Origin of the sequence: Corynebacterium tuberculostearicum SK141 (genome assembly GCF_000175635.1) — a bacterium.
Lineage (GTDB): Bacteria > Actinomycetota > Actinomycetes > Mycobacteriales > Mycobacteriaceae > Corynebacterium > Corynebacterium tuberculostearicum_C.
The window spans coordinates 113,886-155,950 of sequence record NZ_ACVP01000037.1 but is presented as its reverse complement, the minus strand read 5'-3'; the positions used below and the strand labels follow the sequence as shown (position 1 = coordinate 155,950).

The window sequence follows — 42,065 nt, the reverse complement described above, 5'->3', positions numbered from 1 at the left end:
CGACGGAAAACGGTGTGCTGGGGGCGTCGTTAAAAGAGCTCTTCTTCTTGAGTTCTTTCAATTGTGGCGCCGAGGCGCTGCAGGTTTTCTACAAAGTTGGGGTATCCGCGGTCGATGTGGAAGACATCGTGGACCGTAGTGGTCTCATCCGCGCACAGTGCAGAAAGTACAAGACCCGCACCCGCACGAATATCGGAACTCCACACGTGAGTAGAAGAGAGTCGTTCTTTACCGCGGACTACTACATGGTGACCGTCAACCTGGGCGTCGGCACCCAAGCGCAGCATTTCATCCACAAAGCGGAAGCGGGATTCAAAGACATTCTCCGTAATGACGGTCGTTCCGTCCGCAATGGCAGAGATACCAATAGCCATCGGCTGCAGGTCGGTGGGGAATCCCGGAAATGGCAGGGTCTGGTAGTCCACAGCCTGTGGTCGCTGATCCATGCGCACGCGGAAACCATTCTCATAGGTCTCTAGTTCCGCGCCGGCGGACTTCAGCTTTTCTAGCGGCAAGTGCAGGTGGCGCGGGGAAATTCCACCCACGGTGATATCGCCCTGGGTCATAGCGGCGGCATACGCCCAAGTGCCGGCCACAATTCGGTCACCAATAACCTCATGCTGGGTGGGCTGCAGCTTATCGACGCCGCGGATGGTCACCACCGAGCTTCCCTCGCCCTCGATATCGGCGCCCATGGACTTGAGCATGGTGCACAGATCGACGATTTCCGGCTCGCGAGCCGCGTTATGGAGAACGGTTTCCCCTTCGGCGAGGACCGCAGCGGTAAGAATATTTTCGGTTGCGCCTACGGACGGGAAGTCCAGGCGGATATTCGCACCTCGCAGGTGCGTAGCCTCTGCCACGACGGCACCGTGTTCAATACGGGTGGTGGCGCCGAGCTTTTCTAGGCCGGTTTGGTGCATATCGAGCGGGCGGGAACCAATCGCGTCACCACCAGGCAACGCTACCTTCGCGTGGCCACAGCGGGAGGTCAAAGGCCCGAGCACGCAGACGGATGCGCGGAATTGGCGGACCGCGTCAAAATCCGCGTTGGATTGCGGCTGTGCAGGGGTAGTAATCCGAACCTCAGAGCCTTCGATGACTACCTCGCAGCCGAGCCCCTCGAGAACCTTCTTCATGAGGGGGACGTCCAGAATTTCTGGGCAGTTCGTCAGCGTCGTAGTGCCCTCCGCCAGCAAGGATGCGGCCATGAGCTTCAAGACGCTATTTTTCGCGCCATCTACTTTAACGGTGCCCTCTAGGCGAGCACCGCCGGAAACAATAAACTGATCTTTCACAACTGCCTACGCTACCGGTTCTTAAGGCAACGCGCCGATGCGACGGGCGGCATTAACCGCCTCGTAGCGGGTATGCGCACCGAGTTTACGCATTACCGAGCGCAAATAAGACTTCACGGTTTCTGCGCCGATACCCATTTCCTCGGCCGCTTCTACGTTGGTGTGGCCTAGGGCCACACAAGAGAGAACGTCGAGTTCGCGGGCGGAGAGCTTGGTGGATTGCTTCACGCGCACCGGCGAGACCATCTGGTCACACAACGTCTCTAGCTCTTTGCGCAGTTCTTCGTCTTCTACGCGGTTGGCCAGCATACGCAGCTTGGAGTGAGTGGAACGGACCTGCTCCCACTCGGCACCGTTCATGACGTGGCCGCGGGCGGCTCCGCCCTTGGACCCATCGGCGCGTCGCATGGCGGAATTAACGGCCAAGTCTTGCTCGAGGGTGCGCGCGGTCATCGTCACTTCTTCAATGACCTTGTCGCCCAAACGAACTGGGGAGTGCACGCCGACGTAGAGGACACCGCGAATTTCGCGCTGCACAGTAACGGGCACGGCCACAATGGAGTGCAGGCCCTCGTCCTGGATCACGCGGTCGTTCTCGTGCGAGATGGTGGTGGCACGAGTGTAATCGGATACACCTACCGCGCGGCGAGTGCTGACCACTCGCCCACCTACACCGACGCCGGAGTCAATGATCAGATTCTGCAGCGCTGGGGTGCGTAGCCCCACCCACTGCGTGATCTGCAGGCGATTATCGGGCAGCAGCGTGGCGTACATCGTCACCGGAATACCTGTAGCGGTCTTCAGGGACGACAGGGCCGCGCGTACGGATTCTTCATCATCTTTGAGGCGATGCGACTCCATGAGACTCTTTCCTCGTCGGGGGTAACCAAGCAGGTGTACCCGTCCTCCCCCGGGAATTTGGGGACCAGCGGGCAACTGAGTGGAAGTATAGACAGCATGTGGGGGTAATTCGAAATCGCCCTCGGCTTATCTGGCGCTGCAATCCCACATGAAATGCCCGACTGCCCGGTCTAGAATTTATATACTAACTGGTCTACTTGTGTAGTGTACGCTTGCGTTGTACGCGATTTGAACCCAAATCTGATTCCCAAAGGAGTCCACAAAATGGCTGTCTACAACAACATTATGGAAACCATCGGCGGCACCCCGCTGGTCCGCCTGAACCGTATCACCGAGGGCAAGGGCGCTACCGTGCTTGCCAAGGTTGAATCCTTTAACCCGGCTAACTCCGTGAAGGATCGCATCGGCAAGGCCATCGTTGCAGCGGCCGAGAAGTCCGGTCAGCTCAAGCCGGGCGGCACCATCGTGGAGGCCACCTCCGGCAACACCGGCATCGCCCTGGCCCTGGCTGGCGCCACCTTGGGCTACAAGGTCATCCTGACCATGCCGGAGACCATGTCCAATGAGCGCAAGGTACTGCTGCGTGCCTACGGCGCAGAAATCGTGCTGACCCCGGGCGCTGCGGGCATGCAGGGCGCCGTCGACAAGGCGAATGAAATTGTCGCTGAGACCGATAACGCCATCCTTGCCGCACAGTTCGCTAACGAGGCGAACCCGAAGATTCACGAGGAAACCACCGGCCCAGAGATTTGGGAAGACGCCGAGGGCAAGGTTGACGCCTTCGTTGCTGGCGTAGGCACCGGCGGCACCGTTACCGGTGTGGGCCGCTTCCTGAAGTCCAAGAACCCAGACCTGCACCTGGCTGCGGTCGAGCCGTCCGACTCCCCTGTCCTGTCTGAAGGCCACGCTGGCCCGCACAAGATTCAGGGCATCGGCGCTAACTTCGTTCCTGAGGTGCTTGACCGCGAGCTTCTCGACGAAGTCTTTACCGCTACCACCGAGGAGTCCATCAAGGCATCCCGCGACCTGGCTACCCAGGAAGGCCTGCTGGTTGGTATCTCCGCCGGCGCTAACGTTTCCGCAGCCCTGAAGCTGGCGGAGCGCCCAGAGTTCGAGGGCAAGACCATCGTGGTTGTCCTGCCGGACTTCGGTGAGCGCTACGTCTCCACCATCCTCTTCGAGGACATCCGCGAAGCTTAAATTACTTCGCTTGAATAAAAGCACCCGCCAACCTTGGCGGGTGCCTTTTTTATGCCAGTACTATGTGGGCATGAACATTATGAGCTACATCCGTGAAGACTTAGCAAATGCAAGAGATCACGATCCGGCCGCGCGTGGCGACGTCGAAAATGCAGTAGTGTACTCCGGCCTCCACGCGGTGTGGTCTCACCGCATTTCGCACTGGATGTGGAAGCGCGGGCTGCGCGGGCCTGCGCGCATCTTGGCGCAGATTAACCGCTTCTTTACCGGCGTGGAGATCCACCCGGGCGCCACAATCGGCCGCCGCTTCTTTATTGACCATGGCATGGGCATCGTCATTGGTGAAACCGCAGAGATTGGCGATGGCGTCATGCTCTACCATGGCGTCACCCTCGGCGGCCAGGTGCTCACCCAGACCAAGCGCCACCCCACTATCGAAGACAATGTCACTATCGGTGCGGGCGCCAAGGTGCTCGGCCCCATTACGATCGGTGAAGGTTCGGCCATTGGCGCCAATGCCGTGGTGACGAAGGATGTTCCCGCCGAAAATATCGCGGTGGGCATTCCGGCCAAGAACCGTCCGCGCAACCCGAATGAGCGCATCAAACTGGTCGATCCCGACTACTACATCTAAATTCTTTCCCAGCGGCTCCCAGGCAACTGCGGGCCGCTTTTATATGCCTTCTGAGCGCAGCAGGTCGCGGTATTCGGGATTCTTTTCTATAAAGTGCGCCACTGCCGAGCAGGAAGCAATGACGTGCTTGCCGACGCCCCGGACGTCGTCAAGCGCTGCCTTAATCAGCGGCGCGGACAATCCTTGGCCACGGAAAGCATCCTTGATGACCGTGTGGTTGAACTCGCGGGTACTGCCGGCGTCTACGTAGTGGCACGCGCCCGCCTCAACACCGTCCACGGTAAGGACGTAACGGGACTTATCGGTCTGGTGTGCAATAGCGTGTTCCATGTGCCCATACTAAGCAAAAATGGCCCCTCTTACGAGGAGCCATTATTGTGGCCAGAGCCAGGATCGAACTGGCGACCCCACACTTTTCAGGCGTGTGCTCTACCGACTGAGCTATCTGGCCAGAAACCCGAAGGTTTCCGCGACCCTGACGGGACTTGAACCCGCGACCTCCGCCGTGACAGGGCGGCGCGCTAACCAACTGCGCCACAGGGCCATTTTTAATTGTGTGTGTGCTCTTGGGCACGGATAAATACTTTACAGAAGACTCCCAAGACTCACCAAATCAGCACGTCAGAACGCTATTTAGGCGGTGAAAGCGGATCTTTTCCACCCAAGTTCATCTCGAAGCGTTTGTAGTCTTCCAGCGAGGAAAAGTGCCGCGAATAGAGGTCACAATCTCGATCCACATGACCGTAGAGGGCGGGTGCGACGTCGACAATGTGGCGCAGCTTCAGGCCCTCATATTCCTGCTCGCGAGTCCATTCAACGGCCTTGCGGTGCGCCTCCTCATCCGAATCTGCATAGATGAGAAAGAAGTCCTCTCGGAAGAAGTTAGAATGCTCCGAGCTTTCGGAGGCGAGCTCAAAGACAGCGATTCCGACGTATGGTTCCATGGCGCCAGCCTAACAAAACAAAAAGCAGCAACCGCCGAAGCGATTGCTGCTCATTCTGCGACCTTGACGGGACTTGAACCCGCGACCTCCGCCGTGACAGGGCGGCGCGCTAACCAACTGCGCCACAAGGCCAATCGAATATTCAATTCGAACCAACACTTTCGTGTTGGTACCCCCAACGGGATTCGAACCCGTGCCGCTGCCGTGAAAGGGCAGTGTCCTAGGCCGCTAGACGATGGGGGCCCGTCGCGCTAAGGCGACTTCTAGAAATATACTGGAGACCTCACCTAGTTACAAAATCGATCCCCCAGAAAGATTAGGAACCATGTCTGACCAGCATCAAACGTGCTCCTGCCACGAGCCGCACGTGCACGGATATAACGCGGATTCTAAGAGCAAGGATCGCTACCTTGCCCGACTCAAGCGCATTGAGGGGCAGGCGCGCGGCATCCACCGCATGGTCGAGGAAGACCAATACTGCATCGACATCATTACCCAGATTTCGGCGGTGAAGTCGGCGCTGGAGAATGTCTCACTGGCGCTCCTAGAAGACCATATTGAGCACTGTGTGGCCGGTGCCGCCGCCGAGGACGGTGAAGTAGCCACCGAGAAGCTAGAGGAAGCCATGCGCGCCATCAAGAAGATGGTGAAAAACTAAAAGGAGCCACCCGAAAAGGTGGCTCCAGTTGTGGGCCCTGTGGGGATCGAACCCACGACCTGCGGATTAAAAGTCCGTAGCTCTACCAACTGAGCTAAAGGCCCAACGTCGCTACATTTTAGCGTGCGGTATTTGCAAAGTCCTAATTAGGGGGCGTCGGCAAGCGAAAGGCGCCCAGCTCGCCGCTGAGCGCCTGCCGAGGCGTGGCCACATTAGCCGCGCATATCGCCCTTCTCCATGAAGCGGACCTGGAAGTCAAAGGCGGTCTTCAGGTCGTGCGGAGTGTGCTGGAACTTGTTTTCCTTGGCACGGTTGAAGTACTCCTCGAGCAACGGACGGTAATCCGGGTGCGCCACGGAGATGACCTTTTCCACGCGCTCCTTCGGCGCCAGACCGCGCAGGTCGGCTACGCCGTACTCGGTAATGATGACCATGGTGTCGTGCTCGGTGTGGTCGGTGTGAGACACGAACGGAACCAGCGCAGAAATCGCGCCATCCTTGGCCACCGACGGGGAAACGAAGGTGGAGATATAAGCGTTGCGGGTGAAGTCACCCGAGCCGCCGGTGCCGTTCATAATGCGGGAGCCGGACACGTTGGTGGAGTTGATGTTGCCGTAGATATCGGCCTCAATCATGCCGTTGGAGGAAATCAGGCCGACGCGGCGGATGACCTCTGGGTGGTTGGAAACCTGCTGCGGGCGGAGGATGATGTGCTTGCGGTAGCGCTCCGCCTCCTCATTCATCTTCTCCGCGTAGTCCGGGGACAGCGCGAAGGAGGTGGCGGAAGCCATGGTCATCTTGCCCGCATCGATGAGATCGAGCATGCCATCCTGAATGACCTCGGTATAGGCCTGAATATTCTCAAACTTGGAGTCCAGCAGGCCGGCCATCACGGCGTTGGGGACATTGCCCACGCCGGACTGCATGATGAACTTGTCATACTCAAGGCGACCAGCGGCGACCTCCCCCTCGAGGAACTCGATGAAGTTGGCGGCGATCTTCTCGGAAACCTCGTCCGGTTCCTTGAATGGTGCGTTGCGGTCCGGGGCATCGGTCTTTACCACTGCAACAACCTTGTCCTCCGGCACCTCCATGTAGGTGGTACCGATGCGGTCACCCGGCTTAGTGATAGGGATTGGCTGGCGGTTAGGCAGCTTTTCAATGCGATAGATATCGTGCATGCCCTCGAGGTTGATGGACTGCCACTCATTGATCTCAATGATGATCTTATCCGCAGCCTCGATGAACTCGAGGTTATTGCCCACTGCGGAGGACGGCACCACGTGGCCTTCTTCGGTAATGCGCACGGCCTCAATAATGGCTACCTGGAAGTCACCGTAGAAGCCCTCTTCTACCTGCTGGCCCGAGTGAGACAGGTGGATATCCTGATAAAGCGCGGTGCCATCATTGAACTGCTTACGCAGGGTGGGATCGGAGTTATAAGGAGAGCGGAAGCGAATTGCCTCAGCTTCCGCCAGAACGCCATCGCAGTCCGGGGCGGTGGAAGCGCCGGAGAAGACGTCGATCTTAAATTCCTCGCCCTTTTCATGTAGAGCCTTGGCCTTCTCTGCAATGGCGGTGGGCAGACCCTTGGGGTAGCCAGCACCGGTGAAGCCGGAAATGCCCACGCGGTCACCGTGGTTGACGTGCTGAGCAGCCTCTTCAGCGGAAACTACGAGCTTCTCGAATGGGGCATACGCGATTCTCTCGGACAAGGGTAATCCTCCTTCATTAAGGGGCCAGCCAAAATAACGGCCGTTCTAATTAGTTACACAGCCCACATTAGCGAATCTTTGCAAGATTTCCACCACTTTTGTGTGACCTTTACCCCATAAAGCAAAAATAGGGAACGGCGCCACTGTGGCACTAGTTGCTATTTTCCCCCGTTAACTAGCACAATTGGGGCGTGAATTTGCGCATTGGACACTACGACCTCTCCTCCCCCGTCATCCTCGCCCCGATGGCGGGGGTAACCAACGTTGCCTTCCGCACGTTGTGCCGCGAGCAGGAGCTGCAACGCACCGGCACGGTGTCGGGCCTCTACGTCTGCGAGATGGTCACCGCCCGCGCCTTGGTAGAGCGCAATGAAAAGACGCTGCACATGACCACCTTTGCGCCACAGGAGGATCCCCGTTCCTTACAGATCTATACGGTGGATCCGGAATATACGTATAAAGCCGCGAAGATGATCGTCGACGAAAACCTGGCGGACCACATCGATATGAACTTTGGTTGCCCGGTTCCGAAGGTGACCCGCCGCGGTGGCGGTTCCGCGCTGCCTTATAAACGACGCCTCTTTGGCAATATCGTCTCCGCCGCGGTCAAGGCCACAGAGGGCACCAATATCCCGGTCACGGTAAAGATGCGTGTGGGCATCGACGACGAGCACCATACGCATCTCGACGCCGGGCGCATCGCCGTCGAGTCCGGTGCCGCCGCCGTTACCCTGCACGGCCGCACCGCCGCTCAGCGCTACTCCGGCGAAGCCCGATGGGACGAAATCGCCCGCCTCAAGGAGCACTTGGCGGATACTGGCGTGCCAGTGCTGGGCAATGGCGATATCTTCCGTGCCGAGGATGCCCGCCGCATGATGGAACAAACCGGCTGCGACGGCGTGCAAGTAGGCCGCGGCTGCCTCGGCCGCCCGTGGCTTTTTGCCGAGCTCGGCGCCGCACTGCGCGGCGAGTCCATTCCGGCAGAGCCCACCCTGGGCGAGGTCACCCAGGTGATCCTCCGCCACGCGGAGCTACTGGCGGAGCACGATGGCGAGGACAATGCTTCCCGCGATATCCGCAAGCACATCGGTTGGTACCTGCGTGGTTTCCCGGTTGGTGGCCAGGTCCGCGCGGGCTTAGCCAAGGTCAGTTCCATCGATGCCTTGCGTGAGCTCCTTGCACCTTGGGCAGAGTCCGATGCCCTAGCTGCTGACGCCGACGGGGCCCGCGGCCGCCAAGGCTCGCCATCCAAGGTGGCTTTGCCGGATGGTTGGCTCGACGATCCAGAGGACGACTGCGTTCCGGTCGCCGCTGACATTATGAACTCCGGCGGATAACCTAACAAAGGTATAAGAGCAGCTAGGGGCACTCAGGAAACCTGCATTTATGCTCCACTTAAGTTGCGCAAGCGCCGAAATTTTTCGCTATCATCTTTGGCATGCGTGCCGCTTATAGGGAACACCTAGACAATTTCTCCCACGACCTCATCGTGATGTGCGATACCGTACGCGACATCATGGATAAGGCCTCCTTGGCGCTGCTGCAGGGCGCCTTGGACTCCGCGGAAGATGCTCTCACCATGACTGAGGAGCTAGATGAGTTCCGCGCTAGGTGCTCTGAGCGTGCCGTAAAACTCTTGGCCCTGGAAAACCCCATGGCACAGGACCTCCGTCAGGTGGTCTCCTCGATTTATATCGTGGAGGATCTCTACCGCATGGGCCGTTTAGCCCAGCACATAGCGGACTCCGCGCGCCGCCGCCACCCTGACGCCGTGGTACCGGCGAATTACATCGGCTACTTCGAGGAAATGTACCGTCTCACTGAAGAAATGGGGTCGGTCCTGCACGATATCCTCGTCACCCCTGATGCGGATTTGTCCGTCAACCTCCGTGCCGACGATGATGCGGTAGATGATATCAACTCCCATATTCTGCGCATCCTGACCCAGCGCGAATGGGAAGGCAGCGTGCGCGAAGCCGTTGAGACCTCACAAATTACGCGTTACTACGAGCGCTATGCAGACCACTGCGTCTCCGTGGCCGGCCACATCATCTATCTGACCACGGGTCTTTTGCCCAATGACTATGCCAAGAAACTAGAAGAGGACAAGAAGGACGCCGAATTTGAAGCACGGATGGCAGATCTCGAGCGTCAATTCCGCCGTTAGACGGATTTAAGCACCAAAGAAGGGGGGCCGGTTCTTTCGAACCGGCCCCCCTTCTCTCGGACAATCTCTCTTACTCTTTAGCCGAAGCGGCCAGAGATGTAATCCTCGGTCTCCTTCTGGGAAGGATTCTCGAAGATCTTGGTGGTGTCATCGAACTCCACCAGGTGGCCCGGCTTACCGGTTGCTTCCAGGGAGAAGAAGCCGGTCTTATCGGACACGCGGGCTGCCTGCTGCATGTTGTGGGTCACGATAACGATGGTGAAGTTTTCCTTCAGCTCGTGGATGAGGTCCTCCACGGCGAGGGTGGAAATCGGGTCCAGTGCGGAGCAAGGCTCGTCCATGAGTAGCACCTCTGGCTCCACGGCGATAGCGCGGGCGATGCACAGACGCTGCTGCTGACCACCGGAGAGGCCACCGCCTGGCTTGTCCAGGCGGTCCTTAACCTCATCCCACAGGTTGGCGCCGCGCAGGGACTTCTCCGCGACTTCCTTGAGCTTCTTCTTGTTCTTTTCACCGGACAGCTTCAGGCCTGCCACCACGTTGTCCTCGATGGACATGGTGGGGAACGGATTTGCCTTCTGGAAGACCATGCCGATGGTGTTGCGTACGGATACCGGGTCAACCTTTGGTCCGTAGATATTGGTGCCATCGAGCAGGATTTCGCCCTTCACGGAGGCGCCGGGGATAACCTCGTGCATGCGGTTGATGGTGCGCAGCACGGTGGACTTACCGCAGCCGGAAGGGCCGATGAATGCGGTCACGGCCTGGGCCGGAATCTGCATATTCACGTTCTGCACGGCGTGGAAGTCGCCGTAATAAATGTTCACGTCATTGAGCGCGAGCTTAGACATTTGGGAGTTTCTCCTCTAGCAAGTGTATGGCGGAATCGAGTGGGTACGGCGTTTACTTCTTAACCGAGAACTTCGCGGAAACGATGCGGGCCGCAATGTTGAGGACGGCGATGAGGATAACCAGCGTCAACGCTGCTCCCCAGAGCTTGTCCAGTACGGCTGGCTGTGCGCCGGCCTTGTACATATCCAGCATCATCAGCGGGAGCGAAGACTGCGAGCCCTTGAAGGCGTCCCAGTTGATGACGGAAGAGGAACCAACCAAGACCAGCACCGGCGAGGACTCACCCATCACGCGGGCAATCGCCAGCATGATACCGGTGACGATGCCGGACAGTGCGGTAGGCAGAACGATGCGAGCGATGGTCTTCCACTTCGGAACGCCGAGTGCGTAGGACGCTTCACGCAGATCCATGGGGACCACGCGCAGCATCTCTTCGGTATTGCGCACCACAATCGGAATCATCAGCAGCACCAGGGACAGCGCCACGGCGAAGCCGGAGCGGCCGAAGCCGAACAGGGTGATCCACATGGCGAAGATGAACAGGGCCGCAACGATGGAAGGCACACCGGACAGGATGTCCACCATGAAGGTGGTGATGCGGCCGAGCCAGCCGCCCTTGGAGTACTCCACCAAGTAGATGGCGGTAAAGATGCCGATCGGGATAGAGATAACGGAGGCCAGAATGGTCTGGACGAAGGTACCCACGATGGCGTGAGCGGCACCGCCGCCGGCAGAGCTATTCATGATGCCGCGCTGGGAGGCGGTCCACCACTCAGGGTTGAGGATGACGCCACTGCCGCGGGCGATGAGTTCCCACAGAACCCACACCAGCGGAACCATGGCCAGAATCATTGCGCCCCAGACCACCGCGGTGGCGATGTTATTGGTCATCTTGCGGGAGCCGGAGATGTCCAGGAAGGTCGCGCCGCCTTGGGAGGCAGGCTTGGCATTAGTAGTCGTAGTCATTGATCCTCCCCTCCTTACTTATTCTTCACGATGGCGCGGGCAATGGCGTTGACCACGAAGGTCAGCAAGAACAGCATGAGGCCGGCGGCGATGTAGGCACCAGCGCGCATCTCGTTACCGAACTCGGCAGATGCCAGGGCGATGGCCGTGGCGAAGGTCGTGCCGCCGTCGAAAAGCGAGAAGCGGAAGTCAATCAGCGGGGAGACAACCATGTAGAGCGCCATGGTCTCACCCAGTGCACGGCCCAGGCCGAGCATGGAGCCGGCGATGTAGCCGGACATACCGAACGGCAGAACGGTCATGCGGATAACTTCCCAGCGGGTAGCGCCCAGAGCCAGGGCGGATTCCACCTGGCCCGGAGGGGTCTGCACGAAGACCTCGCGCGCGGTAGCGGCGATGATCGGCAGAATCATCACGGCAAGCACGATGCCACCGGTAAACAGGTTGCGGCCGGTTGCAAACGACGGCGAGTTATCGAAGACGTGGAACAGGAAGAATCCACCCGCCCAGGATTCCATCCAGGAGTAGAAACCGGACAGTGCCGGGCCAAGAACCTGCCAACCCCACAGGCCGTAGACGATGGACGGAACTGCAGCGAGCATGTCCACGAGGAAGCCGAGCGGCTTAACCAAGCGGGCAGGCGCGTAGTTGGACAGGAAGATGGCGATGGCTAGGGCCACCGGCATAGCCAGCAGGAGGGCGAAGACGGAGATGAGAACGGTGGTACCGAACATGGTCGGGATACCGAACTTCATCGCGGAGGTATCGGTGGTCTCCCAGCGGCCGCCGTAGGTGAAGAAGCCCATGATGCCGCCGTCGTTAACGCCTAGGGCGGGAACCGCACGCCACAGCAGGAAGGCGGCAATGGCGGCAATCATAACGGTGATGAGGGTTGCCGAAGCAGTGGACAGGAATTCGAAGACGCGGTCACCCGGGCGCTTGACGCCGCTACTGGAGCTGGTGGTAGCTACCTCGTCGTGTCCGCTGTTGGAGACTCGCTCGGCAGAGGTGGCGTTTGCATCCGTCTGCTCTGGAGCCGTGGTGAGATTATTGTCTGCCATGAGACTGTTAATCCTTTTCAGCGTTAAAAATGGAAAATATCGTTACATACCTGCGCCCCCAAAGCGCGAATCGTGTGCGGCAGTGGGGGCGGGAGGTATTAAGCTTTTACAGCTTTAGCGCTTACTGCAGAGCGTCAACAGCAGCCTTCAGCTTGTCCAGGTGAGCACCCTCAACTGGGATGAAGCCCTGCTCAGCCAGCTGGTCATCCTGGTGATCCAGGACGGTGGTGAAGAAGGACTTGACCAGCTTGGAGGTCTCCTCATCGTAGCCCTTGGAGCAGACGATGTTGTAGGTGGTCAGGATGAGCGGGTATGCACCCTCGTTGTCGGAGGAGAACAGTGCCTCGGAGTCAACAACCATGTTGTGCTCGGAGTCGGTCTCCTTGAATTCCAGGTTCTCCAGAGCCTTGTTGACGGACTCGGTGGACAGCTCAACCGGGCCGTGGCCGAAGTCGATCTTGGCCTTCTTGACGCCGTCGCCTTCCTTCTGGTCTGCGAAGCCGGCCTCGACGTAGGTGATAGCACCATCGATGCTTGCAACCTGGTCAGCAACGCCGGAGGAGCCGTTAGCACCCTCACCAACAGCGTCTGGGAACTGCTTGCCCTCGGAGTCCCAGTCACCGGTAGCGGCCTTCAGGAACTTCTGGAAGTTTGCGGAGGTACCGGACTCGTCAGAACGGAAGATGACGGTGATGTCCTTGTCCGGCAGGTCGGTGCCCTCGTTGTCAGCAGCGATGGCCTTGTCGTTCCACTTCTTGATTTCGCCCTTGAAGATCTTGCCCAGGGTCTCAGTGGAGAGGTTGATCTCGGTGTCACCCAGGTTGTAGGCAATTGCAACCGGACCGATGGTGGTTGGCAGGTGCCATGCCTCGTTGCCATCGCAACGCTTAGCGGCAGCCTCGACCTCGCCCTCGTCTTCCTTCAGAGCGGAGTCAGAACCAGCGAAGTCAGCCTGGCCATTGGTGAAGGCCTCAACGCCGGCGCCGGAACCGGAAGCGTTGTAGGACAGGGAAGCGTCTGGGTGATCCTCGGAGAACGCGGTCTGGAAGTAGGACATTGCGTTCTGCTGGGAGGATGCGCCGTCGCCGACGAGCTCGCCGGAGACGTCCTCGCCGCCAGCGGAATCGGAGGAGGAGCCAGACTCCTCAGAGCAAGCTACGAGAGCGGTAGAGGTTGCGGCTACGATGCCGAAGATTGCGGCAGTGCGCTTGAAGTTGCGAATCACGGGAAAACCCTTTCCGGTGCAGATCAGAGATTGATTGTCCGAGGAAACCGCATCTCCTAGAGAGATACTTCCTGCATCCCGCTCTGCCTTCTGGGGCGAGATGCAGGCGCACAGGTGCGGTTAACTCACAGGGTGTAAAGCTATCCGCAGGATCTGACCAAAAGGGTGCCAAGAGGTAAACACTGGGTGAACAAACGTCGTGTACCCCATGACGTTAGTCACACACGCCCCAAACGACGTGTTCTTCATCAACCTCAAAGCCTAGGCGTTCATACGCCTTCAACGCCGGATCATTATCCGCTTCTACATAAAGAATTACCCGCTGAGCGCCCTTTTCCACCATGCGGCGCAGGCCAATTTGCAGCAGCGGACCGCCCAACTTCTTACCGCGGTAGTCTTCCGCCAAGCCCACCACGTAGACCTCACCGAAGCCCGGAGTTTCCTCCGCATGCCACTTGGTCCAGTGGAAGCCGGCAAGTGCCGGCTCATCCGCCGTATCCCACAGGAAAAGCAGGTCTGCGGGGTCGAACCAGTCTGCCTCCATGCCGCGGTGCAGGCGATCAAGATCCCAGCCGCCTTGTTCGGGATGCCAGGAAAAGGCCTCGTTATTGACCTTGAGCCACTGCTCTTCCACAAAGTCCTTGCCCCACTTATCCACCGCCTCGGTGTAATTCAGGGCGGTCAGTGGCAAGACTTCGGGGCGGGCGGCCGCTGCGAGCCCTTCGCCCCCGATACCCATGACCACCAGCTTGCGGGTGACCTGCAGGTCACGGGAGTGCGCAAGCGCCTGTGCCGCCGGCAGGTTCCCGTGGGCCCAGGTGTGAAGGTTGGGGGTCTTAGCGGCGGCGTCGTAAAGCGCGGCACCATAACCCTGCCCGCGGTAATCGGGGGCAATAAATAGCTCGGCGGTAGAGCCCTCCAGACCGGCTACGCCGCACGGCTCCTCCCCTACCCAGGCCACCAGGTGGCGGTGCTCCAGGCGGGAATCGCTAAGACCGTTGAGGAATTGCTCCGACAGTGGCGCCATCCCATCCTGGCGTTCGGCCTGCTCAGCCAGCGCTTTTACGCGGCGAGCCAGCTCCGCGGCGTCCGGCAGTTTTTCTTCCGTAATCTTAAAGGCATTGCTAGTCATAGGCCCCAGAATACGTAGGGTAAGAATGAAAGGGTGAGTGTTCTAAAGATTGACCGGCGCATCGTGCACGTCCTCCTCGTGGTGTGCGTGCTCATTGCGGCCTGGGTGGCGGACGCCTGTGTGGCTATGCACACGGAACACAAAGTAGCGCAAGCCGTGAAAGCCAATTCGCGGCTGGATAATACGCCGGATGTTTTCATCGGCGGCACCCCCTACGTGTGGGCGGCGGCCTCGAAGGAAATTCCTTATCTCGAGGTCAAGGCGCTGGACGTGGAGGTGCCCAAGCTGGGCATGGTCAACGCTTCGACCGTGCTGCGCGATATCACCGTCACCCCAGAGCAGGTCATGAACGGCGATATTGAGGGCGCGCCCGTCTCCACCTACTCGCGCGGCATTTCCTTGGATGGTGTGGCCCTGGGCCGCCTATTGGGAATTACCGATCTCTCGATTGCTAACCCCGACGATATTTCCCCCTCCGGTGGCACCTCTGCAGAAGCAGAGCTAACGGGCACCCTGCCTGGCGACGCCCACAAGTCCACCGCCAAGGTCACCCTCCGCCTGGTTGGTCCGGAGTTTCGCATGCAGGTCTATGACACGGACGATGAGCGCCTACAAAAGGCCTTTTCCCTCAACTTCGACACCCGCCAGTTACCGCTTCCGGCCCAAGCGACCGCGGTAAAGATGCAGGGAGGCACCATTTCCTTCGAGGTACAGCGCCGCAATATTAAGGTGCAGCTGGCCCAGCTCTCCCCGCTAGAGATTGAAGGCTCGGAGCAAAAGGCCGTGGAAGAGGCAGAAAAGAAGGCCGCCGACACCAAGCACCGCGTCGGCCCCGCGCCGCAGACTAGCGCAGGCGAATAAAGTCCCGGAGAACTTCCTTCATCGTGCGCTGATGGACCTCCCGCCTATCCTGCGGGGCGAATACCTCGATGGCATCCTTCACGGAGGCCAAGGTAACCGCGTCAAAGCGCCCCTCCGATTCTCCATCGGCTTGGAAGCGCTGCGGTTCGCGGCAGACTAGCTCTACCCGCATGGCGTCGTCGAAGGCCACCGTCTTTTCTTTGGTGAGCTTATTGAGCCATCCGCGCTTATCGGCGCCGAAGAGGTGCAGCAGGCCGACAACGCCGCCGAGACCGCTAAACTCCTCCAGCCCAAAGAGGGCAAGGCCCTCGTCAAAGGAATTGCGCGGATTAGTTACTACCGGCAGCGGGCCTAGGAAGGTCCACGGGTTGGTATTGGAGGTAAACAGCAGTGGCACATCGTCCTTGTGCAGCTGCTCGCCGCTGCTGGATTCGGCCGTTACCGCGATATGCGGTGGCTTTTTCCGCGCACGGCTCCAGGCCCGAATGGCGACATTGAGGTAGCGCAGCGGAGTTGCCGAAAATCCCTGCTCACGAGCGCGATCCACGCGGGCCAGGACATCCGCGTCTAAGCCAAAACCGGCGTTGACGGCAAACCACCGCTCGTTCCACGTTCCTAGGTAGATGGTGCGGCGCAGATCCCGGTCGAGCATGCGAGCCAGCACATGGGTGGCCTCCATTGGGGTGTTGGGGAACCCTAGAGCGCGCACAAAGACATTGGCGGAGCCGGTAGGAATTACGGCCAGCGCCGGGATGGACTGCGGATCGGGACGCTGCTCATCCGCCGGGCCGAGGAGCCCGTTGACTACCTCGTTGACGGTTCCATCTCCTCCCACAGCAATGATGACGTCGTAATCATCCCTGGTCATTCCCTTGACCATCTCTTCGGCGTGGCCAGGGTAATGCGTAAATTTCACCTTGAGGTGCAGGCCCTCTACCGCTTGTAGGCAGGGAACGATTTGGCGGAAGAGGGCGTTGGTTTGTGAGGTCGAGTTTGGATTCGAGATCATCAATGCGTGCACGAGGTCCAAGTCTAGTAGTTAAAAAGGCGGGTGCACGACTAGGCTGGACGCCCATGAGCGAAAATAATAATGAAACCACCCCTGAAAACATCGAGACCACCGCGGCTTCCCACCCGGAAAACGATCCAGGAAAACTCAATGGCAACGATGCCGTGAACCAGGCTGCCGAGCAGTGGAAGGACGCCGCTAGCCGCAATATCCCCGCTCTCGAGCTGGGCGATACCCCGGTACCGGACGATACCGCGAACCTGCGCCAGGGCCCATCGCTGCACGACGGCCTGCTGGGCCTACTCCCCCTTGTGGGCGTCTGGCAGGGTGAGGGCCAGGCCCACGATACGAAGGGCCAGGAGTACACCTTTGGCCAGCAGTTGGTCATCGCCCACGACGGCGAGAATTACCTGACCTTTAGCTCCCGTACCTGGAAGATCGATACCGAAGGCAAGCCGGAAGGCCCGTCCGTGCGCGAGACCGGCTTCTGGCGCATCTCGGAAAAGGATGAAATCGAGGTCACCTACACCTCTTCTACCGGCATCGTGGAAATCTTCTACGGCGAACCCTTCAATGACCGCGCATGGCAGCTGGAATCCGCCTCCACCATGGTTACGGAAACCGGCCCGAAGAACTTGGGCCCAGGCAAGCGCATGTACGGCCTCATGCCCAATAACAACCTGGGCTGGGTAGACGAGCGCATGGTTGATGGCGAGATGCGCCCCTACATGTCCGCGGAGCTCACCCGCATCGCCGGCTAAGCCCCAAGCGCTGCATCAATAAGGTCTCGGATGACGTCCACGTTGTCCGGGGCCTTTAATTTTTTGTCATTGAGCCGGGTAACGCGCGCGGCAACGCGCACCGAGGACACCAACCACACCGAGTCCGCCTTTTCCAGATATTCCACGGTCAGCGGCTTGGCCTTGCAGCGATAGCCTTTCTCTTTGGCATGGGCGAAGAGCGCCGCTTGCGTGGTGCCGGGCAGGATCCCGCGCCCGGCCGCGGTGCGCAGTTTCTCGCCCTTGACGGCCACCACGGTAGAGGTGGCGCCCTCGAGAATTTCTCCGGTGTCCGGATCGGTGAGGATGAGATCCTCAAAGCCCTTCTCCCGCGCCATGCGCAGCATCGCCATGGTGGCCGCGTAATTGAGCGTCTTGGCGGGCAATTCCTCCGCTACGTGCCACAGGCGGGGGCTTGTCATGACGGCGACGCCGTGGGCGCGCTGCTCTAGCACCTTCTCCTCAATCGGCTGCACCACAACCCACGCGCTCGGCCGCCCCGTAGAAGCGCGCCCGCGGGTATAGGTCCACGTGCATTTAGCATCGCCTTGCTCGTCCCCGCAGAAGTCCGCGATGGCGAGCCGGGTGGCTTCTTCCCACTTGTCCATGGGCGGCTCTGGCAGGTTCATCGTGCGAGCTGAATCGCAGAAGCGCTGCGCGTGGCGCTGCAGGTTAGCGGCTTTGCCTCCGCGCACGAGCAGGGATTCAAAGATGCCATCGCCGCGGGTGACCGCGGCATCATCTGCGTAGATAAGAGGCAGCGCGGGCATGTGCCTGCGTACCGACCCTCCAAAGGGCTCCACAACGTAGATGACCGGCTCTTTTCGCGGCGAAAACTTCATACTTTTGATTATGCCCTACCATCGGTAGTTGTGAGTTATTCTTCGCCTCTTCTGCAGCGCGCCGGTGCCGCGGAGCACCAGGACGCGACCGTACTCGATGCCCAGGGCGTGGCCTGGCACTATGGCAATCCGCTGGGCGAGCAACGGGCCGCCGATGGCGGCACCATCGTCATTGACCGCTCCCAGCGCCGCGTCATTCGCGTGAGCGGCAAGGACGCCGCCGAGTTTCTAAATAATCTGCTTTCACAGAAGCTTGACGACGCCCCCGTGGGTTTCACCGCCGGCGCCCTCGACCTGGACATCCAAGGCCACATCCTCCACCACATGGATATCGTGCGAACCGACGATGCCTTTCTTATCGACGTCCCCGCGGCGCAATTCGACTCCCTCTTTAAGTTCCTCACCATGATGGTCTTCTGGTCCGAGGTCACCGTAGAGGAAGCAGATATCGCCATCCTCACCCTCCTGGGTGAGGCCGATGTTTCGCTGCCCCCCATGGTGGAGTTTTCCCGCCAGGTCCAGTGGTCGGGAATCAAGCGCGTTGACCTTGGCGTTCCGCGGGAATCCTTGGTCGAGGCAACGAAACACCTGGAGGAATCCGGTGCACGGCTAGCGGGGCTCATGGCGTTTACCGCCGAGCGCGTTCGCGCCCGTGAGCCGGAGCTGGCAGCGGATCTGGATAATAAGTCCATCCCCCACGAGGTGCCGCAGTGGATCAGCCGCAGCGTGGATAACCCGGCCCACGTTCACCTCAATAAGGGCTGCTACCGCGGCCAGGAAACGGTGGCGCGCGTAGAAAATCTGGGCCGCTCCCCTCGTCTATTGGTGCAGCTGCACCTCGACGGCTCCGCGCCACAACGGCCAAATGTGGGCGATGACATTACTTTCAACGGACGTAAGGTAGGCCGCATCGGCACAATTGTGGATGACTGCGATTTCGGCCCCATCGCCCTCGGCCTAGTGAAGCGCTCTGCGCTGGACGCCGGCACCCTAGAAGTGGGCGATACCGCGGCGTCTATCGATCCTTCCTCCATCCCCGAGGATGAGGGCCCCAAGGCTGGGCGCGAGGCGGTAAACCGGCTGCGCGGGCGTTAGATCTCCCACTAGCTAGGGGGCGGTGCGGAATTTTTTCGTCACACAGGCTATTGTGTCTTACAGGAAGATACTCAATAGACAAGTCGATGGGGCGCCCAAGAATCCCTGGCGCGCCCTACTAACCCAAGGGGGTCATGCACATGGGACGCGGACGCGCAAAGGCAAAGCAGACCAAAGTTGCACGCCAGCTCAAGTACAACTCACCCGAGATGGATATCGAGTCCCTGCAACGGGAACTCGCCGCACAGCAAGAGGGTGACTCCCGCGATTATGAAGAGGATGACCCATACGCCGACTACGTCGACGAATGGGATGATGACGACCGCGACGAACGCTAATCTTCCGCTCGCCGCCGGATAGCTCAAGGGCCCTAGGAAATCTCCTAGGGCCCTTCCTCATACCCTCCCCCCTGGCAGGGGCAGGGCCCTGCTAGAAGTTTGGGTGCTCGCCGTGCATAACCACGCGCGGCTCCTCGCCGGTGGCGGAGCGGACGGTGCCCAGCTCCCACGCATCGATGTGGCGTGCGGTAAGCATTGCTAGGGCACGGTCGCGGTCTTCAGGATTGACTACGGCAATCATGCCGACGCCCATGTTGAAGGTCTTCTCCATTTCCGCCAGATCCACCTTGCCCACTGAGGAGATGAGCTTGAAGATCTGGCCCGGGGTCCAGGTGGCGCGGTTAATATCGGCCGCTAGACCTTCTGGAATGACGCGCTCGAGGTTGCCAGCCAGTCCACCGCCGGTGACATGGCAGAAGGTGGATACGGAGCACTCGCTAGCCAAAGCCAGGCAGTCCTTGGCGTAAATGCGGGTGGGCTCCAGCAACTCCTCGCCGAGGGGGCGGCCAAGCTCTTCCACGTGGCCGTCGAGAGGCATGCCAGCCTGCTCCAGCAGGACGTGGCGGGCCAGGGAGTAGCCATTGGAGTGTAGGCCGGAAGAGCCCATAGCGATGAGCACGTCGCCCTCACGGACCTTGTCTGGGCCAAGTACGCCATCGGCTTCTACGACGCCAACCGCGGTGGCGGAGACATCGTATTCGTTTTCTTCCATCATGCCGGGGTGCTCGGCGGTCTCGCCGCCCAGCAGCGCGGCGCCGGCCTGCACACAGCCCTCGGCGATGCCCTTAACTACCTCGGCCACCTTTTCCGGCACGACCTTTCCCACGGCAATGTAGTCCTGCAGGAAGAGTGGCTCCGCGCCGCAGACAACGAGGTCGTCCACGCACATGGCGACGAGGTCGATGCCGATGGTGTCGTGCTTGTCCATGGCCTGGGCCACGGCCAGCTTGGTGCCGACGCCGTCGGAACCGGCGGCCAAGATGGGCTCCTTGTAATCGCCGAGCTTGAACAGGCCAGCAAAGCCGCCAAGACCGCCCAGAACCTCAGGGCGGGTGGCGCGCTTAGCGTGCGGGGCGAAAAGTTCTACGGCGCGGTCGCCCTCCTCGATGCTGACGCCGGCTGCTGCGTAAGTATTGTCACTCATGGTTTCAGGTGTCCTTTGTTATTCGGTGCCGAGCAGGGTGCGCACGGCGTCTGCATTGGGGTTTCCGGCGGGCAGGCCAAGTGGGTACTCGCCCGAGAAGCAGGCGGTGCACAGCTCGGAACGGGGCTGTTCGGTGGCGGCCACCATCTCCTCAATGGAGACAAAGCCCAGGGAATCGGCGCCGATGGTGTCACAGATAGTGGCGCAGACGGTTTCCGGATCGTCGGAGGGGCTGGCGTTGGCAATCAGCTCGCCCGGGGAGGCGAAGTCGATGCCGTAGAAGCACGGCCACTTCACTGGCGGGGAGGCGATGCGCACGTGCACCTCGGCGGCGCCGGCCTCGCGCAGCATGCGGATGAGCGCGCGCTGGGTATTGCCGCGGACGATGGAATCATCCACCACGACGAGCTTCTTGCCGTTGATGACCTCACGCAGCGGGTTGAGCTTCAAGCGGATGCCCAGCTGGCGCAGGGTCTGGGTGGGCTGGATGAAGGTGCGGCCCACATAAGCGTTCTTGACCAAGCCGTGGGCGAAAGTGATGCCGGATTCGCGGGCATAGCCCACGGCGGCCGGGTTGCCGGATTCGGGAACCGGAATGACCAGGTCCGCGCCCTCGGCCGGGTATTCGCGGGCCAAGCGGCGGCCGATGTCCACGCGGGAGGCGTTGACGGAACGGCCTTTGATATCGCTATCCGGGCGGGCCAAGTAGACGTACTCGAAGACACAGCCGTGGCGCTTGGCCGGCGCGAAGTTCACGGAACGGATGCCAGCCTCATCGATGGCGACGAGCTCGCCAGGTTCAATCTCGCGGATGAACTGAGCGCCGCAGATATCGAGCGCACAGGTCTCGGAGGCTACCACCCAGCCCTTGGCCAAGCGGCCGAGGACCAGCGGGCGCACGCCGTGCGGGTCGCGCGCGGCGTACATGGTGTGACCATCGGTAAAGGTCAGGCAGAATGCGCCCTTCACGCGCGGAAGCAGGTCACGAGCGGAGTCAAAGACGGAGGTGTTTTCATCCACGCCGTCGGCAAGCAGCATAGACAAGCACATGGAATCGGACACCGATTCCTCATGGGGCTTAATCAAGCCGCGCTGCACCGCCTCCTCGCGCAGCTCTAAGTAGTTGACCAGGTTGCCGTTGTGCCCAAGGGCGATGTCTACCCCGGTGGAGGAGGTAGAAAACATCGGCTGAACATTGGACCATTCCTTGCCGCCGGCGGTGGAATAGCGCGTGTGGCCCACCGCTACGTTTCCTTGGAGGGCAGACAGGGTGGGCTCATCAAAAATATTGGCCACGAGGCCCATGTCCTTGAAGACGACGATGCGGTCATCATCGCCCACCGCAATGCCGGCAGCCTCCTGGCCACGGTGCTGCAGGGCGAAGAGACCAAAGTAGGTCAGCTTGGAGACTTCCTCCCCGGGAGCCCAAACGCCATAGACGCCGCACTCTTCGCGGGGCTCCTGCTCATTATGATCGTCAAGATTGGTGATACTAGGAGTATGTACTTCTACCACGGCGTTTATATTAGCCTGTCGCGCCGCCGGAAACTAACGGAATAAGCGGCAACCACTGCGCAATTTCGCTCGCGCGGGAGCCGGAAGCATCGACGCGACCAGTGCTTACGGTCTCTTCCCAGTCCGCCAATCCGGTGGCGAGGCGCAGCCAGGTTTCCGGGTCGGTCTCCACCACATTGGGTGGGGTGCCGCGGGTATGGCGGGGTCCTTCAATGCACTGCACCGCAACAAATGGGGGTACGCGCAGTTCCACGGAATGACCCGGCGCGTCGGCCTCGAGGGTGCGGGCGGTGCGGCGGACGGCGTCGGCAAGCAGGGCCCTACCAGGCTTATCATGCTCCGCCGGGGCGGCAATCCAGTCTTTGATGGCCATGACGGCCGCGCGGGTGGCTGCGGGATCGACGGGCTTTTTCATAGCTACATCATAGCTACTGTTATCTTGTTGTTTATGTCACCTACGCCTTCCGTTGCGGAAAATCAGAAATCGCCGGCGCTGACGCTGCGCTTTATGGCATCGCCAACCGACGTCACCATGGCCGGCGCCACCGGCATCAGCGGTGGCCGCGTCTTGGAATGGATTGACAAAGCCGCCTATGCCTGCGCCGTGCAGTGGTCCGGCCAGTACTGCGTGACCGCATACGTGGGCCATATTCACTTCACCCGTCCGATCCCTTCCGGGCACATCGTGGAGGTACGCTCCCGCATCGCCATGACCGGCCGTTCCTCCATGCACATCGTCAACGAAGTGCTCTCTGCCGACCCGCGCGAAGGCATTTTTACCCGCGCCTGCGATTGCCTGGTCATCTTCGTAGCCAAGGACCCGGCCACCGGCAAGTCCACCCCCGTGCCGCCCTTCGTCCCAGAGACCGATGAGCAGTGCCGCGTGGAGGAGGCCGCCAAGTCCCGCATCGAGCTACGCAAGGCCATCGAGGAAGAGATGGAAAAGCAAACCTACGACGGGCCTTCCGATGCGCCGCGCATGGTCAACCGCTTCCTGGCCAAGCCCACCGACGTCAACTGGGGCGGCAAGGTCCACGGCGGCACGGCCATGCAGTGGATCGATGAGGCCGGCGCGGCCTGCACCATGGAGTGGTCCGCAGAGCGCACCGTTGCGGTGTACGCCGGCGGCATCCGCTTCTACCGCCCAATTTCCATCGGTGACCTCATTGAAGTCGACGCCCGCATGATGCGCACCGATACCCGCTCGATGCAGATGTCCATCCACGTCCGCTCCGGCAACCCGCGCGGCGGCCGCGATAACCTGCAAACCGCCATCCATGCCACAGTGGCCTATATCGCCCTGGACCACGATGGCCAGCCGCAGGTAGCCCGCCCCTTCCACCCGCACACCGAGGAAGACAAGCGCCTGGCCGAGCACGCCACCCTCCTGCGCGGGCTGCGCGCCAAGTACTCGCCAAAACCGCTAGTGGTAGCGCCATCGAACCAGCACATCGACTAGCTGCTCTCCCCTCGTTTCGGTGTTAGCAAGTCCATAGTGGCAGCGGGCTCCCCGCCTTTCTGCCTTAGATGGACGTATATGCGGCCGACGATTCCCGCCGCCCGCTTTCGCCTCCCACACACAGAAACGAGGGAATATGCACACCTCAACAATGCGTCGCTCGGCCCGCGCCGGCCTTGCCTTAATAACTTCCGCATTCCTCTTGGCGTCCTGCCAAAATCCGGATAACCGCCCGGAAGAGGAGACTTCGGCCGCCGCACCCGAGTCTTCCGCCCCGCAGAGCGCCGCCAGTTCCACGTCTGCAACCACGGAAGAAACTACCGAAACCTCTGCAGCGGAACACGAGGGTCCACGCGCCACTGCCGAGGGCCACGTGGTGGTCCTTTCTACCGGCGGCACCATTGCCAGCACGCACGATAAGACAGGTGCGGTGGTTCCCACCGTCACCGGCTCCAAGCTGGTGGAGCCCCTTTCCGGCACCTTTGACAAGGACAAACTCACGCTAGAGGTCAAAGACATTGCCAAGCTGGATTCTTCCGCGATGACCTTGGACGATACTGATACCATCATCGAGGCCGTAGATAAGGAACTACAGCGCGATGATGTCGATGGCGTGGTGGTCACCCACGGCACCGATTCCATGGAAGAGACCGCCATCGCCGTCGATACCTTCCAGGACAGCGATAAGCCGGTAGCCCTTACCGGAGCGATGCGCCCCTTTGATGACCCGGATCCGGATGGTCCGGACAACTTGGCGCTTGCGGTCAAGACCGTAACCGACCCTTCCAACAAGGGCCGCGGTACCTTCATCGCCTTCGCGGATCACGTCATCCCGGCCCGTGGTGCTTTCAAATCCGACACCACCAAAGCCGATGGCTTTGCCAATAACAATGGCAAGAAGCAGCCTCAGCGCCCGAAGGCCCTGAAGCATCAGCCGCTGGGCAATACCCGCGTCGATATCATCGCCGCCTACCCCGGCGCGCCGGCCGACCTTATCCAGCGCTCCTTGGACAGCGGCGCCGAAGGCATCGTGATTGAAGGAATGGGCGCCGGCAATATCGGCGACGAGCTAGCCCAAGCCGCCAAAGCCGCGGCCAAGAAGGTTCCGGTTGTGCTCACCACCCGTGTGGATCACGGCCCAGTGGAGGGCATCTACGGCGGTGCCGGTGGCGGCGCCACGCTTGCCGACGCCGGCGTTATCTCCTCCGGCACCCTGCGCGCTCCCCAAGCCCGCATTCTGCTAGCCGCCGCGATTACGACCGATACCGATCCCGCGGAGCTCTTCCCCGACGCCGACTAAGCAGCCCCCTGAACCACGACCATCCACACCGCTACTAGGTGCACCACCGCCGCCGCAATCGTCGCGGTGTGGAAGTGCTCGTGGTAGCCGTAGTAGCGCGCGTTGCGCCCTGGCCACTTAAAGCCATAGACCAGCGCGCCTAGCGAGTACACCACGCCGCCGGCAACGAGCAGCCAGACGACGGCCGCGCCGGCCTGCGTCCACAGCGTGGGCAGCAGCGGCAGCACCAGCCACCCCAGCGCTAGGTAGACCACCACGTCGAGCCAGCGCGGATGGCTAATCCACACCAGGTTCAAAATCACGCCGAGAATCGCTCCTGCCCAGGCAACGCCTAGCATCCATGCCGCCTGCACCGGCGATAACACGATGAGGCACAGCGGCGTGTAGGTCGCGGCGATAAATACCGAGATGGTCGCGTGGTCCGCTCGCCGCCACCACTGCACGGCACGCGTACTCGCCCACGGGTAGCGGTGGTAGAGCGCCGAGACGCCAAAAAGCCCGACCAACCCCACCCCGTAAACAGTTACACCAAGCCCCTGCCACCACTGCAGCGTCATCCACGCATAGGTAATGAGCACGGTGGAGGCAATCACCGACAACAAAGCTGCAATCGCATGTCCCCAGCCACGGCTTAGCGGCCGGGGCCCGCGGTCCGCCATCCAGTAAGTGCGCTGGACAAGGCCCGGGCCCGGCGCGCTGTCTGCATGCATCTGTGCCACGACGATATTCCCTCCTGATGCCCTTGCAACGGACAACTTACGATACCGTAAGTGTACGGACGAAGGCGGTGGCCTTCAAGGGAAGATACGTGGAAACTCACGTGCCTCAAGAGAACGAATCAGGTCAGAAGCACAGGCTTCAGCAAACTAGGTTTTACAAGTACGGCCCCTGGTATGGCCACAGTGAGAGAGTGCGCAACCATCCCCTGATTAAGGAGCTAGACAATGGACACATTGCGATTTAAGCGGTGGAAATTTACTTCTGATTTAGCGCCTTCCGCAGTGTTGTCCTTGAAGAACGAATGCGGCATCTATGTGCTTGAATTCGCCAACGGCGAGCAATACGTCGGCCAAACAATTCACTTTCCTATCCGTCTGGCCAAACACCGGAGAACCTATCCGGATCTTATAGCCATCAACTTCGCTGAGGTTCCTGCAAAAGACCTCGATATGGCCGAATATGGCGAGATTCAGCGGCGGCGAAAATCGGGAATCCAACTACGCAATAAAACACTCCTGGCGCAGCCTTTGGGCGATTCACCTTTGGACGATCTCATCGACCAGCAAGAGCAAGCAGCATGGCTCGACGTTGCAGCAACCGATGACGAAGAAATCCACATCGGAGACAGGGCCGAAGTGGCTCGCGGACGCACCCTATCCAATAAGAAATTTGATCAGCTGCAGCAGCAACCTCACTTCGAAGAAGCGCTCAATTCTCTTGCTGCATACGTAGCCTATGTCATTCCCTACCCGCACCTGACCGAAAAGAAGACCTGGACTGTCACCGCCATGCCTTCAACCAACCGGCGCCCAACGGACAAACGCGTGGCCGCCCTTAGTGTCAATAACGTGGAAATGATGTATCTAAGGCTCGTGCGTGGTTACCAGGACGGAGAATGGACGCCCGTGGCCACTCTCAATGTGGCCGATACTTACCAGCCGCCCCCATATATGCGTGACTTTGTGTACCCGGGTAGTTATCGCTCAGCTGGTCCCGTCAAAGCCATAATCATGGAGGAATTCCTCATCAAGGAATTCTTGATGAATGATGCCATCTTGCTCGCGGCACGCGAGCTTGCTCTGGGCCAGATGCGCAAAGGAACCACGATGTTTTCGAAGTACCACAATGATGCGCTCTCGGATGCCATCTTTGAGCGCATCGACCAGTGGATCACCGACAACAATCAAATGTTTTTTAAAACAATGCCGCAGAAGAGGAGAAAAGTTAAAACGTAGGACTACTCCAACAGGGACAATCGACCTATCACCCAAACCAGATTTAAAGTGCCTAAGACAAAGAGAGAAAAAGCTTCTCCATCTTTTCAGCATCGATTCCGTCCGGGCCTTCCTCGCTATAGCACCGTTTAAGCCCCGCCGCGATAACGGAATACCCTGCACGGTCGATTGCTTTGGCAGCAGCGGCGAGCTGGGTGATTGCTGCCTCGCATTCCTCCCCAGATTCGAGCATGCGGATAACCGCGTCAATTTGCCCGCGTGCTCGTTTCAATCTGGTAATCGACGGCTTCACCTCTTGCGGATCGAGGTTCATTAATCCTCCTGTCCATTAGTCCACGTAAGGTAACCACCGTCTAGATTAGCAACGTCGTAGCCTAGGTTTGTGAGCAACCGTGCCGCATTATGCCCGCGGAGTCCCACCTGGCAATGCACAATAACGTCGTCATGATCAGCAATCTCCTCGTGCCGAACACGCAACTCATCCAAAGGAATATTTACCGCCCCTGGAATCGCGCCGGAAGCAAACTCTTCTGGACTGCGAACATCAACAAGCAATGCGCCAGACGCTAGGCGCTCATCGAGCTCGTGCCACTGAACGGTTTTCTCCCCACGGGCAATATTGTCATTAATAAATCCAGCAAAATTGATTGGATCCTTAGCCGAGCCGAACTGTGGTGCGTAGGCCAATTCCAAATCTGCCAAATCGGTCGCGCTCAAGCCAGCTCGCATGGCAGTGGCGATAACGTCGATACGCTTATCCACTCCCTCTTCGCCTACAATCTGTGCGCCCAAAATGGCATCACTCTCAGAATCCACAATCATTTTCATATGTAGTTGGGCTGCACCCGGATAATACCCGGCATGGCTCGATGGGTGGAGGTGAATAACGCGCACGTCCTTCCCCTCGGCTCGGGCGCGGCGCTCATTCCACCCCGTTGATGCTGCAGCTAGGCCAAATAGTCCCACGATTGCAGTACCAAGTACCGGCAGGGAACTAGTGGTGCGGCCGGTAATAATATCTGCCACTAGGCGTCCATGGCGATTAGCAGTCTGCGCTAAGGGCACCAAAGTGTTGTCGCCGGAATGAATATCTTTCTTAGTTGCAGCATCTCCTAAAGCAAATATGTGCGGGTCACTTGTGCGCTGTTGTGCATCGACGATGATCCCGCCACGGTCAGAGACTTCCAACCCCGCTGCTTGAGCGAGTTCACTGGCTGGGCGCACACCAATTGCTGCAATGACTAAATCTGCCTCAAGGGTCTGCCCATTCTGCAGGGTCACACCGGTCTCAGAAATTTCCGTAGCCTGGGCGTTAGTCCGGATATCCACGCCATTGTCTCGCATATGCTTAGCAACGATCGCTGCCATTTCTACGTCCAGTGGCCCCATAATCTGTGAGCCAGCCTCTACGAGCGTGACGGCCAAGCCTTGGTGACGTAGGTTTTCCGCCATTTCAAGGCCGATGAATCCTCCACCGATGATGACGGCTTTTTCCTTGCCCGGTACCGCAGTGACAATACGGTCTACGTCCTCTACCGTCCGTAGAGTATACGCAGTCTCGATTCCTGCAATGGGCGGTAAGAACGGCGTTGCCCCTGGTGAGAGCACGAGCTCGTCATACCTAATGACCTCACCAGACTCCGTGGTTACCGTCTGCTCATCTGGGTCAATGCTTGACGCGCGAGTGTTAACGCGGACATCTAGATTGAACCTTTCTTTAAGCGCTTTTGGCGTCTGGAGCAACAGTGAAGAACGTTCTGGGATTACTCCGCCGACATGGTACGGCAGCCCACAATTGGCAAAAGATACGTGCCCGGAGGCTTCCAGAACGATAATGGCGCGATTTTCATCGTTACGACGCAGGCGCGTAGCGGTAGACATACCGCCAGCTACGCCACCGATAATAACTGTAGTGGGATTATTGGACATATCTGAACCTTTCAAGAGGATTGAGACAAGAAGGACACTCTTCCGAAAACTCCGTAACGCTAGCCAAAAATTCGGCCAAGCAGGCCCGCCGGGCCATTGCTTCCAGCGTTACTACTGCGTGGACAGGTGCACCATTGGTTGGCAGGAACGGAAGCTTTTACTTGCTCGATGTGATTACCACACCCCTCCCAGGTGGTCTTTCCACAGTTTTTACATTTCACAGGACGACACATAGAAATTCTCCCTTCGTTCGTATACCCCATGGGGTATAGCGCTTACCAGCACCAATATACCCCTGGGGGTATATTGGTGTCAAGGGTTCCCTGTTAGAACAAATGGAAACCGACATCACAGAAATGCGAAAAGCCCAGCCGAAGCTGGGCTTATTCGGTGCTTTCGCCATTAGGTTTCAGCGATGCCGCAGGGCCTACTCCACTACAGAGTTAGCACCCACGGCATGGTCGAAGAGGTCCGGCAGGGTGGCGGACCAGGCGGAGACCAGCTGGGAGATGGCGACGGACTCGCCGCCGAGGGTAAGGGCGCCGGTTTCGGTGGTCTCGCCAACGATGGCGGCAGGAATGCCCAGCTCGCCGGCGCGGGCGAGGACCTGATCGGCGCGGTCGGAGGTGGTGGCCACGAGCACGCGGGAGGCGGACTCGGAGAAGGCGGCGACGAACTCGTCCTCGTGGACCGCGGTGAGGTCCAGGTTGAGGCCGAGGCCGGCGCCGTCGGCAGTAGCACCGGCGCGCTTTGCCATCTCAAAGGCGGTGACGGCAAGGCCGCCCTCGGAGATATCGTGTGCGGCGGTGAGCAGCTCATTGCCGTGGAAGAACTCGGCCAAGCGCTTCTCGTTGGCCATGTCTACCTGCGGCGGCAGACCATTGAGGGAGGAAGCATCGGAGGTATCGGCGCTGACCTGCTGCCAGATGGAGCCGCCGAACTCATCCTTGGTCTCACCCAGGGCGATGAGCACTTCCTTCTCGCCCACGGTGCCCAGCTCGTTGCCGATGGCCTTGTGCACGTCATCGATAACGCCCAGCACGCCCACCACAGGGGTGGGCAGGATCGGCTCTTCGCCGGTCTGGTTGTAGAAGGAAACGTTGCCGCCGGAGACAGGGATGGAAAGCTCCACGGCGGCGTCGGCAAGCCCATGCACAGACTCGCGGAACTGCCACATAACGTCGGGGTTTTCCGGGGAACCGTAGTTCAAGCAGTTGGTGATCGCGACGGGCTTGGCGCCGGTGACGGCGACGTTGCGGTAGGCCTCCGCCAGCGCGAGGCGGGCGCCCATGTTCGGATCCAGCTTGGTGTAGCGGCCGGAAGCATCGGCGGAAACAGCCACGCCGCGGCCGGTCTCCTCATCGATGCGCAGCACGCCGGCGTCCGCATGGTGGGACTGGACGGTATTGCCGCGCACGTAGCGGTCGTACTGGTTCATGATGAAATCGCGCGAGCACAGCGCCGGGGAGGACACGAGCTTCTGCAGGGCCTCAACCAGGCCGCGCTTGTCGGTGCCTTGGTACTTCTGCAGCTCGTCCTGCCACTCCGGGCGGGCATACGGGCGGTCATATTCCGGAGCCTCGTCCGCAATGGTGCCGGCCGGGGCATCCACGACGACCTCGCCCTGGTGGCGGATGACCAGGTGGTTGCCCTCGGTGACCTCGCCGATCTCGGCGCAGGTGACGTCCCAGTGCTCGCAGATTTCGCGGAACTTCGCCACGTTCTCCGGAGCCACAACGGCGCACATGCGCTCCTGGGATTCGGAGGCGAGGATCTCGGCCGCGGTCATATTCTGCGCGCGCAGCGGCACGTTATCCAGGTTGACCTCCATGCCGCCATCGCCGGAGGCAGCCAGCTCGGAGGTAGCGCAGGCCAGGCCCGCGCCGCCCAAGTCCTGGATGCCTACGACCACGCCAGCGTGGTAGAGGTCCAGGCAGCACTCGATGAGGACCTTCTCCGCGAAGGGGTCGCCCACCTGCACGGCCGGCAGCTTGCGCTCGGCGCCGTCCTCGAAGGTATCGGAGGCCAGCACGGACACGCCGCCGATGCCATCCAGGCCGGTGCGGGAGCCGAAGAGCATGACCTTGTTGCCCTTGCCGGACGCAAAGGCCAGCTTCAGGTCATCAACCTTGAGGGTACCCACACACAGGGCGTTGACCAGCGGGTTACCGGCATAGGTCTCATCAAAGACGGTCTCGCCACCAATATTGGGCAGGCCCAGGGAGTTGCCGTAGCCACCCACGCCGGAGACCACGCCGGGAAGGACGCGCTTGGTGTCGGGGGCGTCGGCAGGCCCAAAGCGCAGCTGGTCCATCACGGCAATCGGGCGAGCGCCCATGGCCATGATGTCGCGGACGATGCCGCCCACGCCGGTGGCCGCACCCTGGTAAGGCTCCACGTAGGAGGGGTGGTTGTGGGACTCCACGCGGAAGGTCACCGCGTTGCCGTCTCCGATATCCACCACGCCGGCGTTCTCACCGATGCCAGCGAGGATCTTCTCCCCCATCTCCTCGGTCATGGTCTCACCAAAGTAACGCAGGTGCGTCTTGGAAGACTTATAGGAGCAGTGCTCGGACCACATGACGGAGTACATGGTCAGCTCCGCATCGGTGGGGCGACGGCCCAGGATATCGTGGATGCGCTGGTACTCGTCGTCCTTCAGGCCGAGCTCCGCGTAGGGCTGCTGCTCGTCCGGGGTGGACTGCGCCTTTTCTACGGTGTCATTATGAACGGTCATGAAAATGGCCTCCTTAAACCGCCGGCGCCTGCGCGACGGCCTTGATGGCGGATACGAAAAGTCCCAGTCCGTCGGTGGATGGGCCGGTTAGCGTGTCAATGGCGTGCTCGGGGTGCGGCATAAGGCCGACGATGCGGCCGGACTCATCGCTCACACCGGCAATGCCGTTGACGGAACCGTTGTAATTATCGGTATAGCGGAAGACCACGCGGCCCTCGCCCTCGATGCGGGCGATGTCATCATCGCCGGCCTGGAAGCGGCCCTCGCCGTGTTTGGCCGGCACCAGGATCTTCTGGCCCTGCTCAAACTCGCTGGTCCACGCGGTGGTGGAATTGGCCACCTCGAGGTACGTATCGGTGCAGTGGAAGTGCAGGCCCTTATTGCGGGTCAGCGCGCCTGGCAGCAGGCCCGCCTCGGTAAGGATCTGGAAGCCATTGCAGATGCCGAGCACCGGCATGCCCTGCTTCGCACGATCGATAACGGACTGCATCACCGGCGCGAGCGCGGAAATCGCGCCCGAGCGCAGGTAGTCACCATAAGAAAAACCGCCCGGCACTACTACCGCATCCACGCCGTGCAGATCGGTATCTGCGTGCCAGAGGCTTTTGACCTCTGCGCCGGCGGTGCGGGCAGCGCGAGCGGCATCCACATCATCCAGGGTTCCGGGGAAAGTGATTACTCCGATTGTGGCGGTCACTTACTTGACCTCCAGCCCAACAACCTCGTAGTCCTCGATGACGGTATTGGCCAGCAGCGTGGCGGCTACCTTCTCCATGTCCTCTGCGGTAACGGAGTCATCGACCTCGAGCTCGAAGCGCTTTCCCTGGCGCACATCGCTGACACCGGATACCCCGATGCGACCCAGCGCGCGGACGACGGCTTGGCCCTGCGGATCCAGAATCTCCGCCTTGGGCATGACATTGACAACTACACGAGCCATGAAATATTTGCCTTACTGTATGGGGCTTTGGTCTGCGCGGCTTAGTTTAGTTGGCACCCCCGCCTTTTACCTAGACTCACCCCCGCAGTGTGGGTTTCACCCCGGTTGGGCAAACTCTACGTGAACCCCAAACGACGCTCTGGCAAACTTCGGCGCGCGCTCCAGCCTGGCCCGGCGCGGCGCTCTACTAATAGACAACGCACACTGTCGCTCTCTTTTTAAGGTTGAATCTATGTCTTCTCGCCGCCTCGGCGCGCTGGCACTTGCCACCGCCTTGTCTTCTGCCGCCCTTGCCGTTCCTACCGCCACGGCCGCCACCGATGGCTCCGCCGCAGTCATCTCCGAGGTCTACGGGGGAGGCGGCAATAAGGGCGCTGCCTTCACCCATGACTTCATCGAGCTCTATAACCCCACCGATGCCCCGATTGACCTGACCGGCTACACCGTGGAGTACTTCTCCGCCTCCGGCAATACCGGTGGCAAGGTGAAGCTTTCCGGCACGATCGCGCCGCACGGCTACTTCCTGGTGCAGGGCGCGGCCGGCAATGGCGCGGGCGAGGCCCTGCCTGCCCCAGACGCCGAGGGCAACCTCAACATGTCCGGTTCCAAGGGCTCCGTGCAGCTTGCCGACGCCACCGGTACCCCCATCGATGCCATCGGCTACGGCGCCGCTTCCCTGAAGGAAGGCACCGCCGCCGCTGGCCTGTCCAACGCCAAGTCCGCCTCCCGCGACGCCGAGGGCACCGATACCGATGACAACGCCGCCGACTTCACCACCGGCGCCCCTACCCCGACCAACTCCGGCAACGAGGCCCCCGCCCCGCAGCCAGAGGAGCCGGCAGAGCCCGAGCAGCCTACTCCCGAGGGCGTCACCGCCATCGCGGATATCCAGGGCACCGGCGCCGAATCCCCGCTCAAGGACCAGACCGTGGCCACCGAGGGCGTCGTCACCGGCGTGTGGTCCGAAGGCGGCCTTAATGGCTTTACCATCCAGACTGGTGGCACCGGCACCGAGGCCACCGATGCTTCCCAGGCGATCTTTGTCTACATGGGCGATAAGCCGGCCGACCAGTACCCGGCCCTCGAGGATTCCGTCGAGGTCACCGGCAAGGTCTCCGAGTTCTATGGCTCCACCCAGCTCACCGCCTCCACGGTCACGCAGCTCGATACCCCGCTGGAGAAGGTCACCCCGCTTAAGGTGGACCAGCTTCCCGATGGCAACGAAGCCCGCGAGCCCTTCGAGCACATGCTCATCCAGCCCGGCGAGCACACCGTGACCAATAACTACTCGCTCAACCAGTACGGCGAGGTCGGACTCGCCCCCGGCAAGGAAGCCCTCCGTCAGCCTTCCGATGTCTTTTCCCCCTCCACGGATCCCAACTCCGATATTCAGAAGCTGACCAAGGACAACGCCGATAAGTTGGTCACCCTGGACGATGGCCGCACCCGCGACTATCTCAAGACCGACCAGAACACTCCACTGCCCTATATCGCCCAGGATGATGCCCAGACGATCAAGTCCCTGCGCACCACCGATACCGTGTCCTTCCAACACCCGGTCATCGTGGGCTTCTCCCACGACCAGTGGCGCTTCCAGCCCACCACCCCGGTCACCGGCAACACCAAGGGCGCAGACCTGCCCATCTCTTGGGAGGATTCCCGCGCGGCCGAGCTCCACGCCATCGATGACGTTAAGGGCGAGTACACCATCGGCGCCTTCAACGTGCTGAACTACTTCACCTCCCTGGGCGAGGAATTCGGCGGCAGCGCCTACACCGACCGCGAGGGCAATAAGGTCACCGTCAATCGCGGTAAGACCCGCGGCGCCTATACCCAATCCGCGCTGGAAGACCAGGAGCGCAAAATCGTCGCCGCCATTAACGGCCTCGATGCCGATGTCATCGGCCTTTCCGAAATCGAAGATGGCTACGCCGTCACCGGCGACTTCGCCCAGCGCGATAAGGCCCTCAAGCACCTGACGGAAAAGCTCAACGAGGCCGCCGGTTCCGAGAAGTGGGCCTTCGTCCCCTCTCCTTCCGAGGACGCCGTACCGGACTCCCCGGATGTCATCCGCACCGCGTTTATCTACCACAAGGATGTGGTCAAGCCCGTCGGCGAATCCCGCATCTTCCAGGATGATCGCTTCACCGGCACCGCCCGCGAGCCACTCGCCCAGGAGTTCCAGCCGTTAAAGGAGGGCGAGGAATCCTTCGTTGCCGTGGCCAACCACTTCAAGTCCAAGGGCTCCGTAGCCAAGGGCGACGCCGACTCCGGCGACGGCCAGGGCAATAACCCGAACGTCCGCAACGCACAGGCCCAGGCCGTCCTCGATGCGCTGCACAAGCAGGAAGACTGGAAGGACAAGCCGCTATTCGCCCTGGGTGATTTCAATACCTACACCCACGAGACCGCGCTCGATGTCTTCCGCAACGATGGCTTCACCGTCCCTGCCGAAAAGTACGAGGCTGACCCTTCCTACCAATTCTCCGGCCTGCTTGGCACCCTCGACCACGTGCTGGCCAATAAGGTTGCCACCGGCACGCTTGACGACGCCCAAGTGTGGAACATCAATGCCGACGAACCCGTCGCCTTCGAGTATTCCCGCCGCAATTACAACATCGTCGACTTCTACGATGACTCCCCGTTCCGCGCTTCTGACCATGACCCAGTCAAGGTCGGTTTTACCCTCGGCGCAGACGACTCCGCTGGCCAGCCAGACGATCCTGCAGACAAGCCTTCCGATAAGCCAGAGGACAAGCCATCAGAAAAGCCCGGTAAGCCTGGCTTCGGTTCCAACTCCAGCACCAGCTCCGTCGGCGCTGGTATCGCCGCTGCCATCGCGGCCATCGCCGGCCTTATCGCCATCCCCGGCTTCCTCGCGGTGACCGGCAACCTCCAGAAGACCATCCCGGCCCCCATCTGGGGCATGCTGCCGCAGGAAGTAAAGAACTTCATCACCAGCCTGCAGCGCTAACCGCCCACAGACGCAGACCCCGCTCGCTTGGGAGAAATCCCAAGCGTGCGGGGTCTTAATTTTTGCGATTTCAACGATTTCGTCCATCTAAAACACTACAACCGTTGACGGAAACAGGGTTTTAGATGGACGAAATCGTACTACCGGACATAGACACCACCAACCATCCCCGCCACTTTTGTTCGCAGAACCTCTGACGAGGGAATGCGCTCCCTAATTTGGCAGGAAAGCGCCATAATCGGCAGGGGTCGCGCCGGCGTTGATGGCCCGGTCGGCGGCTTTGACGAAGTCATTGATTACTTTGCGGTCATCCAAGTTGCGGCCGGAAACCGAAAGGCGGACGGTGTTGCCACGCTGGGCGGAGCGCTCAGCAGCGCGAATAATGTTTTTGCGCCACCACTTGGCGGAGCCAAAGCCCTCACCAAAAGAAAGGTTGCGGGCCTGGTGGAACTTACCGGAATTGATCTGGAGGATGCCACGGGTGGAGGCGGCTACCTCAAACTTGAACTGCGGCAAGACCTGCAAGGTGCCGGGCGACATACGCCAGCGAGGGGGCGCGAAGATGGTGGGTTCGAAGCCGATCTTGGCCATCTGGCGGGTAGCTCCGGCAAGGCGAAGCTTCGCCTCGTGCGAATCGAGGTTGGCGAATTCCGCGCGGCGGCCCTGCACTGAACGGTCGAAACCGTTCAGGATAAGAACGCGGCCGGCATCGGCTTGGTCTTGCAGCCACTTCTTGGTGTCTTTGTCTTTGGCGAGGTGCCAGTTGCCGTCGATATGCGGGGCAATCAGCAGGGAAACAGGAATCTCCTCTCGATCAAGGATCGAGAGGAGCCGGCTAGCCTGCTTCCGTGTGTCATCAAAGATGCTGGAGATAGATACCAGAAGGTGGCCATTCATAAGGAAAATTATCGCACAGGAATTCAGGATTCGCGCGTTGGCCCCCTATCCGGGTTTTACTTCTCCAAGCCGGTGGCCTTGTTGATGGTCCACGCATACTCGAAGGCATTCTGGCGCCACTTTTCATAGCGACCGGACACGCCGCCATGGCCCGCGGCCATTTCGGTTTTGAGCAAGAACTCGCCGCCGGTGGCCGTCGTTCGCAGCTGGGCGATCCACTTGGCCGGCTCAACGTAGAGCACGCGGGTGTCATTGAGCGAGGTGATAGCCAGAATGTCCGGGTAGTCCTTGGCCTCGATATTTTCGTACGGCGAGTAGGACTTCATGTAGTCATAGACCTCTGGATCGTGGTACGGGTCGCCCCACTCTTCCCATTCAGGGACCGTGAGTGGAAGCTCCGGCATGAGGATAGAGGTCAACGGATCCACGAACGGCACGACGGCTTGGATAGCGGTGAAGCGATCCGGGGCCATATTGGCAATCGCGCCCATGAGCATGCCACCAGCTGAGCCACCCTCGGCCACCATCTGGTCAGCGGTGGTCACCCCGCGGGCGATGAGGTCATCGGCGACATCGATGAAGTCAGTGAAGGTGTTTTTCTTCTTGAGCATCTTGCCGTCGTCGTACCAGGTACGGCCCATCTCGCCGCCGCCACGGACATGGGCCACGGCGAAGATCATGCCGCGGTCCATGAGGGACAGGCGGGTAACGGAGAATGCCGGATCCACGCTGACCTCATAGGAACCGTAACCATAGAGCAGGGTCGGATTCGGCTGAGTGCGGTCGAGGTCGGCGCGGTGGACAATGGATACGGGGATATCGGTGCCGTCGGCAGCCGTGGTCCACAGTCGGTAGGCCACATAGTCATCCGGGTTATAACCGCCGGGAACCTCCTGCTCCTTGAGGAGAGTAAATTCGCCGGTATCCACGCGGTAATCAAAGAGCTGGGAGGGCTGGGTGAACGACACGTAGCTCACGCGCAGCACCGGTGCGTCCCACTCGGGGTTGCCGGATACGGACACGGTGAAGAGTTCTTCGTCGAAGTTGAGCTCTTCGAATTCGCTAAAGCCGTCGTTCACACGCATGATGGCGGCGCGGCCGATGCCGCCGCGGCGGTAGCCCACCACAATCTGATCGCGGTAGGTGTCCACGCCCTCGATGCGGGTGGTCTCCTCGTGCGGCAAGAGCGCCGGCAGGTCACGTAGGGTGGGCAGCTCATCCTTGGCCTTGGTATATCCGACCTCGAAGTTGGGGCCGGTGGCGTTGTGGGTGACGATCCAGTAATCCTCGCCCTTAACGACGGCGTGATCGACGTCGTAGTCCACGCCAGATTCGCGCTCCCACAGCAGGCGGAATTCACCCTCGGGGTTGTCTTCTTCGAGGACCCACACCTCAGAAGTCACCTTGGAGCTCACGCCAAGGAAGAGGTATTTATCGGAGCGAGCGCTGCCGATGCCGACGTTGAAGTGCTCGTCTTCTTCCTTGAACACCTGCACGTCTTCGGACTGCGCGGTACCGACCTTGTGGCGCCAGATGGCGTCAGGGCGCCATGCCTCGTCGACGGTCGTGTAAAAGATATAGCCGTCACCGGCCCAGGTGGCGCCGTAGAAGATGCCCTTGAGGTGGTCGTCGAGAAGCGCGCCGCTTTCCAAGTCCTTAATATAGAGCTCAAAACGCTCGTCGCCGGCGAAGTCCACGGAATAGGCCAGGTAGCGGCCGGAATCAGAGATGGAGGCAGCGCCGAGGGCAAAGAAGTCCTTGCCCTCCGCCAGCGCGTTGGCGTCAAGGATAATCTCCTCGCCTTCCGGGGTGCCTTCCTCTGGGATAACCGGGGCAGTCCATGGGTCAGCCCCCTCCTCTACCGGGAGCCGGCAAGAATAGCCGTAGCTCTTGCCCTCCTCGGTACGGCCGTAGTACCAGTAATCGCCGCGGCGAGAAGGCACGGACATATCGGTTTGCTTGATGCGGGACTTAATCTCCTGGAAGATATTCTCCGTCATCTCATCCAAGTGCGCGGTCTTCGCCTTGGTGTAATCATTTTCTGCGTTGAGGTAATCCAGGGTTTCCTGGGATTCCTTATCGCGCAGCCACTCGTAGTTATCCACGAACTCGCGTCCGTGGAAGGAACGGGTCACAGGGTGGATGGCGGCCACGGGGGCGGAAAGATTCTCGTTGCTCATGCCGCCCCACTGTACGCGTGGCGCCCCAGGGCTGGAAGCCCGTAGAGCGAGAGCTAGGCCTCGGGCGAGAGGGAGTCCGCGAAGCGCTCGCCGGAAAGCCGCTCGTAGGCCTCGATGTAGCGCAGGCGGGTGGCGGAAACGACGTCGTCGGGAAGCTGGGGCGGAGTGCCGTCGGCGGCTTGGTCCCACCCGGAGGCGTCAGAAGTCAGCCAATTGCGCACGTATTGCTTGTCGAAGGACGGCTGGACCTCGCCCTCCACGTAAGAATCGGCCGGCCAGTAGCGGGAGGAATCTGGGGTAAGGACCTCATCGGCCAGCACGAGGGTGCCGTCTTTGTCTAGGCCGAACTCGAACTTGGTATCGGCGAGGATAATGCCCTTCTCCTCCGCAAGCGTGGCGGCCTCGGAGTAGATGCGGAGGGTGGCCGCGCGCAACTCCTCGGCGCGATCGGCGCCCAGCTTGTCCACCACGACGTCGAAGGAGACGTTCTCATCGTGCTCGCCCTGTTCCGCCTTGGTAGCCGGAGTGAAGATGGGCTCGGGCAAGCGGGAAGCCTCAACCAGGCCCTCCGGCAGCTCGATACCGCACACGGTGCCGTTGGCCTTGTACTCCTTCAGGCCGGAACCGGTGAGGAAGCCGCGGGCCACGCATTCGAAGGGCAACATATCCAGCTTCTTGACCACCATCGCGCGGCCAAGGCACTCGGCGGGGATGCGCTCATCATCGAGCGGGCCGGCCAGGTGGTTGGGGAAATCGATGGAGTCGAAGAAGAACTTCGAGGTCGCGGTCAGCACGCGGCCCTTGTCCGGGATGGCCGGCTCGAGGGCGTGGTCGTAGGCCGAGATGCGGTCCGAGACCACCATCAGAAGAGTGTTCTCGTCTACATCGTAGATATCGCGGACCTTGCCGGAGGCAAGATGGGTATAAGAAGAAAGCTCAGGTCGCATGACCTTCATTCTAGCGCCCAGGGGTAGCGAGCACGTTTCGATCAAATAAGCCCCGAAATCCGCGTGGGATTCGGCGACTATTTGATCGAAATGCGAAAAAAGGAAGGCGCCCTGCGAAAAAGGAAGACGCACCGCGACAGGAAGGCGCCCGGCGCGGCTCGCTTTAGAGGATCTCGCCCGGGGTATAGGCCGCGGCCTTGGGGTGCTCGCCTACCAGTGCGTTGATGCGGTTGAGGACCTGGCTGACCTGGGACTCGGCGGCGCCGATGAAGGCATGCTTATCGGCCAGGGCGGCCTCGAGGTCGGACTCGTCCATGGGCAGGCGGTCATCGGCGGCGAGGCGTTGGACTAGGTCCTGCTCGCCGCCATTTTCGCGCATATTGAGTGCGACGGCCACGGCGTTTTCCTTGATGACCTCGTGGGCGGTCTCGCGGCCCACACCGGCGCGCACGGCCGCCATGAGGATGCGGGTGGTGGCCAGGAAGGGCAGGTAGCGCTCCAGTTCGCGGTCGATCATGGCCGGGAAGGCGCCGAACTCGTCGAGGACGGTGAGGAAGGTTTCAAATTGGCCGTCGAGGGCGAAGAAGGCGTCGGGAAGCGCGACGCGGCGGACGACGGAGCAGAAAACATCGCCCTCGTTCCACTGCTGGCCAGCGAGGTCCGCGGCCATGGTGAGGTAGCCGCGGAGAATGACCTGCAAGCCGCCGACGCGTTCGCAGGAGCGGGCGTTCATCTTGTGCGGCATGGCGGAGGAGCCAACCTGGCCCTCCTTGAAGCCCTCGGTGACGGTCTCGTTGCCGGCCATCAAGCGGATGGTGGTGGCCAGCGAGGACGGAGCGGCGCCGAGCTCCACCAGGGCGGAGATGGCGTCGAAGTCGAGGGAGCGCGGGTAGACCTGGCCCACGGAATTGAAGATGCGGTGGAAGCCCAGGTAATCCGCGATGGCAGTCTCCAGGGAGGCGAGCTTGTCCTCGGAGCCGCCCATGAGATCGAGCATGTCCTGGGAGGTGCCCATCGGGCCCTTGATGCCGCGCAGCGGGTAGCGTGCCAAGAGATCTTCGACGCGCTCGATGGCCAGCAGCATCTCATCGCCGGCCGTAGCGAAGCGCTTGCCCAGGGTGGTGGCCTGCGCGGCGACGTTGTGGGAGCGACCCGCCATGACCAGGGACTGGTACTCGGCGGCGTGGCGGCCGATGCGGGAGACCACTGCGATGGCCTTATCGCGGATGATCTCCAGCGAGGTGTGGATCTGCAGCTGCTCCACGTTCTCGGTGAGATCGCGGCTGGTCATGCCCTTGTGAATGTGCTCGTAGCCGGCCAGCGCATTGAATTCTTCGATGCGGGCCTTCACATCGTGGCGGGTGACGCGCTCGCGCTCCGCGATGGACTCGAGGTTCACGTCCTCTACCACGGCCTCGTAGGCATCGATGGCCTTGGCGGGGATGTCTACGCCCAGATCCTTCTGGGCGCGCATGACCGCAATCCAGAGCTTGCGCTCCAAGATGATTTTATGCTCCGGGCTCCAGATATTGGACAGCTCCGCGGAGGCATAGCGGGAGGACAGGACGTTGGAAATCTTCTTCTTTTCAGCCACGTGGCTATTATTCCATGCCTGCCCCGCCGCGGGGTGAAGGGTTAGAGAGAAATCTCACCGTCTTCTGCTCGCTTGCCGATGTCCCGGCGCACAAAGCCACCCGCAAACTCGATGCCGTCGACGGTGGCGTAGGCGTCTGCGCGGGCGTCGGCAAGCGTGGCGCCCTTGCCCAGCACGCTGAGCACGCGGCCGCCCGCGGTGCGGTAGGCGCCGTCGGTATGCACGGTGCCGGCATGGAGGACGCGCTGCGGATCGTCCAAGGCGGCGCCGGAAATGGCATCGCCCTTGCGCGGGGAAGCCGGGTAGCCCTCGGCCGCCATGACGATGATGACGGCGAAGCCATCCTCCCATTCCAGCGGCGGGAGCTCGGAGAGGGTGCCGGTGGCCGTGGCGTGGAGGGCCTCAGCCAGCGGGGACTTGAGCAGGGAGAGCACTGCCTGGGTCTCCGGGTCGCCGAAGCGGCAGTTGAACTCGACTACGGCTGGGCCTTCTTCGCCCCAGGCCAGGCCGGCGTAGAGCAGACCGGAATAAGGGGTGCCGCGGCGCGCCATCTCCTTGGCCACAGGGGTGCAGACCTCGTCCACGATGCGCTGCACGCCGTCCTCCGGCAGCCACGGCAGCGGGGTGTAGGCGCCCATGCCACCGGTATTGGGGCCCTCGTCGTTGTCATAGGCACGCTTGTGATCCTGGGCTGGCAGCAGCGGGACGACGGTCTCGCCATCGACTAAGCAGAAGAGAGAGACTTCGGGACCGTCGAGGAAGGATTCCAGCAGCACCGGGTTGCCGGCCGCGAGGACGGCGTCGACGTGGGCGCGGGCTGCGGCGCGGTCCGGGGTGACCACGACCCCCTTGCCACC

39 protein-coding genes and 5 tRNA genes (1 of these 44 only partly in view) are annotated in these 42,065 nt (G+C 60.8%); 13 read left to right on the top strand and 31 right to left on the bottom strand.

Translation table 11 applies throughout. The features are described from left to right. Positions 1-29: 29 nt before the first annotated feature. Entirely contained in the window at positions 30-1,298 is a 1,269-nt protein-coding gene (murA, locus tag CORTU0001_RS11245; protein ID WP_005325837.1) for a UDP-N-acetylglucosamine 1-carboxyvinyltransferase, read from the bottom strand. Between the two features lie 21 nt (positions 1,299-1,319). Beyond that, complete coding sequence (ramA, locus tag CORTU0001_RS11240; protein WP_005325834.1) at positions 1,320-2,159, bottom strand: acetate metabolism transcriptional regulator RamA; 840 nt, start codon at positions 2,157-2,159, stop codon at positions 1,320-1,322. Between the two features lie 264 nt (positions 2,160-2,423). Between ramA and cysK the strand changes: the two genes are divergently transcribed. After that, positions 2,424-3,359, top strand: coding sequence for a cysteine synthase A (gene cysK, locus CORTU0001_RS11235; RefSeq protein ID WP_005325832.1), 936 nt, complete (start codon positions 2,424-2,426; stop codon positions 3,357-3,359). Positions 3,360-3,429: 70 nt separating this feature from the next. Next, positions 3,430-3,993, top strand: a complete 564-nt coding sequence (gene epsC, locus CORTU0001_RS11230; protein WP_034668818.1) for a serine O-acetyltransferase EpsC — start codon at positions 3,430-3,432, stop codon at positions 3,991-3,993. Positions 3,994-4,032: 39 nt separating this feature from the next. Here epsC and CORTU0001_RS11225 read toward each other — a convergent pair whose 3' ends face one another. From CORTU0001_RS11225 to CORTU0001_RS11200, 6 genes are all read right to left on the bottom strand, one after another. Then, a complete protein-coding gene (locus tag CORTU0001_RS11225; protein WP_005330054.1) occupies positions 4,033-4,323 on the bottom strand; it encodes a GNAT family N-acetyltransferase in 291 nt (96 codons plus the stop codon). Between the two features lie 48 nt (positions 4,324-4,371). After that, a tRNA-Phe gene (locus tag CORTU0001_RS11220) sits at positions 4,372-4,444 on the bottom strand. A gap of 19 nt (positions 4,445-4,463) precedes the next feature. Next, positions 4,464-4,537 (bottom strand) — tRNA-Asp (locus CORTU0001_RS11215). A gap of 85 nt (positions 4,538-4,622) precedes the next feature. Beyond that, positions 4,623-4,937: a DUF4288 domain-containing protein gene (locus CORTU0001_RS11210; protein WP_005330052.1), complete on the bottom strand. Its 315-nt coding sequence runs from the start codon at positions 4,935-4,937 to the stop codon at positions 4,623-4,625. A gap of 58 nt (positions 4,938-4,995) precedes the next feature. After that, positions 4,996-5,069, bottom strand: a tRNA-Asp gene (locus tag CORTU0001_RS11205). Between the two features lie 35 nt (positions 5,070-5,104). After that, a tRNA-Glu gene (locus CORTU0001_RS11200) sits at positions 5,105-5,180 on the bottom strand. A gap of 82 nt (positions 5,181-5,262) precedes the next feature. Here CORTU0001_RS11200 and CORTU0001_RS11195 point away from each other — a divergent pair. Then, complete coding sequence (locus CORTU0001_RS11195) at positions 5,263-5,595, top strand: metal-sensitive transcriptional regulator (RefSeq protein ID WP_005325826.1); 333 nt, start codon at positions 5,263-5,265, stop codon at positions 5,593-5,595. Positions 5,596-5,626: 31 nt separating this feature from the next. Here CORTU0001_RS11195 and CORTU0001_RS11190 read toward each other — a convergent pair. Together CORTU0001_RS11190 and CORTU0001_RS11185 are read right to left on the bottom strand one after the other, a co-directional pair. Next, positions 5,627-5,699 (bottom strand) — tRNA-Lys (locus tag CORTU0001_RS11190). 108 nt (positions 5,700-5,807) lie between these two features. Next, complete coding sequence (locus CORTU0001_RS11185) at positions 5,808-7,310, bottom strand: acetyl-CoA hydrolase/transferase family protein (protein ID WP_005330051.1); 1,503 nt, start codon at positions 7,308-7,310, stop codon at positions 5,808-5,810. Between the two features lie 191 nt (positions 7,311-7,501). Between CORTU0001_RS11185 and dusB the strand changes: the two genes are divergently transcribed. After that, positions 7,502-8,647: a tRNA dihydrouridine synthase DusB gene (gene dusB / locus CORTU0001_RS11180; RefSeq protein WP_034668816.1), complete on the top strand. Its 1,146-nt coding sequence runs from the start codon at positions 7,502-7,504 to the stop codon at positions 8,645-8,647. A 101-nt stretch (positions 8,648-8,748) separates the two neighbouring features. Beyond that, complete coding sequence (gene phoU, locus CORTU0001_RS11175) at positions 8,749-9,477, top strand: phosphate signaling complex protein PhoU (RefSeq protein ID WP_005330049.1); 729 nt, start codon at positions 8,749-8,751, stop codon at positions 9,475-9,477. Positions 9,478-9,554: 77 nt separating this feature from the next. Here the strand turns inward: phoU and pstB are convergent, their stop codons facing one another. The 5 genes from pstB to mshD all read right to left on the bottom strand — a co-directional run bounded on the left by pstB (position 9,555) and on the right by mshD (position 14,713). After that, positions 9,555-10,328, bottom strand: a complete 774-nt coding sequence (gene pstB / locus CORTU0001_RS11170) for a phosphate ABC transporter ATP-binding protein PstB (protein WP_005330048.1) — start codon at positions 10,326-10,328, stop codon at positions 9,555-9,557. A 52-nt stretch (positions 10,329-10,380) separates the two neighbouring features. Next, positions 10,381-11,295, bottom strand: a complete 915-nt coding sequence (gene pstA / locus CORTU0001_RS11165; protein ID WP_005325819.1) for a phosphate ABC transporter permease PstA — start codon at positions 11,293-11,295, stop codon at positions 10,381-10,383. Between the two features lie 14 nt (positions 11,296-11,309). Further along, complete coding sequence (gene pstC, locus CORTU0001_RS11160; protein WP_005330047.1) at positions 11,310-12,356, bottom strand: phosphate ABC transporter permease subunit PstC; 1,047 nt, start codon at positions 12,354-12,356, stop codon at positions 11,310-11,312. Between the two features lie 121 nt (positions 12,357-12,477). Next, on the bottom strand, positions 12,478-13,581 hold the full coding sequence (gene pstS / locus CORTU0001_RS11155; RefSeq protein WP_005330045.1) for a phosphate ABC transporter substrate-binding protein PstS: 1,104 nt from the start codon (positions 13,579-13,581) through the stop codon (positions 12,478-12,480). Positions 13,582-13,795: 214 nt separating this feature from the next. After that, positions 13,796-14,713: a mycothiol synthase gene (mshD, locus tag CORTU0001_RS11150; RefSeq protein WP_005330042.1), complete on the bottom strand. Its 918-nt coding sequence runs from the start codon at positions 14,711-14,713 to the stop codon at positions 13,796-13,798. A gap of 33 nt (positions 14,714-14,746) precedes the next feature. On the opposite strand from mshD, the gene CORTU0001_RS11145 reads away from it, so the two are divergent. Then, complete coding sequence (locus CORTU0001_RS11145) at positions 14,747-15,574, top strand: LmeA family phospholipid-binding protein (protein ID WP_005330041.1); 828 nt, start codon at positions 14,747-14,749, stop codon at positions 15,572-15,574. Here the strand turns inward: CORTU0001_RS11145 and CORTU0001_RS11140 are convergent. Continuing rightward, the gene (locus CORTU0001_RS11140; RefSeq protein ID WP_034668815.1) at positions 15,558-16,583 is read right to left on the bottom strand and encodes a diacylglycerol/lipid kinase family protein; all 1,026 of its coding nucleotides are present in this window, start codon (positions 16,581-16,583) and stop codon (positions 15,558-15,560) included. The genes CORTU0001_RS11145 and CORTU0001_RS11140 overlap by 17 nt on opposite strands. 65 nt (positions 16,584-16,648) lie before the next feature. Here CORTU0001_RS11140 and CORTU0001_RS11135 point away from each other — a divergent pair, with 65 nt between their 5' ends. Next, a complete protein-coding gene (locus tag CORTU0001_RS11135) occupies positions 16,649-17,344 on the top strand; it encodes a heme-binding beta-barrel domain-containing protein (RefSeq protein ID WP_005325810.1) in 696 nt (231 codons plus the stop codon). On the opposite strand, the gene CORTU0001_RS11130 is transcribed toward CORTU0001_RS11135, so the two are convergent. Further along, on the bottom strand, positions 17,341-18,204 hold the full coding sequence (locus CORTU0001_RS11130; protein WP_034668814.1) for an aminodeoxychorismate lyase: 864 nt from the start codon (positions 18,202-18,204) through the stop codon (positions 17,341-17,343). The genes CORTU0001_RS11135 and CORTU0001_RS11130 overlap by 4 nt on opposite strands. A gap of 30 nt (positions 18,205-18,234) precedes the next feature. Here CORTU0001_RS11130 and ygfZ point away from each other — a divergent pair, with 30 nt between their 5' ends. Together ygfZ and CORTU0001_RS11120 are read left to right on the top strand one after the other, a co-directional pair. Further along, positions 18,235-19,299: a CAF17-like 4Fe-4S cluster assembly/insertion protein YgfZ gene (ygfZ, locus tag CORTU0001_RS11125; protein WP_005330029.1), complete on the top strand. Its 1,065-nt coding sequence runs from the start codon at positions 18,235-18,237 to the stop codon at positions 19,297-19,299. A 140-nt stretch (positions 19,300-19,439) separates the two neighbouring features. Continuing rightward, positions 19,440-19,637, top strand: coding sequence for a DUF3073 domain-containing protein (locus CORTU0001_RS11120; RefSeq protein ID WP_005330028.1), 198 nt, complete (start codon positions 19,440-19,442; stop codon positions 19,635-19,637). A 91-nt stretch (positions 19,638-19,728) separates the two neighbouring features. Here the strand turns inward: CORTU0001_RS11120 and purM are convergent, their stop codons facing one another. From purM to CORTU0001_RS11105, 3 genes are read right to left on the bottom strand one after another with little or no spacing between them, the layout of a single operon-like run. Beyond that, complete coding sequence (purM, locus tag CORTU0001_RS11115) at positions 19,729-20,781, bottom strand: phosphoribosylformylglycinamidine cyclo-ligase (protein WP_005330026.1); 1,053 nt, start codon at positions 20,779-20,781, stop codon at positions 19,729-19,731. An 18-nt stretch (positions 20,782-20,799) separates the two neighbouring features. Next, positions 20,800-22,296: an amidophosphoribosyltransferase gene (gene purF / locus CORTU0001_RS11110; protein ID WP_005330025.1), complete on the bottom strand. Its 1,497-nt coding sequence runs from the start codon at positions 22,294-22,296 to the stop codon at positions 20,800-20,802. A gap of 10 nt (positions 22,297-22,306) precedes the next feature. Further along, a complete protein-coding gene (locus CORTU0001_RS11105) occupies positions 22,307-22,711 on the bottom strand; it encodes a sterol carrier family protein (RefSeq protein WP_005330024.1) in 405 nt (134 codons plus the stop codon). Between the two features lie 33 nt (positions 22,712-22,744). Here CORTU0001_RS11105 and CORTU0001_RS11100 point away from each other — a divergent pair, with 33 nt between their 5' ends. Together CORTU0001_RS11100 and CORTU0001_RS11095 are read left to right on the top strand one after the other, a co-directional pair. Further along, positions 22,745-23,755, top strand: coding sequence for an acyl-CoA thioesterase (locus tag CORTU0001_RS11100; RefSeq protein WP_005330023.1), 1,011 nt, complete (start codon positions 22,745-22,747; stop codon positions 23,753-23,755). A gap of 136 nt (positions 23,756-23,891) precedes the next feature. Then, on the top strand, positions 23,892-25,055 hold the full coding sequence (locus CORTU0001_RS11095) for an asparaginase (protein ID WP_005330022.1): 1,164 nt from the start codon (positions 23,892-23,894) through the stop codon (positions 25,053-25,055). Here CORTU0001_RS11095 and trhA read toward each other — a convergent pair. After that, positions 25,052-25,765, bottom strand: a complete 714-nt coding sequence (gene trhA / locus CORTU0001_RS11090; protein ID WP_034668832.1) for a PAQR family membrane homeostasis protein TrhA — start codon at positions 25,763-25,765, stop codon at positions 25,052-25,054. The genes CORTU0001_RS11095 and trhA overlap by 4 nt on opposite strands. Before the next feature lie 234 nt (positions 25,766-25,999). Here trhA and CORTU0001_RS11085 point away from each other — a divergent pair, with 234 nt between their 5' ends. Then, on the top strand, positions 26,000-27,010 hold the full coding sequence (locus CORTU0001_RS11085; RefSeq protein WP_005330020.1) for a GIY-YIG nuclease family protein: 1,011 nt from the start codon (positions 26,000-26,002) through the stop codon (positions 27,008-27,010). 52 nt (positions 27,011-27,062) lie between these two features. Here CORTU0001_RS11085 and CORTU0001_RS11080 read toward each other — a convergent pair whose 3' ends face one another. The 5 genes from CORTU0001_RS11080 to purS all read right to left on the bottom strand — a co-directional run bounded on the left by CORTU0001_RS11080 (position 27,063) and on the right by purS (position 32,616). After that, positions 27,063-27,323, bottom strand: a complete 261-nt coding sequence (locus CORTU0001_RS11080) for a metal-sensitive transcriptional regulator (protein ID WP_005330019.1) — start codon at positions 27,321-27,323, stop codon at positions 27,063-27,065. Beyond that, positions 27,323-28,939 (bottom strand): FAD-dependent oxidoreductase, encoded by a 1,617-nt coding sequence (locus CORTU0001_RS11075; protein WP_005330018.1) that lies wholly within the window; start codon positions 28,937-28,939, stop codon positions 27,323-27,325. The genes CORTU0001_RS11080 and CORTU0001_RS11075 overlap by 1 nt, the downstream gene beginning before the upstream one ends. A 427-nt stretch (positions 28,940-29,366) precedes the next feature. Then, complete coding sequence (gene purL / locus CORTU0001_RS11070; protein ID WP_005330017.1) at positions 29,367-31,676, bottom strand: phosphoribosylformylglycinamidine synthase subunit PurL; 2,310 nt, start codon at positions 31,674-31,676, stop codon at positions 29,367-29,369. Between the two features lie 13 nt (positions 31,677-31,689). Next, positions 31,690-32,373, bottom strand: coding sequence for a phosphoribosylformylglycinamidine synthase subunit PurQ (purQ, locus tag CORTU0001_RS11065; RefSeq protein ID WP_005325791.1), 684 nt, complete (start codon positions 32,371-32,373; stop codon positions 31,690-31,692). After that, on the bottom strand, positions 32,374-32,616 hold the full coding sequence (gene purS, locus CORTU0001_RS11060; RefSeq protein ID WP_005330015.1) for a phosphoribosylformylglycinamidine synthase subunit PurS: 243 nt from the start codon (positions 32,614-32,616) through the stop codon (positions 32,374-32,376). A 232-nt stretch (positions 32,617-32,848) separates the two neighbouring features. On the opposite strand from purS, the gene CORTU0001_RS11055 reads away from it, so the two are divergent. Continuing rightward, positions 32,849-35,590: an ExeM/NucH family extracellular endonuclease gene (locus CORTU0001_RS11055; protein WP_005330013.1), complete on the top strand. Its 2,742-nt coding sequence runs from the start codon at positions 32,849-32,851 to the stop codon at positions 35,588-35,590. 213 nt (positions 35,591-35,803) lie between these two features. Here CORTU0001_RS11055 and CORTU0001_RS11050 read toward each other — a convergent pair whose 3' ends face one another. From CORTU0001_RS11050 to purD, 5 genes are all read right to left on the bottom strand, one after another. Beyond that, positions 35,804-36,487: a DUF2334 domain-containing protein gene (locus tag CORTU0001_RS11050; RefSeq protein WP_005330011.1), complete on the bottom strand. Its 684-nt coding sequence runs from the start codon at positions 36,485-36,487 to the stop codon at positions 35,804-35,806. 56 nt (positions 36,488-36,543) lie between these two features. Next, a complete protein-coding gene (locus CORTU0001_RS11045; protein ID WP_005330009.1) occupies positions 36,544-38,667 on the bottom strand; it encodes a S9 family peptidase in 2,124 nt (707 codons plus the stop codon). Positions 38,668-38,720: 53 nt separating this feature from the next. Beyond that, positions 38,721-39,614 carry a phosphoribosylaminoimidazolesuccinocarboxamide synthase gene (locus tag CORTU0001_RS11040; RefSeq protein ID WP_034668813.1) on the bottom strand — a complete coding sequence of 298 codons (894 nt, stop codon included), beginning with the start codon at positions 39,612-39,614 and terminating at the stop codon, positions 38,721-38,723. A gap of 163 nt (positions 39,615-39,777) precedes the next feature. Beyond that, complete coding sequence (gene purB / locus CORTU0001_RS11035) at positions 39,778-41,208, bottom strand: adenylosuccinate lyase (protein ID WP_005325782.1); 1,431 nt, start codon at positions 41,206-41,208, stop codon at positions 39,778-39,780. Positions 41,209-41,249: 41 nt separating this feature from the next. Further along, a protein-coding gene (gene purD / locus CORTU0001_RS11030; protein WP_034668830.1) for a phosphoribosylamine--glycine ligase crosses the window boundary here: on the bottom strand, positions 41,250-42,065 show its 3' portion. The gene runs 459 nt beyond the window's last position; only the last 816 of its 1,275 coding nucleotides appear in the window; its start codon lies beyond the right edge, outside the window; the stop codon is at positions 41,250-41,252.

What these genes read in the sequence shown, in the direction of transcription:
- ramA (WP_005325834.1), bottom strand. Translation starts at nt 2,159, where the DNA reads ATGGAGTCGCATCGCCTCAAAGATGATGAAGAATCCGTACGCGCGGCC.
- cysK (WP_005325832.1), top strand. Translation starts at nt 2,424, where the DNA reads ATGGCTGTCTACAACAACATTATGGAAACCATCGGCGGCACCCCGCTG.
- epsC (WP_034668818.1), top strand. Translation starts at nt 3,430, where the DNA reads ATGAACATTATGAGCTACATCCGTGAAGACTTAGCAAATGCAAGAGAT.
- CORTU0001_RS11225 (WP_005330054.1), bottom strand. Translation starts at nt 4,323, where the DNA reads ATGGAACACGCTATTGCACACCAGACCGATAAGTCCCGTTACGTCCTT.
- CORTU0001_RS11210 (WP_005330052.1), bottom strand. Translation starts at nt 4,937, where the DNA reads ATGGAACCATACGTCGGAATCGCTGTCTTTGAGCTCGCCTCCGAAAGC.
- CORTU0001_RS11195 (WP_005325826.1), top strand. Translation starts at nt 5,263, where the DNA reads ATGTCTGACCAGCATCAAACGTGCTCCTGCCACGAGCCGCACGTGCAC.
- phoU (WP_005330049.1), top strand. Translation starts at nt 8,749, where the DNA reads ATGCGTGCCGCTTATAGGGAACACCTAGACAATTTCTCCCACGACCTC.
- pstB (WP_005330048.1), bottom strand. Translation starts at nt 10,328, where the DNA reads ATGTCTAAGCTCGCGCTCAATGACGTGAACATTTATTACGGCGACTTC.
- pstA (WP_005325819.1), bottom strand. Translation starts at nt 11,295, where the DNA reads ATGACTACGACTACTAATGCCAAGCCTGCCTCCCAAGGCGGCGCGACC.
- pstC (WP_005330047.1), bottom strand. Translation starts at nt 12,356, where the DNA reads ATGGCAGACAATAATCTCACCACGGCTCCAGAGCAGACGGATGCAAAC.
- mshD (WP_005330042.1), bottom strand. Translation starts at nt 14,713, where the DNA reads ATGACTAGCAATGCCTTTAAGATTACGGAAGAAAAACTGCCGGACGCC.
- CORTU0001_RS11140 (WP_034668815.1), bottom strand. Translation starts at nt 16,583, where the DNA reads ATGATCTCGAATCCAAACTCGACCTCACAAACCAACGCCCTCTTCCGC.
- CORTU0001_RS11135 (WP_005325810.1), top strand. Translation starts at nt 16,649, where the DNA reads ATGAGCGAAAATAATAATGAAACCACCCCTGAAAACATCGAGACCACC.
- CORTU0001_RS11130 (WP_034668814.1), bottom strand. Translation starts at nt 18,204, where the DNA reads ATGAAGTTTTCGCCGCGAAAAGAGCCGGTCATCTACGTTGTGGAGCCC.
- CORTU0001_RS11120 (WP_005330028.1), top strand. Translation starts at nt 19,440, where the DNA reads ATGGGACGCGGACGCGCAAAGGCAAAGCAGACCAAAGTTGCACGCCAG.
- purM (WP_005330026.1), bottom strand. Translation starts at nt 20,781, where the DNA reads ATGAGTGACAATACTTACGCAGCAGCCGGCGTCAGCATCGAGGAGGGC.
- CORTU0001_RS11105 (WP_005330024.1), bottom strand. Translation starts at nt 22,711, where the DNA reads ATGAAAAAGCCCGTCGATCCCGCAGCCACCCGCGCGGCCGTCATGGCC.
- CORTU0001_RS11100 (WP_005330023.1), top strand. Translation starts at nt 22,745, where the DNA reads ATGTCACCTACGCCTTCCGTTGCGGAAAATCAGAAATCGCCGGCGCTG.
- CORTU0001_RS11095 (WP_005330022.1), top strand. Translation starts at nt 23,892, where the DNA reads ATGCACACCTCAACAATGCGTCGCTCGGCCCGCGCCGGCCTTGCCTTA.
- trhA (WP_034668832.1), bottom strand. Translation starts at nt 25,765, where the DNA reads ATGCATGCAGACAGCGCGCCGGGCCCGGGCCTTGTCCAGCGCACTTAC.
- CORTU0001_RS11085 (WP_005330020.1), top strand. Translation starts at nt 26,000, where the DNA reads ATGGACACATTGCGATTTAAGCGGTGGAAATTTACTTCTGATTTAGCG.
- CORTU0001_RS11080 (WP_005330019.1), bottom strand. Translation starts at nt 27,323, where the DNA reads ATGAACCTCGATCCGCAAGAGGTGAAGCCGTCGATTACCAGATTGAAA.
- CORTU0001_RS11075 (WP_005330018.1), bottom strand. Translation starts at nt 28,939, where the DNA reads ATGTCCAATAATCCCACTACAGTTATTATCGGTGGCGTAGCTGGCGGT.
- purL (WP_005330017.1), bottom strand. Translation starts at nt 31,676, where the DNA reads ATGACCGTTCATAATGACACCGTAGAAAAGGCGCAGTCCACCCCGGAC.
- purS (WP_005330015.1), bottom strand. Translation starts at nt 32,616, where the DNA reads ATGGCTCGTGTAGTTGTCAATGTCATGCCCAAGGCGGAGATTCTGGAT.
- CORTU0001_RS11055 (WP_005330013.1), top strand. Translation starts at nt 32,849, where the DNA reads ATGTCTTCTCGCCGCCTCGGCGCGCTGGCACTTGCCACCGCCTTGTCT.
- CORTU0001_RS11050 (WP_005330011.1), bottom strand. Translation starts at nt 36,487, where the DNA reads ATGAATGGCCACCTTCTGGTATCTATCTCCAGCATCTTTGATGACACA.
- CORTU0001_RS11045 (WP_005330009.1), bottom strand. Translation starts at nt 38,667, where the DNA reads ATGAGCAACGAGAATCTTTCCGCCCCCGTGGCCGCCATCCACCCTGTG.
- CORTU0001_RS11040 (WP_034668813.1), bottom strand. Translation starts at nt 39,614, where the DNA reads ATGCGACCTGAGCTTTCTTCTTATACCCATCTTGCCTCCGGCAAGGTC.